A 56,434-nucleotide genomic window follows, 5' to 3' on the forward strand; every position below is an offset into this window, starting at 1 on the left:
CACCCACCGGGCCACGGGTGCCGGCAACAGCCACACCCTCACCGTCGACAACCCTCCGGCGGGCGCGCACTACATCAGCCTGCACGCCGTGAGCGGCTTCGGCGGGGTCACCGTCAGCACCCGCTACTGACCGGCGACCGGCCACAAGCCCGAGGCCCGGAACCCCGTACAGCGGGTTCCGGGCCTCGGGCCTGCCGCGCGGGCGGCGGTGTGCGCGTGCTTCAGAGGGTGAAGCCGGCCGGGTAGGGGTCCGACGGGTCGAGCAGGTACTGCGCGGTACCGGTGATCCAGGCGCGGCCGGTGACGGACGGCAGGACGGCCGGGCGGCCGCCGACCGCCGTCTCGCCCAGGACCCGCCCGACGAACCGCGAGCCGATGAACGACTCGTTGACGAAGTCCCGGCCGGCCGGCAGCAGTCCGCGGGCGTGGAGCTGCGCCATCCGGGCGCTGGTGCCCGTCCCGCAGGGCGACCGGTCGAACCAGCCGGGGTGGATCGCCATGGCGTGCCGCGAGTGCTCCGCGGTCGATCCCGGGGCCTCCAGGTAGACGTGGTGGCACACGTCGATCTCCGGGTTCTCCGGGTGGGCGACCGGGTTCTGCTCGTTGACGGCGTCCATGACGGCCAGTCCGGCGTCGAGGAGCCGCTGCTTGTGCGCCCGGTCGAAGGGGATGCCGAGGTCCTCGGTGCGGACGAAGGCGTAGAAGTTGCCGCCGTAGGCGATGTCGTAGCGCACCGGCCCGTAGCCCGGCACGTCGACGACCTGGTCCAGGGCGTGGCAGTACGACGCCACGTTCTCCAGCGTCACCGCCTCGGCGCGGCCGTCGCGCACCCGGACCCGCGCCGTGACCAGCCCCGCCGGGGTGTCGAGCCGTACCAGGGTCTCCGGCTCCACCACCTCGACCATGCCGGTCTCGACGAGGACCGTCGCGACGCCCATGGTGCCGTGGCCGCACATCGGCAGGCAGCCGGAGACCTCGATGAAGAGCACGCCGTAGTCGGCGTCGGGCCGGGTCGGGGGCTGCAGGATGGCCCCCGACATCGACGCGTGGCCGCGCGGCTCGCACATGAGCAGGGTGCGCAGGTCGTCGCGCTCGGCGACGAACCGCTGCCGGCGCTCGAACATCGTCGCGCCGGGGAGGACGCCCACCCCGCCCGTGATCACACGGGTGGGCATCCCCTCGGTGTGCGAGTCGACGGCGTGGTAGCAGACGGTCGAGCGCATCGTCAGCGCACCCCGGCGTCGACGAGCGCCTGGGTGGCGGCGCGCACGACGGCCTCCGTCTCGGGGGCGAGCGGCTGCCGCGGGGGGCGGCAGCGTCCGCCGCGGCGGCCGATCATGTCCTGGCCGAGCTTGATGGCCTGGACGAACTCGGTCTTGCTGTCCCAGCGCAGGACCGGGTGCAGCTCGCGGTAGAGCGGCAGCGCCGTCTGGAGGTCCCCGGAGACGGACGCCTCGTACAGGGCGAGGCAGGCCCGCGGGAAGACCTGCGGGTACCCGGCGACCCAGCCCTTGGCGCCGGCGATGCCGACCTCCAGCACGGTGTCGTCGGTGCCGATCATGAGGTCGAGGCCGGGGGCCAGCTCGGAGATCTCGTAGCAGCGGCGGACGTCGCCGGAGAACTCCTTGACACCGACGATGAACCCCTCGGCGTGGAGCTTGGCCAGCAGCTCGGGGCGCAGGTCCACCTTGGTGTCGATCGGGTTGTTGTACGCGGTGACGGGCAGGCCGACCGAGGCCACCTGCTCGAAGTGCTCGAGGACGGCGCGGTCGTCGGCGCGGTAGGCGTTGGGGGGCAGGCACATGACGGCCTGGCAGCCCGCGTCCTTGGCGAACCGGGCGTGCCGCACCGCCTCGCGGGCGCCGTAGGCGCCGACCCCGGGCATGACGGTGAAGCCGTCGGGGGCGTGGGCGACGGCCGTCTCGACGACGCGGTCGCGCTCCTCGTCCGTCAGGGTCTGGTACTCGCCCAGGGACCCGTTCGGCGCGACGCCGTGCAGCCCCTGCTCGGCGAGCCAGGCGACGCTCTCGCCGAAGGCGCCCAGGTCGACCGCGAGGTCGTCGTCGAACGGCAGGCTGGTCGCGACGATGACGCCGTGCCAGGGCTTGCGGGTCTCGCTCATGAACACTCCTTGTCGGTGGTGCGTGGGTGGGTGGTGCGTGGGTGGGTGGTGTGTGGGTGGGTGGTGTGTGGGTGGGCGGGTGGTGCGTCCGTACCGGGTCGGTTCCGGGTCGGTTCCGGGTCGGTGGTACGCCGGAAGGGGGTCGGTCTGTGGTCGGCACCGCGTCGGTACGCGTCGGTACCGCGTCGTGCCACGTCCGTGGCCGTCCGCGGGGACGGTCACGCGCCGGTGCGGCGCGGGCCGCCGGGGCGGCCGGGGCACCGGGCTGGGCCGCCGGGGTCACCGGGGCGGTGGGCGCCGTCGGGGTTGCCGGGGTCGGCGAACCTGTGGGGAGGGACCAGGGCGGGCGGCGCTGTCCGGTGCCCCGGCGCACCGGAGCCGCCCGCCCGTCGGATCAATCAGGCCCGGCAGGCCCGGCAGGCCCGCAGGGTCCAACCGGCTCGTCCGGCTCGTCCGGCCCGTCCGGCCCGTCCGTCCCGTCGAGGGCGGCGAGGGCGCCGAGGGTGACCGGCACCGCAACGAGTCGTTCCGCCGGTTCGTAGGCCCGCTCCCGTGCCGCCAGGCAGTGCACGGCCGGCCCGCACATCCGTCCCTGGCACCAGCCCATGCCGGCCCGGGTCAGCTGCTTGACCTGCCGGTGGTCGCGGGCCCCGCCCTCGGCGCAGGCGGCGCGGACCGCGTCCGCGGTCACCTCCTCGCAGCGGCACACGACGGTCTCGCCGGTCAGCCACGCGGGCCAGGCGGGCGGGAGCGGGTGCGCGCGGGCCATCGCCTCGGCGAAGGCCCGGTGCCGGGCCACCGCCGCGCGCACCGCCGCCAGGCTCCGCTCGCCCGGCCGGCGGGCACCGGAGTCGGCGAGGACCGAGGCGGCGGCGAGGCGGCCCTCGGCCGCCGCGAGGGCCGCCCCGCCCACCCCGCACGTCTCGCCCGCGGTGTAGAGGCCGGGGACGGTGGTGCGCTGCCCCTCGTCGACCGCGACGACCGCGTTGCCGTCGGCCGCGTCGGCCAGGGCGCAGCCGAGCGGCAGGAGCAGGTCGAGCTGGGGGGTGAAGCCCCAGCCGACTCCGACGGCGTCGACCTCGACGCGCCGCTCCGTGCCCGGCCGGGGGCGGCCGTCAGCCGTCAGGGAGGCGATCTCGACCGAGGTCACGCGGTCGTCGCCCTCCGCGCGGACGATGGCCGTGCGCGGCCGGACCGGGACGCGGTGGCGAGCGAGGACGGCGGCGTACGCGGCGCCCTCGGCCCACTTGGCGGGGTTGCGCAGCAGCGGCCCGGGGTGGCGCAGCCAGGCGCTCGGGTGGGCGGCCTCGCACACCGCGACCACCCGGGCGCCGCGCGCGGCGAGGGCGGCGGCCACCGGCAGCAGGAAGGGGCCCGTGCCGCCCAGCGCCACGCGGCTGCCCGCGGCGACCCCGCCGCCCTTGAGGAGCGCCTGGAGGCCGCCCGCGGTGAGGACGCCGGGCAGGTCCCAGCCGGGGAAGGGCAGTTGGCGGTCGTAGGCGCCGGTCGCCACGAGGAGCCGCGGCGCGCGCAGGACCACGGCGGTCTCCCGCGGCGCGGCGCCGCGGTCGGCCGCGTGGACGGCGAAGGCGCCGTCCTCGCGGACGGCGGTCCACACGTGGTGCGCAAGGCGCAGGTCGAGCCGCCCGGCCGCGCGGCCCGCCGACAGCGCCTCGCACAGGGCCCGGTACTCGCGCAGTCCGTGGTGCAGGTCCCCGGTGGGGATGGCCGCTCGCGCGTGCTCGGGCGGATGGCGCCAGTACTGGCCGCCGAGGGCGGTGCCGGAGTCCAGCAGGACGACGCGCAGTCCGCCGGCGAGCGCGGTGGCCGCGGCGGCCATGCCGGCCGGGCCCGCGCCCACGACGACGAGGTCCGCCGGCTCAGTCATCGCCGTCCTCCCCGGTGGTGACGGTCATGCCGGGACGCGCCGGTACGAGGCAGGCGCGCTGCCCGCCCGCTCCGTCGACCGTCACGAGGCAGTCGAAGCAGACGCCGATCCCGCAGAAGACGCCGCGCGGGCGCCGGTGGACGCGGGTGGTGCGCCAGGCGACGCGGCCCGCGGCCACGAGGGCCGCGGCCACGGTCTGTCCCTCGACGAACGGCAGGGGCGCGCCGTCGACGACGATCTCGTTCACTTCGGGCCGCCTTCGGGGTGGAGGAAGCGGTCGGGGAGGAGTCCGGTGTGCTCGGCCGGGTCGGCGCCGCGCCAGGGGCGGCCGAGGAGGTGGGCCGTGACGAGCGCGCCGGTGGCGGGGGCGAGGCCGATGCCCGCCCCCTCGTGCCCGCAGGCGTGGACGACCCCCGGCACGCGCGGGTCGGGACCGACGACCGGCAGGTGGTCGGGGCAGTAGGGCCGGAAGCCGCGGTAGGCGCGGATCAGGTGGACCTCGCGGAGGAAGGGGAACAGGCGGCACGCCTGCGCCGCGAGCCTGGCGACGACGGCGGTGCTCATCGCCGTGTCGAAGCCGACGCGCTCCCGGCTCGCCCCGATGAGGATCGTCCCGCCGGGTGTGCCCTCGACGACGCACGAGGTCTCCAGTCCGGCGTCGGACGAGGCGACGTTGGCGATGTAGTCGGCGGAGTACACCTTGTGCCGGACCATCGGCGGCAGCGGTTCGGTCACCAGGACGAAGCCGCGGCGGGGCAGCACCTCGACGGGCGCGCCGAGCCGGCGGCCGACCTCGCCGCCCCAGGTGCCGGCGGCGTTGACGACGGCGTCGGCGGGCAGGACCCGGCCGGCGGCCGTCCGTACGCCGGTGACCCGGCCGCCTCGGCCGGTCACCGCGCCGGCGACCTCCCCGGTGTGGTGGCGCGCGCCGTGCCGCACGGCGGCCCGCAGCAGCGCGGCCGCCGCCAGCACCGGCTGCACCTGCGCGTCCTGCGGGTAGTGGACGCCGCCGGGGATGCCGGGCGCGAGGTGGGGTTCGAGGTCCCGCACCCGGTCGACCGGCTCGGTGCGGACACCGGCCGCCTCCTGCCGCGCGGCGAACGCGCGGAGCGCGGTGAGGCCCTCGGCTCCGCTGGCGACGACCAGGCCGCCCTTGGCCTCCAGTTCGAACGACCGCGCCCCGAGCTCCTGGCCGGCCTCGTCCCACAGGGCGCGGCTCAGCCGTGCCAGGGCGAGCTCGGGGCCGGGCTCCTTGTCGGAGAGGAGGACGTTGCCCTCCCCGCGGCTCGTGGTCCCGGCGCCGACCGGACCGCGGTCGACGACCGTGACGTCCATGCCCGCCGAGGCGGCGTGGAAGGCGCAGGCGGCTCCGACGACGCCCGCGCCCACGACGACGACCTTCAGTGCCATCGCCCCCTCCTCTACGACCTCCGGTGGGCTGGTCCGGACCTGCGCGGCCCGACCAGCTCTGTGCAATGTCACATGACATTGCTTAGGCTATACATCCGACCGACCCGAAGACAACGCCGCCCGCGGCGTGACTTCGACCAGAACTGGCGAGGGTGGAGCCCTGTGGATCTGACCGGAAACTCGATCGTGGCCGGCCGGGACGTCCCCGGCGGGGGCGAGGCGTGGCGCGGCACCGTCGCGGCGACGGGCGGGCCCCGCGGCCCGCTGCTGCGGGACGCCTCACCGGAGACGGTGGCGGAGGCGGCGCGGCAGGCCGCCGGCGCCGCCCGCGCGTACCGCGCCCTGCCCGCGCACCGGCGGGCCGCCTTCCTCGACGCCTGCGCGGACGGCATCGAGGCGCTGGGCGACGCCCTGCTCGAAGTCGCCGCGAGCGAGACCGGGCTGCCGCCGGAGCGCCTGGCGGGCGAACGCGCACGCACATGCGGGCAGCTTCGCATGTTCGCCGCCCTCGTCCGCGGCGGGGACGCGCTCGGTGTCCGGATCGACCCCGCGCTCCCCGAGCGCCTGCCGCTCCCCCGCCCGGACCTGCGCCTGCGCCGGGTCCCCGTCGGTCCGGTGGCCGTCTTCGGCGCGGGCAACTTCCCGCTGGCCTTCTCCGTCGCCGGCGGCGACACGGCGTCCGCCCTCGCCGCGGGCTGCCCGGTCGTCGCCAAGGCGCACCCGGCCCATCCGGGCACCTGCGAGCTGGTCGCCCGCGCCCTGACGGCGGCGGCCGACCGCACCGGCATGCCCGCCGGCGTCTTCTCGCTGCTCGTCGGCCGCGGCACGGCGGTCGGCCGGGCGCTGGTGCGCGACCCGCGGATCGCGGCCGTCGGCTTCACCGGCTCGCGGGCCGGCGGGCTCGCCCTGGTCGGGGAGGCGAACGCCCGGCCCGTGCCCATCCCCGTCCACGCGGAGATGTCGGCGGTCAACCCCGTGATCGTCCTCGACGGGGCCCTCGCCGACCCGGAGCCGCTCGCCGCCGCGTACGCGGGGTCGCTCACCGCCGGCGCGGGGCAGTTCTGCACCAATCCGGGGCTCCTGCTGGTCCCCTCGGGCGCGGCGGGCGACGCGCTGCGCACGGCGGTGACCCGCGCGGTGTCCGGCATCGCGGGCCAGGTCATGCTGACCCCGGCCATCGCGGAGGCCCGCGTCGCGGGGGCGGCGCGGTGGGCGGCCGTCGACGGCGTCTCCGTGGTGGCCCAGGGGCCGCCCGGTGCGGGGCCGCACGCGCCGGGCCCGGTGGTCCTGGAGTGCGACGCGGCCACGTACGCGGCCCACGGGGAGCTGTCGGAGGAGGTCTTCGGCGCCGTCGGACTGGTCGTGCGGTGGTCCGGGGTCTCCGAGCTGCTCGACCTGCTCGGCAACCTGGAGGGGCAGTTGACCGCCACCCTGCACGGCACCGAGGCCGATCTGGCGACGGCGCGGCGGCTGCTGCCCGTACTGGAGGAGCGGGCGGGGCGCGTGGTGTGGGGCGGCTGGCCGACGGGGGTGGAGGTCTGCCACGCGATGGTGCACGGCGGCCCGTGGCCCGCCACCTCCTCGCCGGGTACGACCAGCGTCGGGACCCTGGCGGTCGAGCGCTGGCTCAGGCCGGTCTGCTACCAGTCGCTCCCCGACGCCCTGCTCCCCGAGGAGCTCCGGGCGGGCAACCCGCTGGGCGTCACCCGGCTCGTCGACGGCACCCTGGAGCCGCGCCCGCCGCACGCCGCCGGGCGCACGGCCTGACGGCGCGTCGGGGCGCGGCGCGGGACGGCACGGGAGGCACGGGACACAGGGCGCGCGGTGTGAGGCGTGGGTCGTGGGCCGTGGGGCGTGGGGCGTGGCCGGACGCGCGCGGAGTGCATAGGGTCGACGCCAGTACCGGCGCGGCCCGCGCTCCGTGCGCCGCGGCCCCGCGGGGGGCGGCGGGCGCACCCGCCGCCCCGCGCACCGGCAGCACAGCTCCGACGCCCCACCTGCCGACCGCACCCAGGAGGTACCGGTGAAGATGCTGATCAACGTGCCCGAGTCCGTGGTGGCCGACGCGCTGCGGGGGCTCGCCGCCGCGCATCCGGAACTGACCGTGGACGTCGCGAACCGGATCGTCGTGCGGCGGGACGCGCCCGTCGCCGGGAAGGTGGCGCTGGTCTCCGGGGGCGGGTCGGGCCACGAGCCGCTGCACGCCGGGTTCGTGGGGCCCGGCATGCTGTCGGCGGCGTGCCCCGGCGAGGTGTTCACCTCGCCCGTCCCCGACCAGATGGTGCGGGCCGCCGCCGCGGTGGACAGCGGGGCGGGCGTGCTCTTCGTGGTGAAGAACTACACCGGCGACGTGCTGAACTTCCAGCTGGCCGCCGAACTGGCCGAGGACGAGGGCGTCCAGGTCGCCAGGGTCCTCGTGGACGACGACGTCGCCGTGGCCGGCGGCCCCCACACGGCCGGGCGGCGCGGCACGGGGGCGACGCTCTTCGTGGAGAAGCTGGCGGGCGCCGCCGCCGACGAGGGCGCGCCGCTGGAGCGGGTCGAGGCGGTGGCCCGGCGGGTGAACGCCGCCTCCCGCAGCTTCGGGGTGGCGCTGAGCGCGTGCGCCACGCCCGCGAAGGGCGGCCCGACGTTCGACCTGCCGCCCGGCGAGCTGGAGCTGGGCGTCGGCATCCACGGCGAACCGGGCCGGGAGCGGCGCCCGATGATGACGGCGCGGGAGATCGCGGACACGGCGGTGGACGCCGTGCTGGACGACCTCGGCCCGTCCGGGCCGGTGCTGCTCCTGGTCAACGGGATGGGCGGGACTCCGCTGCTGGAGCTGTACGGGTTCGGCGCGGAGGTGCACCGCGCCCTCGCGGAGCGCGGGGTGCCCGTGGCCCGCACGCTCGTCGGGAACTACGTGACCTCCCTCGACATGGCGGGCGCCTCGGTGACGCTGTGCCGGGCCGACGAGGAGCTGCTGCGGCTGTGGGACGCGCCCGTGCAGACGCCCGCGCTGCGGTGGGGGCGGTGAGCGCCGTGCTGGACGCCGCGTTCTTCGCGCGCTGGATGGCCGCCGCGGACGCGGCCGTGGACCGGGAGGCGGACCGGCTGACCGAGCTGGACGCCGCCATCGGCGACGCCGACCACGGGGTCAACATGCGGCGCGGCTTCACGGCGGTGGTGTCGGCCCAGGAGGTGGAGCCGCAGGCCACGCCCGGCGCGGTGCTGGTGGCGGCGGGACGGCGGCTGATCTCGACCGTCGGCGGGGCCTCCGGGCCGCTGTACGGGACGCTGCTGCGCGGGGCGGGCAAGGCGCTGGGCGACGCCGCCGAGGTGACGCCCGAGGACCTCGGACGGGCGCTGCGCGCCGGGGTGGAGGCGGTCGCCCGGCTCGGCGGCGCGGCGGCCGGGGACAAGACGATGCTGGACGCGCTGGAGCCCGGCGCGCGGGCCCTCGAGCGGGGCGGCGGCTTCGGGGAGGCGGCGCGGGCCGCGCGGGAGGGGGCGGTGGCGACCGTGCCGATGCTCGCCCGCAAGGGCCGGGCCAGCTATCTGGGCGAGCGCTCCGTGGGCCACGAGGATCCGGGGGCCGCGTCGTCGGCGCTGCTGTTCGCCGCGCTGGCGGAGGCGGCCGCGTGAGCGCGGCGGGAGCGGCGCCGGGGGGCGCTCCGGGGGGTCGGGGTCCGGACGGGCCGGTGGCGGAGGGCCGAGTGGCGGAGGGTCCTGCGGCGGAGGGTCCTGCGGCGGGTGCCGGCGCTCCGGGGGGCCGGGGTGCGGCGGGGAAGGTCGGGGTGGTCCTCGTGTCGCACAGCGCCGAGGTCGCCCGCGCCGTCGCCGAGCTGGCCCGCGGGCTGGCCGGCGGGGCCGCCGGGGTGCCCGTGGCCGCCGCCGGGGGCGGGCCCGACGGCGGGCTCGGCACGGACGCCGAGCTGGTCGCGCGGGCCGCGCGCGCCGTGGACCTGGGCGCCGGGGTGGCCGTGCTGGCCGACCTGGGCAGCGCCGTACTGACGGTGAAGGCCCTCGCCGAGGACGGCGAACTCCCCGGCGGGACCCGTCTGCTGGACGCCCCGTTCGTGGAGGGCGCGGTCGCCGCGGTGGTCACCTCGGCGGCGGGCGGCGGCCTCGACGCGGTGGCGGCGGCGGCCTCGGAGGCGTACGGCTACCGCAAGGTGTGACATGAGCACGGTTGTGAGGGGGTCGTCCGACGCACTAGGGTCACAGGGCCTTGGTGCTCGGGAAGCCGGTTCGAAGCCGGCGCGGCCCTCGCCACTGTGATCGGGAATGTCCGGCTCCACCCCCCGCGCGAGCGGGGAAGCCACTGGACCGCCGCGGGAGACCGCGGCGTCCGGGAAGGCGGAGCCGAGGCGGTACGACCCGTCAGCCAGGAGACCGGCCAGGGCGCGTTGTCCATCCACGAGGTGCTGGAGAGGGTCTCCCCCACATGCATATCGCCGAGGGTTTCCTGCCCCGGGAGCACGCGGTCGCCTGGACGCTGGCGGCCGCTCCCTTCGTCGTCCACGGGGTCCGCGCCCTGACCCGCGAGGTCAGGGCCAATCCCGAGTCCACCCTGCTGCTCGGCGCGTCGGGGGCGTTCACCTTCGTCCTGTCGGCGCTCAAGATCCCGTCCGTGACGGGGAGCTGCTCGCATCCCACCGGTACGGGGCTGGGCGCGATCCTGTTCCGGCCGCCGGTCATGGCGGTGCTCGGCACGATCACGCTGCTGTTCCAGGCGCTGCTGCTGGCGCACGGCGGGCTCACCACGCTCGGCGCCAACGTCTTCTCGATGGCCGTCGTCGGCCCGTGGGCCGGGTACGCGGTGTACCGGCTGCTGCGCCGGACCGGGGCGCCGTTGATGGCGGCCGTCTTCTGCGGGGCGTTCACCGCCGACCTGTCCACGTACTGCGTGACGAGCGTCCAGCTGGCGCTGGCCTTCCCCGACCCGGGGACCGGCTTCGCCGGGGCGCTCGCCAAGTTCGGCGGGATCTTCGCGGTGACGCAGCTGCCGCTGGCGGTGAGCGAGGGCCTGCTGACGGTGCTGGTGATGCGGCTGCTGCGGCAGTCCAGCAAGGGCGAGCTGGCGCGGCTCGGGGTGCTCCCCGCGGCCGGTCCGGCGAAGGGGGCGGCGGTCCGGTGAAGCGTGACACGAGGATCAACGCCCTGCTGCTGCTCGTGGTCGCGGCGCTGGCGGTGCTGCCGCTGGCACTGGGCCTGGGCGAGGGCCGGGAGGAGCCCTTCGCGGGCGCCGACGCGCAGGCGGAGACGGCGATCACGGAGATCGCCCCGGACTACGAGCCGTGGTTCACGCCGCTGTACGAGCCGCCGTCCGGGGAGGTCGAGTCCGCGCTGTTCGCGCTGCAGGCGGCGCTGGGCGCGGGTGTGCTGGCGTACTACTTCGGGCTCCGGCGCGGCCGCCGGCAGGCCGCCCGGCAGGCCGCGGCCGGTGCGGCGGAGGCGCGTACCGGTACGGCGGAGGCGGAAGCCCGCCCCGTGACGGACGCCGGGCACGCGGCCGGGGCGGTTCCCGCGGCCGGGGCCGAGGCCGCCGACGGGGACGCACCGGGCGCCGGCGGGACCGGGGGCCGCGGCGAGCGGTCCGCGGCCGGGGAGTAGCGCGGGTGCTGCCCATCGACGTGGCGGCGCACGGCAGCCGCTGGCGCCGCCGCCACCCGGCCGAGAAGGCCGTCCTCGGCTTCGGGCTGACCGCGTGCGCGGTGTCCCTGCCGCCGTGGCCCGGCGCGCCGCTGGTCGCCGCGGCCGCGCTGGCCGTGCTGCTGGGCCCCGCCGGGGTGGCGCCGCGCCGGCTGTGGCGGGCGTGGCGGCTGCCGCTCGGGTTCTGTGTGACGGGCGCCGTGCCGCTGCTGTTCCAGGTGGGCGGGCCCGCCGGGTGGGTGGCGCTCGCGCCGGACGGCCCCGCGCACGCCGCCGGGCTGCTGCTGCGGACCTCGGCCGCGTCCCTGGGGCTGCTGCTGTTCGCGTTCACCACGCCCGTGTCGGACGTGCTGCCCCGGCTCGTGCGGGCCGGGGTGCCCGCACCCGTGGTGGACGTGGCGCTGGTGATGTACCGGATCGGGTTCCTGCTGCTCGACGCGGTGGCGCGGATCCGGCAGGCGCAGGCGGCGCGGCTCGGGCTGACCGGCCGGGCGGCGGCGTGGCGGTCGGTGGCGGGGCTCGCCGCGACCGCGTTCGTCCGGGCGTTCGACCGGGCGGCCCGGTTGCAGACGGGCCTCGCGGGGCGGGGCTACGACGGGACGCTGCGGGTGCTGGTGCCCGAGGCACGGGTGGACCGGCGCTTCCTGGCCGCGACGGCGGCGCTGCTGGCCGCCGTGGTGGCCCTCACCCTCGTACTGGAAGGGGCGTTGTGATGCCGGGGTCCGCCGTGGTGGAGCTGGTCGGCGCGGGATTCGCGTACGAGGACGGGCCGCCCGTGCTGTCGGGCGTCGACTTCGCCGTCCCGGAGGGGCGCGCGCTGGCGGTGCTGGGCCGCAACGGCAGCGGCAAGACGACGCTGCTGCGGCTGCTCAGCGGCGGGCTGCGCTGCGGCAGCGGCCGGCTGCGGGTGGACGGGCGGGACGTGGCGTACGACCGGAAGGGCCTGACCCGGCTGCGGACCACGGTGCAGCTCGTCGTGCAGGACCCGGACGACCAGCTCTTCTCCGCGTCCGTCGGGCAGGACGTGTCGTTCGGGCCGATGAACCTGGGGCTGCCCGAGGACGAGGTGCGCGCGCGGGTGCGGGACGCGCTGGAGGCCCTGGACATCGCGGCGCTGGAGGACCGGCCGACGCACCTGCTGTCGTACGGGCAGCGCAAGCGGGCGGCCATCGCGGGCGCCGTGGCGATGCGGCCGCGTGTGCTGATCCTCGACGAACCGACGGCCGGGCTCGACCCGCACGGGCAGGAGCGGCTGCTGGCGGCGCTCGACGGGCTGCGGGCGGCGGGGACGACGGTGGTGATGGCCACGCACGACGTGGACCTGGCCCTGCGGTGGGCGGACGACGCGGCGGTGCTGACGCCGGACGGGCCGCGGACGGGTCCGGTGGCCGAGCTGCTGGCCGACGCCGGGCTGCTGGACGCGGCGCGGTTGCGGCGGCCGTGGGCGATGTCCGTGGCCCGGCTGCTGCGGGCGCGGGGGCTGCTGGGCGAGGGCGAGCCGGCGCCGTGCACCCCCGAGGAGCTGGACGCCTGGGCGGCGGCGCGGGGGGTGCGGGGCTGAGGGCCCGCCCGGCGGGGCGGGAGCGCGGGGCCACGGGGTGCCGTGCCACCGGGCGGCAGGGCGCGGGGCGGGGCGGTGGCGCTGAGGGCGCTGCGCGGCCGTCGGGCCCGGCACGGGGGGGCCGGGCCCGACGGCCGTTCGCCGTGCGGGCTTCGCACGGTGCTCGCCTCGGGTCAGCGGGCGGCGACGTTCCCGGCGGTCGCCGACGCGGGGCGCGCCTCGTCCCCGGTCCGGAGGGGGGCGGTGTTCTCCGGGCCGCGCAGGGCGACGTGGACGAGCAGGGCGGCCAGGACGGCGACGCCTGCCCACATGGCCTGCTGCCGGCCGTCGACGAAGGACTGCCGGGCGGCGTTGACGAGGTCCTGGGCGTGGTGGCCGGTGCCGGGCGCGGCCCCGACGGCGTTGGCGATGCCCTCCCGGGCGGTGTCGGCGGCGTCTCGGGGGATGCCGGCGAGCCTGCCGTCGATGGCGCCGCGGTAGCCGCCGGCCAGGAGAGCGCCGAGCAGGGCGACGCCCAGAGCGGTGCCGAGCTCGCGGGTGACGTCGTTGAGGGCGGAGGCGACGCCCTGCCTGGCCCGGGGGAGGGAGCTGGTGACGGCCTCGGTGGAGGGGGTCATCGCCAGGCCCATGCCGGTGCCCATGGCGAGCATGCCGGGCAGGATGGCGAGGTAGCCGCCGTCGACGGAGACGAACAGAGCCATCAGGGCGAGGCCGAGGGTGGACAGGGCGATGCCGACGCTCATGGTGGAGCGGGCGCCGGTCCTGGCGGCCATCCTGGGGGCCAGGCCGGAAGTGATCATCATCATGACGGCCATGGGCATCATCGCCGCGGTGGACAGCAGCCCGGACCAGCCGAGCACGGCCTGGAAGAAGGGGAAGAGGACGACGGCGATGCCCGCCTGGACGCCGAAGACGACGAGCAGGGTGACGGAGCCTCCGGCCAGGCCGCGCCCGCGGAAGAGGCGTACGTCCAGGAGCGAGGCGTCGCGCCGGCGCAGCTCCCACGCGACGAACACCGCCGAGGCGATCACGCCGACGGCGAGGCCGGCCAGGGTGACCGGGTCGGTCCAGCCGCGCTCGGGGCCCTCCTGCAGCACGAAGACGAGCCCGACCGCGGCGACGACGGAGAGCAGCGCGCCGACGGTGTCGAAGGGGTGGGTGGCCTGCTCGCGGGAGTCGGGCACCGACGTGAAGGTCATCGCCAGGGCGACGGCGGCCAGGACGACGGGCAGCAGGAACAGCCACCGCCAGTCGGCGACGTCCACCAGCAGGGCCGAGAGGAACATGCCGAGGATGCCGCCACCGCCGGCGACGCCGGTCCACACGCCGATGGCCTTGCCGCGCTCCTTCTCGGGGAAGGTCGAGGTGATGACGGACAGCGTGACCGGCATGATCATCGCAGCGCTGACGCCGGCGGCCACGCGCGCGCCGATCATCATCGCGGCCGAAGGGGCGAGCCCGGCCGCGACGCCGGCCGCGCCGAAGACGACCAGGCCGGTGATCAGCATGGGCTTGCGTCCCAGCCGGTCGCCGATCGCACCGAGCGGCAGGAGCAGGGCGGCCAGGGCCAGGGTGTAGGCGTTGATGATCCACAGGACGGTGGTCTGGGAGGCGCCCCACTCGACGGCCATGTGGGTCTGCGCGACGTTCAGTCCCGACACCGAGGCGATGACGGCCATCAGGGCGATCGAGACGGTGACCAGGATCGCGCGGAGCCGGCGCGCGTCCGGTGCGGCCCCGTCGCTCGTGGGCTGGGGCGCCGCCTGGGGAGGCTGGTTGACGCTCATGTCTTCCTTCCGGGAAGGGCATGCGGGACCGGCGCCGGAGCAGGTCCGGTCGCGGGAGAGGGGGGCAGCGGGACGTCGGCCGGCGTCACCGCGGGAAGCGGTGACGCGGCGACCGCGCGGGAGGGGTCAGGCGGGGGCTTCCCCGGCCGGGGCGGCGGCGAGGGCCGCGTCGGTGTCGGCGGCGGCGAGGTCGGCGTTGATGTGGGCACCGGCCAGGGCGCCGGCCGCGGCGGCGGCGCCGACCTGCGCGGTCGGTTCGGTGGCGTTGCCGGCCACCCACACCCCGGGGACGCCGGTGCTGCCGGCCAGGGCGGAGGCGAACCGGCGCCCCGTGCCGTCGGGCAGGTCCTCCATCGGCAGCTTCAGCCCGTCGAGGCCCTCGGTGCGGGCCAGCGTGCGCGTGGCGACGGCGATCACCCGCCGGGCGACGACCGTGCCGTCGGCCAGCCGCACACCGGTCGGCGCGCCGGCGTCGGCCACGATCCCGGTCACCGCGGTGTCGATGACGCGGATGCCGCGGGCGGCGAGGCGGGCGCGGGTGTCCCGGTCCACCCGCGTGCCGTGGGAGAAGTAGACGAGGTCGTCGGTGAGCTGCCGGAACAGCAGCGCGTGGTGGAGGGAGCCGGGGCCGGTGGCGAGGATCCCGATCGGCTCGTCGCGCACCTCCCAGCCGTGGCAGTACGGGCAGTGCACCACGCCGCGCCCCCAGTGCCCGGCAAGGCCCGGCACCTCGGGCAGCACGTCCCGCAGTCCGGTCGCCACCAGCACCCGGCGCGCGCTCACACCGCGGCCGTCGGCGAGCGTGAGGGCGAACCGCGGATCGCCGGCGACCGGTTCCGCGGGCTCGGCCGAGGCGAGCTCGCCGAAGACGACCCGCCCGCCGTAGTGGCGGACCTGCTCCCGGCCGCGCGCGAGGATCTCCGACGGCGCGGTGCCGTCCAGGACGATGAAGCCGTGCACTGCCTCGGCCGGGGCGTTGCGCGGGGCGCCGCTGTCGACGACGAGGACGGAGCGCCGGGAACGTGCGAGCACGAGCGCGCCGTTCAGGCCGGCGGCACCGCCGCCGACCACCACGACGTCCACCGTGCCGCCGGGCCAGGCATCGCTGCTGTAGTGAGAAGTCTGCGGGAAGATGTCGCGCCCCTTTCGTCCGTGCCCCCGGATGGGGGCGTCAGGGCTCCGACACTAGGCCGACATTGCAGTACGGGCATACACTCTTGCCTATGACGCAAGAAGATGGCGCACTGGACAGCCTCGTACGCAAACGCATCCGCGCCCTGCGCGTCGCGCAGGGCTGGTCGCTGGAGGAGCTGGCCACCCGGGCCAACCTCAGCCAGTCCTCGCTGAGCCGGATCGAGAACGGTCAGCGCCGTCTCGCCCTGGACCAGCTCGTCACCCTCGCCCGCGCGCTGGACACCACGCTCGACCAGCTCGTGGAGAGCGCTGCCGACGACGTCGTCATCAGCCCCATGATCGACGCCGCCCACGGCCTGATGCGCTGGCCGATCAAGGGCGACCCCGGCATGAGCGTCATGCGGCAGCGGATGACCGAACCGCCGCCGGACAACCCCGCCCGCATGCGCGCCCACCCGGGCCGCGAGTGGCTGGTCGTGCTCTCCGGAACCGCCCTCCTGATGCTCGGCCACCGCCGCTTCCGCATCGAGACCAACCAGGCCGCCGAGTTCCCCACCATGATGCCGCACGCCATCGGGGCCGAGGGCGGGCCGTGCGAGATCATGGGGATCTTCGACCGCGACGCCCGCCGGGGGCACCGCGACATCACCGGCGAGAGCGCCGACCGCGACAGCGCCGAGGGGCCCGGCCGGTAGGCGGCAGCCCTCCCGGGGGACGGGGTGGGGGAAGGAGACCGCCGGTGGTTCTTGCGCCTCGGGCAGTCCAGCCCACTCTCTTCATGCGCGTTACGCAAGAGGCCGTGCCCGTGACGCATGGCGGTCGTACGGTGGGACGCATGACCTCAGAGCACGGGCACGCCGCCCACCACGACGGACCGCACGCCCACCACGACGGACCGCACGGCCGCCACGACGGACCGCACGGCCGCCACGGCGGGAGCCATGACGACGCCGGGCAGGCGGAGCTCCTCGACCTGGACGCGGAGGTCCTCGCGACGCACCTCGCGGACATCACCGCCCGGCTGCCGCTCACCGCACCACCGCGCCGGATCGTGGACCTGGGCTCCGGAACCGGGGCGGGCACCTTCGCCCTCCTCGACCGCTTCCCCGACGCGCACGTCACCGCCGTCGACTCCTCCGCCGGCCACCTCGCGCTGCTGCGGGAGAAGGCGCGCGCCCGCGGCCTCGACGGCCGGGTGCACACCGTCCAGGCCGACCTCGACGCGGACGCCTGGCCCGACCTCGGGCGGCCGGAGCTGGTGTGGGCCTCGGCCTCGATGCACCACCTGGCCCGGCCCGGCCACGCCCTGCGCGCCGTCCGCGAACTCCTGCCGCCCGGCGGGGTGTTCGCCCTCGTCGAGCTCGCCGGCTTTCCCCGCTTCCTGCCCTCCCACGCCCCGGCGGACCGGCCCGGACTCGAGGAGCGGGCCCACGCCGCGACCGACCGCTTCCACGCCGAACACGTCCCGCACCGCGGCGCCGACTGGGGGCCGATGCTGACCGCCGCCGGCTTCGACGTCGAGGACGAGCGCACCGTCACCGTCACCGTCGACGGCACCGCCGGCGACGCGGTCGGCCGCTATGCCCTGCGGAGCCTTGAGCGCATCCGCGGCGCCGCCGCCCCCGCGCTGGACGCCGCAGACCTCGCCGCCCTCGAGGCCCTCCTCGACGAGAGCGGCCCGCACAGCATCACCCGCCGCGACGACCTCGCCGTGCGGACCGAGCGCACCGTCTGGACCGCCCGCCGCCCCTGACACCCGACGCGCCAAGCGTGCCGCGCGTACGAGCCCCCCCCACGAGCGACACCCCCGCAGCGGGTCCTCCGGTCCCCGAGATCATCCCGTGACGGCCTTTCGGCGCGTCCGGGCCACGCCCCTGCGAGCGAGGGGGAAGCGGAGCCGACGGCACACCGGGAGGCGGCACCCGGCGGGAGGCGGCGCCCAGCGGGAGGCGGCGCCCGGGGGGGGGGGAGGCGGCGCCCGGGGGGAGGGTCGCGCGGCGGGTGGGCCCTCGGGGCGCCCGGCCCGGGGGGAGGTGCCGCAGCTCACGCCCCCACCGTTATGCAACTTGTTGCACAAGGGGCCCGCGGTCGTCTACAACAGGGGCGATGACACCGCGCGCGAGGAGGCGCCCCTCATGACCCCGACCCCGAGCCCGTCCCCGTACCCGCATCTGCTGAGCCCGCTCGACCTGGGCTTCACCACCCTGCCCAACCGGGTGCTCATGGGCTCCATGCACGTCGGCCTGGAGGAGGCGGAGAACGGCTTCGAGCGGATGGCCGCCTTCTACGCGGCCCGCGCGCGCGGCGGCGCCGCCCTGATCGTGACGGGCGGCATCGCCCCCAACGACGCCGGGCGGCCCTACGAGGGCGGCGCCAAGCTCACGACCCCCGAGGAGGCGGAGCGCCACCGGGTCGTGACGGACGCCGTCCACGCGGCGGGCGGGCGCATCGCCCTGCAGATCCTCCACTTCGGGCGCTACGCCTACCACCCGCAACTGGTGGCGCCGAGCGCGCTCCAGGCGCCGATCAGCCCCTTCGTGCCGCACGCCCTCACGGACGCCGAGGTCGAGCGCACGGTCGAGGACTACGTGCGGACGGCGGAGCTGGCGAAGTCCGCCGGGTACGACGGCGTCGAGATCATGGGCTCCGAGGGCTACCTGATCAACGAGTTCATCGCCTCCGCGACCAACCACCGCGACGACCGCTGGGGCGGCTCGTACGAGAACCGGACGCGCTTCCCGCTGGAGATCGTCCGCCGCACCCGCGAGCGGGTCGGCGAGGACTTCATCCTCGTCTACCGGCTGTCCATGCTGGACCTGGTGCCGGGCGGCTCGACGCTCGAGGAGGTCGTGGCGCTGGCGAAGGAGATCGAGGCCGCCGGGGCGACCATCATCAACACCGGCATCGGCTGGCACGAGGCCCGCATCCCGACCATCGCCACCTCGGTGCCCCGCGCCGCCTACACCTGGGTGACCAAGCGGCTGATGGGCGCCGTCTCGGTGCCGCTGGTCACGAGCAACCGCATCAACACCCCCGAGGTCGCCGAGGAGGTCCTCGCCGACGGCCGCGCCGACATGGTGTCCCTGGCCCGGCCCTTCCTCGCCGACCCGGACTTCGTCGCGAAGGCCCGCGAGGGCCGCCCCGAGACCATCAACACCTGCATCGGCTGCAACCAGGCGTGCCTGGACCACACCTTCAGCGGCAGGCTCACCTCCTGCCTGGTCAACCCGCGCGCCTGCCACGAGACGGAGCTGGTCCTCTCCCCCACCCGGCTGCGCAAGCGCGTCGCCGTCGTGGGCGCCGGGCCGGCGGGGCTCGCCTGCGCGGTGTCGGCGGCCGAACGCGGCCACGAGGTCACGCTGTTCGACGCGGCCGACGAGATCGGCGGCCAGCTCAACGTGGCCAGGCGGGTGCCCGGCAAGGAGGAGTTCGGCGAGACGATCCGCTACTTCCGCACGCAGCTGCGGCTGCGCGGCGTGGACGTGCGGCTCGGCGCGTACGTCACGGCGGAGGCGCTCGGCGGCTACGACGAGGTGGTCGTCGCGACCGGCGTCACCCCGCGCACCCCGGCCATCGACGGGGTGGACCACCCGAGCGTCGTCGGGTACCTGGACGTGCTGCGCGGCGGCGCCCCCGTCGGCGAGCGGGTGGCGATCCTCGGCGCGGGCGGCATCGGCTTCGACGTCGCCGAGTACCTCACGGACGGCGGCGAGGGCGCGAGCCTCGACCCCGAGACGTACTTCCGCCAGTGGGGCGTCGACACCTCCTACGCCGGGCGGGGCGGGCTGCGCGCCCCGGAGCGGCCGCGTCCGCCGCGCCGGGTGACGCTGCTCCAGCGCAAGACGACCAAGGTGGGCGCCGGGCTCGGCAAGACCACCGGGTGGATCCACCGCACGGAGCTGAAGCACCGGGGCGTGACGATGGTGGCCGGGGCGGCGTACGAGCGCATCGACGACGAGGGGCTGCACATCACCGTCGACGGCGAGGCGCGCACGCTGCCCGTCGACACGGTGGTGCTCTGCACCGGCCAGGAGCCGCGCCGCGACCTGTACGACGAGCTGACGGCGGCGGGCGTCCGCGCCCATCTGATCGGCGGCGCCGACGTGGCGGCGGAGCTGGACGCCAAGCGCGCCATCGACCAGGGCACCCGCCTGGCGGCGACCCTGTAGGGCGCACGGGCGCCTTCGGCGGTCCCTAGGATGCGGGCATGTCACTGCCGCACGCCATCCTCACCGCCCTGCTGGAGAAGCCGTCCTCGGGGCTCGAACTGACCCGGCGGTTCGACCGGTCGATCGGCTACTTCTGGTCGGCGACCCACCAGCAGATCTACCGCGAGCTGGGGAAGCTGGAGCAGGCGGGGCTCATCCGGGCCCTGCCCGCCCCGGCGGTCCCCGTGCGCGGGCAGCGCAAGGAGTACGAGGTGCTGCCCGCCGGCCGGGACGAACTGGCCGAGTGGACGCGGCGCGCCGAGGACCCGAAGCCGATCCGCAGCGCGCTGCTGCTGCGGCTGCGCGCTGCGGCGGTGGTGGGCACGGAGGGGATGGCGGACGAGCTGAACCGCCATCTCCGGCTGCACCGGGAGCAGTTGGACGACTATCTGGGGATGGAGCGGCGGCAGTTCCCGCCCGAGCGGGACTCGGAGGCCGACCGGCTGCGGCATCTGGTGCTGCGCGGGGGGATCGAGCTGGAGCGGTTCTGGGTGGCGTGGCTGACGGAGGCCCTGGCGGGGCTGGACGACCGGACGGGCGCCGGATGACCGTACCGACCACGGGCGGCGGGCCCGGCGGGGATACTGGTCCCCCTCAGACGTCGATGTGAAGGGGCCCACATGACCGGCGAGTCGGGCAGCGATCCGGGGAGCGGTACACGGCACGCGGTGGTGATCGGCGGCAGCCTCGCGGGGCTCCTCGCGGCGCGGGTGCTGGCCGAGCACGCCGAACGGGTCACCGTGGTCGAGCGGGACCGGTACCCCGAGGAGGTGGAGCAGCGCGCGGGGGTGCCGCAGGGCCGCCACCTGCACGTGCTGCTGGAGGGCGGCCGGCAGGCCCTGGAGCTGCTGCTCCCCGGCGTGGCCGACGAGCTGCTGGCCGAGGGAGCCCCCCGGCTGGGGATGCCGGAGGCCGTCGTGCAGTGGCAGGCGGGGAGCTGGCAGCGGCGCATGGACGCGGTGGTGCACATCCTCACCCCGTCCCGGCCGCTGCTCGAGCGGGCGGTGCGCCGCCGTGTGCTGGCCGATCCGCGCGTCACGGCCGTCCAGGCGACGGAGGCGGTGGGCCTGGCGGGGGACGCCCGGCGCGTGCGGGGCGTCCTCGTACGGGAGCGGGGCGCGGGCCGGGCCGCCGAGCCCCGCCTGATCCCCGCCGACCTGGTGGTGGACGCCTCCGGCCGGGGCTCGCGGGCGCCGCTGTGGCTGGCGGAGCTGGGGGCGCAGCCGCCCCGCGAGGACGTCATCGACACGGGCCTCGCGTACGCCACCCGCGTCTACCGGCACGACCTGCACGCCGACGACACCGACGCGGCCGGCTACTTCGTCGTGCCCGACCCCGGCCGGCCGTACAGCGGTGTGGCGCTGCCGACGGAGGACGGCCGCTTCCTGGTGACCCTCTCGGGGCTGCGCGGCCAGGAACCGCCCGCCGAGGAGGAGGCGTTCGAGGAGTTCGCCGCGCGGCTGCCGCACCCGGTGCTGCGCGACTGGATGGCCAAGGCGGAGCCGGTGTCCCCCGTGTACGGCTTCCGCGACACGGCGAACGTCCGGCGCCGCTACGACCTTCCGGGGCGCCGTCCCGCGGGCTTCCTCGCCACGGGCGACGCGCTGTGCACCTTCAACCCCATCTACGGGCAGGGCATGGCGGTCGCCGCGCTCGGCGCGGTGGCCCTGCGCGAGGCCCTCGCCGACCGGCGCCGCCCGCCGACGACGGCACGGGTGCAGCGCGCGCTGCTGCGGGCCTCGCGGCAGGCGTGGGACATCTCGGCCGGCGCCGACAAGAAGATGCCGGGCGCGGTGGGCAGCGCGGCCCGCCCCGGGCCGCTGGACCGGCCGCTGGGCTGGTACATGGCCCGCGTGCAGCGGCGGGTCGCGGTCGACCCGGAGGTCTCGGCGGTGTTCCGGCCGGTGCTGTCGCTGACGAGGCCGCTGTCGGCGCTCCTCGCGCCGCGGGTGGCGCGCGCCGTGCTGCTGCGCCCCGAGCCCGCCGTACTGGACTCACCGCCGCTGTGGCGGGACGCGGCCGGGGGGTGACGGGCCCGGACGGCCACGCGCGGCGACCGCCGCCCTCCGGGGTGTGACGGGCGCGCGATCACCGGGAGCAGGAGGCCGCCGGTCCGCTCCGGCTCGCCGTCCGCGCCTCCCGCGGGGGCGGCGCGGGGCGCGGCCGGCGGCGGGGACGCTGCGGATGCGGGGGCGGACGGGCCCCCGGAGACTGGTGTGGTGAGAGTCGGCGGCATGGTCGAAGAGGTGAACCACCATGACGACGTACGCGCCCACGCCCCCCGCCCCGCCCGGCATCGCGTGCCCCGACGAGGTGCGCACCCGGCTGGGGACGCTGAGGTTCTCCGACGGGTTCCCGGACGACGCGACGGTCCGGACGCTGTTCGACAACCTGGACTTCCAACGCGCGGTCCAGGCCTATCTGCTGGGCCTGGCCCCGGTGGACATGGCGGTGATGCGCACGGCGCTGTCGCGCTGGGGCCCGGCGAACTCCACGATGGCGATCTGGTAGGACCTGGTCCACCCGCGCTTCGTCGGGCTCGTCTACAACACGAGCACCTCCTACTGCTACGCGTGGCTCGACCTGCGCGACGGGCCCCTGGTCGTGGAGGTCCCGCCCGGCGTGTACGGCGGGATCGACGACCACTGGTGCCGGTGGGTCGCGGACCTCGGCCTGACCGGGGCCGACCGGGGCGAGGGCGGCAGGTACCTGGTCGTGCCGCCCGGATACGACGGTGACCTTCCCGCCGGGCACGTGGTGGTGCGCTCGCGCACCTACGGCAACTTCCTGGGCTATCGGGGCTTTCGCGACGAGCACGGCGATCCGCACCCCGCGGTGGAGGTGATCAAGGCGAACGCCCGCATGTACCCCCTCGCCCGGGCCGGCGACCCGCCGCCGACACGGTTCGTGAACGTCTCGCCCGAACCGGCCGTCGCCGTCCCGCCCGCCGACCACCGGTTCTGGGAGCTGCTCGCCGAGGTCGTGCGGTCGGAACCCGCCGAGTCGGCCGACCCGATCACCCTGGGCCTGTTCGCCGGCCTCGGCATCCGGGCCGGCGAAGCCTTCGATCCGGACGACCGGACGCGGACCCTCCTGGCCGAGGCGGCGGCGGTGGGCGACGCCACCGCCCGCGCCCTGACCTACCGGTTCCGCCAGTCCGAGGCCTACTACTACCCCGGCAGCGCCTGGCGCAAGGGCTTCCTCGGCGGCTACCTGCTGCGGGACCGCGGGGCGGCGCTGCTCGACTCCGCCGCCCAGCTCTACTTCTGGGGAGGTTCCATCAGCCCGGCGTGGGACCGGGAGGTGGTCGGCGCCGGCTCGCAGTACGCCTTCGCCTTCGTCGACGCCGCCGGCTCGCCGTTCGACGGCGGCAGGGCCTACCGGCTCCACGTCCCGCCGGCGGTTCCGGCCGACCGGTTCTGGTCGGTGATCCTCTACGACACCCAGACCCGTTCCATGCTCCGGACCGGCCAGGAGTGGCCGTCGGTGACCAGCCAGGACCAGGGGATCGCCGTGAACGGGGACGGCTCCGTCGACATCCGCTTCGGGCCCGAGCGGCCCCCCGGCGACGACGGCCGCAACTGGATCCAGACCCTGCCCGGCAAGGGCTGGTTCACGATGTTCCGCCTCTACGGGCCCCTCCGACCGTGGTTCGACCGGACGTGGCGCCTGCCGGACATCACCCCGGTCGAGTAGCGCGGCGGCGGTCACGTGGCGCCGCCGCGCCACCGCGCCACGGCAGGCACACACCAGTGGTGGCCGGGCGGGCGGCGGCTGGCTCAGGGGCACAGGCTCAGGGGCGCATGACGACCTTCTGCACGCCGTCCTCCTTGCGCTGGAACATGCGGTAGGCGTGCGGTGCGTCGGCCAGCGGCACGTGGTGCGTGGCGAAGGAGTCGACGCCGAGCGGGTCCTCGTCCGTCAGGAGCGGCAGGATCTCGTCGCTCCAGCGGCGGACGTTGGCCTGGCCCATGCGGAGCTGGACCTGCTTGTCGAAGAGGGTGAGCAGCGGCAGCGGGTCGGCCGCGCCGCCGTAGACGCCGCTGAGGGAGATGGTGCCGCCGCGCCGTACGAGGTCGATGGCGAGGTACAGGGCGGCGAGCCGGTCGGCGCCGGCCGTCTGGTGCAGGCGGGCCGCCCAGGCGCGCGGCAGGAGCCCCGCGAGCTGCTGCTGGGCCTTGGCGGCGGGGCTGCCGTGCGCCTCGGTGCCTACGGCGTCGACGACGGCGTCCGGGCCGCGCCCGCCGGTGGCGTCCCGTACGGCGGCGACCAGGTCGTCCCGCGTGTCGAAGGCGGACAGGTCGAAGACCTCCACGCCCCGCGACCGGGCGCGCCCGAGCCGCTCGGGCACCAGGTCGACGCCGATGACCCGCTCCACGCCCAGGTGGCGGGCGACGCGGCAGCCCATCTCGCCGATCGGGCCGAGGCCCAGGACGACCAGGCTGCCGCCGCGCGGCACGTCGGCGTACCGGACGGCCTGCCAGGCGGTGGGCAGCACGTCGGAGAGGTAGAGGAAGCGGTCGTCGTCCGGCCCCTGGGGCACCTTGATCGGCCCGAACTGCGCCTGCGGCACGCGCAGGTACTCGGCCTGGGCGCCGGGGACGGAGCCGTACAGCCGCGAGTAACCGAACAGGGCGGCGCCCATGCCCTCCTCCGTGACCTGGGTGGTCTCGCACTGGGTGTACAGGCCCCGCTCGCACATCCAGCAGTGCCCGCAGGCGATCTGGAAGGGGACGACGACGCGGTCGCCCGGCCGGAGGTCCGGCACCTCGGCGCCCACCTCCTCGACCACGCCGATGGGTTCGTGGCCCAGGATGTCACCGGGGTTCATGAACGGGCCGAAGACCTCGTAGAGATGGAGGTCGGACCCGCACAGGCCGGTGGAGGTCACGCGGATGACCGCGTCGGTGGGCTTCTCGATACGGGGGTCCGGTACGTCCTCCACGCGGACGTCGCGCTTACCGTGCCAGGTGACGGCCTTCATGCGCCCTGCTCCCCTCCCCGGCACGTGCGCCGGGCTCCTCGGTGCGTGCGCCGGGCCGGGTACCCGTGCCCCCGGCGGCGAATCCCTTTCGGCCAGAGTTCGCCGGGAGTGGTCGAAATGCGGAGGGCCCGACTTCCCAACAGGTTTAGACCAATGATAGGCATGAGCTCACCGACACGGCTCACACGGCTACGCTGGGCGAAATCGAGGGTTGGAACATGACTGAGCCCCACGCCACCACGGCGCTCCCCCACGCCACCACGGCACCCCCCGCCGCCTCCGCGGCGCCCCCGCTCTACCTCCGGGTCGCGGCCGCGCTCCGCGCCGACCTCACGGGCGGGGGGATCGCGCCCGGCTCCCGGCTCCCCTCCGAGCGCTCCCTGGTGCACCGCTTCGGGGTCAACCGGCAGACGGTGCGCAGCGCGCTGCGGCTGCTGCGCGACGAGGGGCTGGTGGTCACGGAGCGGCGCGGGACCTTCGCGGCGCCGCCCGACCCGGCGGCCGGCCGGCCCGCACCGGTCCTGGGGGCCGGGCTGCTGGACTTCCCGCTGGGCGTGGCGGGTCCGGACCGGGTGGTGGAGGCGGCCCTCGCCTGGGAGCCCCCCTCCGGCGGGGCGGCGGACCTGCTGGGACTGCTGCCGGGCGAGCCGACGCTCGTCCACCGGCACCGGGTGCTCGGCCCGGACGGGACGCTGGAGCACGGCGCCGTCTCCCGGTTCTCCCGCCACGCCCTGGCCGAGGTGCCCGAACTGGGCCGCTACCGGCGGCTGGAGACCCGGCCGGGGCGCCGCGCCGACCTGCGGCCCGCGTACCGCTGGATGCACCGGGCGGGGCTGCGGCTGACGCGCCGCGAGTCCATCGGCGTGGGACTGCCGTCCGCCGCCGCCTATCTGACGGTGCACCGGGAGGTGTACGACCAGCACGGGCACGTGCTGGAGGTGACGGACATCCGCTTCGTCCCGCGGTCGGCGCCGCTCACCTACGAGTTCACGGCGTAGCCGCCGGGAGCCCGGCGGCTCGTGCGGCGGCGCGCAGGACGTCGCCGAGCATGCCGGGGGTCAGCCGGCCGGTGAAGGTGTTGCGCTGGCTGACGTGGTAGCAGCCGAACAGCTCCAGGCCGTGCCCGTCCCCCTCGGCGGGCAGGAGCACCCGCGCGCCGTGCGCGAAGCGGGGCCTGGGGCGCGGCAGCCGGTACCCGGACGCGGCGAGGGCGGGGAGGACGGCCTGCCAGCCGAAGGCGCCCAGGACCACCAGGGCGCGCAGGGTGGGCCGCAGCAGGCCGATCTCCCGCACCAGCCAGGGGCGGCAGGTGTCGCGCTCGCCCGGGGTCGGCCGGTTGGCGGGCGGCGCGCAGTGGACGGGGGCGGTGACCCGCACCCCGCGCAGCCGCATCCCGTCGTCGCCGGAGACGGCCTCGGCCTGGCCCGCGAGGCCCAGGCGGTGCAGCGCCGCGTACAGCACGTCGCCGGAGCGGTCGCCGGTGAACATCCGGCCGGTGCGGTTGCCGCCGTGCGCCGCCGGGGCGAGGCCCACCACCAGCAGGGCCGCGTCCGGCGGCCCGAAGCCGGGTACGGGGCGCGCCCAGTAGTCCCAGCCCGCGTACGCCCTGCGGCCCTCGCGGCCGACCCGCTCCCGCCACTCGACCAGGCGCGGGCAGGCCCGGCAGTCCGCGACGGCGGCGTCCAGCCGGTCGAGGGACGGCGCGGCGGGCGCCGTCCGGGCCGGGAAGTCCCGGTCGCCGGGACCGGGGGCGTCCTCTCCGCGGGCGCCGGGCCCAGGCGCGCCGGCGAGGCGGCGGCTGCCGGGGCTGCCGGGGCTGTCGGGGCTGTCGGGGCTGTCGGGGTGGTCCTGTCCCATACCGCTCGACGGTAACGCGGTGCGGGCGGTGGCGGCGGGCAGACTGGCGCGCATGGTGGTCAAGCGCAGCGCCGGCCTGCTGCTGTTCCGCACGTCCGGCGGCTTCCTGGAGGTGCTCCTCGCGCACATGGGCGGCCCCTACTGGGCGGCCCGGGACGAGGGGGCGTGGACGGTGCCCAAGGGCGAGTACGCCGGGGACGAGACCGCGTGGGCGGCCGCGCGGCGGGAGTTCGCCGAGGAGCTGGGGCTCCCCGTGCCGGACGGCGAGCCGGTGCCGCTCGGGGAGGCGCGCCAGGCGGGCGGCAAGGTGGTGACCGTGTGGGCGGTGGAGGGCGACCTGGACCCCGCGCTGGTGCGGCCGGGGACGTTCACGATGGAGTGGCCGCGCGGTTCGGGTGCCGTGCGGAACTTCCCCGAGGTGGACCGGGCCGCCTGGTACGCCCCGGAGGAGGCCGCCCGGCTGCTGGTCAAGGGGCAGCGGGTGTTCGTGGAGCGGCTGGCCGCGCACGTGCGCGGGCGTGACGAGCCGTGAGTGTCAGTGGCGTGCGGGAGAGTTGGCGGCAGACCGACGTCGAGAGGGAGCGAGAGATGACCACCATTCCCACGGTGCCCGAGCGCGCGGCGGCGCAGGCCTACCTCCGGCTCGTCGAGACCGCCCGCGCCGTGCTCGCCGATCCGGGCCTCGCGCCGCTGGCCGCGGTGCACCTGGCATCGCCCATGGCGGAGGCCGACGAGGCGCTGCGCCGCGCCGGCCTGTCCGGGAACGAGGCCCGGCTGCTGCGGCTGGCCGCCGGGCTGCGCGAGGACCCGGCGCCGGGGGCGCCGTAGGAGGGCGCCGGGTGGGCGGCGCCGGACCGCGGACCGGGGACGGCGGAGGGAGGCGGCGGGGTGTCAGGGCAGGCGCGACCAGAAGCCGAGGCGGTGCTCGCGGTGGTAGTCGACCGGGCCGATCCGGTCGGGCGCCAGCGACTGCGTGTACGGCGGCCGGTCGCCCGGGCGGTACGGGGTCCACCGCGGCAGGCCCGGCGCGTTCGGGTCGCCCGACCGGGCGAAGGCCGCCCAGTAGGCGGTCATCGTGGCCGCCAGCTCCCGCTGCGCCGGGGTGAACAGCGGCTCCGCCTTCTCGTCCTCGAACAGGTAGGACAGGTCGCCCGCGTGGTAGGCGCCGAAGTCGAACCCGCCCGGCAGCGGCAGGAACATCGGGGCGTCGCGGTCGGCGAACTCGTAGGCGTACGTGGGGACGTGCCGGCCCAGTGCCCGGTTCTGCGCCTCGGTGCCGCGCGCCCACATGCGGTCGGTGACGACGGTCGCCCAGGCGAGGCCCGGCGAGGGGAAGGCGTCCGAGGGGTAGGCGGCCCGGACGCGCTCGGCGTTCCGGCCGAACGCGGTGCGCAGCGCCTCCCGGTAGCCGTCCTCCGTCATGGGCTTGCCCACGGCGTCGTACAGCATGCCGACGAAGGTGCGGTGCTCGTCGCGGGTCGCGCCGGACAGCACGGGCACCCGGTGGAAGCGTCCCTCGCGCAGGGCCCCGGCCGGGAGCTCGGGCAGCGCGGGGGTGCCGTAGCCGAACGCCTGGAAGGCGTTCATGATGTGCGGCACCTCAAGGATCCGCTTCACGGGGAGGGCGCGCAGGCAGCCCAGGGTGCGGGCGGGGTCCCGGTGGGCGCAGCCGAGGGGGGCCGTCATCTCGGTGGTGATGCCCCGCATCTCGCGGTCGGTGCGCCAGACGTACCACGGGTATCCCGGCACGCCGGGGCCCATCGCGCCGGCGGGCATGTCCAGCATGCCCTCGCCGCTCGCCATCACGGCGCGGTCGAAGAGGTTCCGCGCGCCGGGCGACGTGAGGTGCCCGGCGATGGCGGCGGCGCCGAAGGAGACGCCCGCGACGGTGACGTTCCCCGGGTCGCCGCCGAACGCGGCGGCGTTGCGCCGGACCCAGGCCAGCGCCGCCTGCTGGTCCTGCAGGCCGAAGGTGCCGGAGCCCTCCAGCCCGGGCAGGGCGAGCCCGCCGAAGACGCCCATGCGGTAGTTGACGGTCACCACGACGAGGCCCTGGGCGGCGAGGCGGCGCCCGTCGAAGAAGGCGCCCCCGCCCACGGCCCCGTCGCCGTGGATCCACACCAGGACGGGCGCCGGACGGCGGGCCGATCCGGGCGGCGTGGTCACGTTGAGGACGAGGCAGTCCTCCTCCTCGCTGGCGATCGGGGCGTACGAGGACGGGACCTGCGGGCACAGCGGTCCGGGCTTCGTCGCGTCCCGCACCCCGGACCAGCGGGCGGCCGGCCGGGGCGGCGTCCAGCGGTACGCGCCCTTCGGCGGGGCCGCGTAGGGGATGCCGAGGAAGAGCGTGTGCTCCCCGGACCTGACGCCGCGCACCGGGCCCGTCTCGGTCCGGACGACCTCCCCGGCGAAGTCCGTGCCGCCGTACGGGGCACCGGTGACCGCGCGGTCGGGAGCCGTCCGGTCCGGAGCCGGGCGATCCGGGGCCGCCCCCTGCGGAGCCGGGCGATCCGGGGCCGACCGGTCCGGGGCCGATCCGTCCGGGGCACCGGCGGGCCCCGGGGCCGCGGATGCCGCCGTGAGCACCGCCGCCAGCGTGGCGGCCGCGGCCACCGTCCTCCACCGGGCCGCGGACCCGCCCTCGCGTCCTGCGCGCATGGCCGCATCCTCTCGTCGGTACGTGCGCCTGCGGGCATGTGTTCCACGAAACGCGGCACCCGCAACCCGCACGAACCGACCGGAAGCGGACGGGTGGCGCCCCGCCCGCCGCGACGCGGACGCCCGGCCCGCGCGCGCCTACGCCTCGACCCAGCCGTGGTCCCGTGCGAGCTCCAGGACGCGGGTGCGGACCCGCTTGAGCTGGGCGGCGGTCAGGGTGCCGTCGGCCTCGATGAGCGCCTCGGTCAGCTCGGCCCGGAACTCCGCGGTCGTCAGGACGTCCAGGGTGTCGTCGTCGAGTTCGTCCGCCTCCTCCCCGCCGTCCGCGCGCGGGGCGGGCGCGCGCCGGGGCGCGCGGTCCACGAGGCGGATCTCCGACGCCTTGGGCCCCTTGTCGCCCATCTCCAGGTAGAACTCCACCTCGCGCCCGGCCTGGTAGAGGTACTTCTCGTCCACCAGGTCGTTCGCGTGCATGAAGACGTCCTCGCCGCCCTCGCGGGGCACGATGAAGCCGTAGCCCCGCACCTCGTCGAACCGCAGGATCTTGCCCATCATCAGCACAGCCGTTCCTCCACACCTCGCCACTCGCCGCCGGCCACCGCTGCAGCGGCCAGGCCGGGCCTGGGCCACCCTAGTGACCCGGCGCCCGGCCGTGCGTCAGGGGGTGGCCGCCGCGCCGCGGCCGAGGAGCTGGGCGAGCCCGCGCCGGGTGGCGGCGAGCACGACGCGGTCCTCGGCGCGCAGGACGTAGCCGGGATGCAGGTCCCACACGAGGCCGGGGCGCCCGTCCTCGGCGTCGCCGCGGTGGACGGCGGCCAGGTCGGGGCGCCGGTCGGCGGGGTCGCTCGGGTCCAGGGCGATCACCCGCCAGGCGCCGGGCCGGAACGCCTCGGCGACGGTGCGCCCCTCCAGCTCGGGGTGGCCGGCGACGACGACCGCGGCGAACAGCAGGACGCGCCGCTCCACGGGGATCGCCCCCAGGATCTGCCGGCCCATCATGGCCCCGGCGAAGGCGGGGGCCGCCAGGTGGGAGACGCTGCGGCTGCGGGTGAGCGCGCCGGGATGGGCGGCGCGCAGGGTGCGGTACACGGCGGTCGCGATGTCGTCGTCGTACAGCCGCAGCACCACGCGCAGGTCGGGGCGGACGGACCGGGCGTACAGGACGGCTTCCAGGTTGGTGATGTCGAGGCTCGTCAGGGCGAGCAGGGAGCGCGCCCGGTGGATGCGGGCGGTCTCCAGGACTCCCTCCTCGGTCACGTCGCCGAGGACGACGGGCACGCGCAGGCGGCGGGCGGTCGCGAGGCCCCGCGCCTCCGGGTCGGACTCGACGCAGACGACCGGGATGCCCAGCTCCCTCAGCCGGGTCAGGACACGGGTGCCGACCTTGCCGAGGCCGAGCAGGACGACGTGGCCGGACAGCCCGCGGGGCGGGCGGCGCAGGGAGGTGGCGGTGCGGAAGGTGCCCAGGGCCTCCAGGAGGGCGGCGACGAGGATGGGCAGCAGGAGCAGCCCGACGAAGCCGGAGAGGAGCTGGAGGACCTGCCGCTCGGCGGGCTCGTCCACGGCCGGGTCGCCGATGGCGAAGATGTCGAGCAGCGTGAGGTACGCGGCGTGCAGGGGGTGGTCGTCGGTGGTGAGCCAGGAGGCCAGGGCGATGGCGGCGACGGCCGCGGCGAGCCCGGCGAGCGACCAGCGCAGCCGCGGGGAGAAGAGCGACGCGAACGGCACGGAGGCGGTGGAGAGCCGGGGCGCGGCGAGCGTCGGCCCCGCGTAGGTGACGGCCTCCAGGGCGACGGTGCCGCGCCCGGTGGCGGCGGCGACCGCGCCGTCGTCGGGGAGCAGCCGGGGGCCCTGCTCGCCGCTGCTGTCGGTGCCGTCGCTGCCGGCCGGGTCGGTGGCGGTGGACGACAGCAGGGCGAGGGTGCACAGGCCGGGGTCGGCGACCTCGCCCGAGCGGGGCGGGGTGCGCTCGACGGCGCGCAGCAGCAGCCCGTCCGCGTGGACGACCTTGCTGGTGCCGGCGATCGCGGTGGCGGCGAGCGCGGGGGCGGCCGTGTCGGCGTCGGAGAGGACGGTGGTGGAGGCGTCCAGGACCTCGGGGTCGATGTCGGGGGTGGCGACGGCGGCGGCCTGGTCGAGGAGTTCCTCCAGGTGCTGGCCGAGCTTGCGGTTGTACATGCGGATGACGAGCCGCAGCCGGGGGTTGAGGCGGCGGGCGAGCAGGGCGGTGCGGATGTTGGTCTCGTCGTCCTCGTGGACCAGGGCGAGCGCGGCGGCGTGCTCGACGCCCGCCTCGACGAGGGCCGCCTCGTCCGCCTCGGCGGTCTCGACGACCTCGACGGCGCGCCGGAGCGTCTGGCCGCCGAGCGTGTCGTAGGGGTCGGGGTCGCAGGGGGCGAGGTGGCCCCGCACGGCGCCGGCCGCGGGGCCCGGACCGTCGCCGCGCCCCGGCCGGCCGGGGCGGGCGTCCCCGGCGGCCGGGCGGGTCATCGCGGCGGAGAGCCGCCCGAAGAGGGCGAGGGCGTTGCCGCCCAGTCCGGTCGCGGTGCGGGCGCGGCGGCCGGGTTCGCGCGGGGCGGCGGCGGGGCGGCCGGGGACGAGCAGCGTCACCCGTTCGCGGTACACGTCGTGCAGTTCGTACGCGAGGCGGTGGGCCAGGGCGTCGTCGCCGCAGACGACCATATGGCCCATCTCGGGCCTGTATGCGGGCTGTTGGGGAATCGGAGACACGCCCCCAGCATGCCGCCGCCCCACCGCGCGCCGTCCGCCGGGTCGGCCGGTGGCGCGAGGACGCCGCCCGTCGGGGACCGGACCGGACGCGGTGCGGTGCGGTGCGCCGCCGACCGGACGCGGTGCCGGCCGGACGCGGTGCGGTGCGGACGCGGTGCGGTGCGCCGCCGACCGGCGCGGTGGGTGCGGTGCAGTGCGCCGCCGACCGGCGCGGTGGGTGCGGTGCGGTGCGCCGCCGACCGGCGCGGTGGGTGCGGTGCAGTGCGCCGCCGACCGGCGCGGTGGGTGCGGTGCGGTGCGCCGCCGACCGGCGCGGTGGGTGCGGTGCGGTCAGCTGGTCGGGACCGGGTCGGGACCGGTGTCCGTGCGGCCCGTCCCTGACCGGCCGGCCCCGCCCGGGACGGCGGGGGCGGTCCGGAGGGCGGGGCCCGGCGGCCCCCTCCCCCGGGTGATTCGCCGGTCCGGCGGGATAGGGTGGTGGTCCTCGGGGTACCCGGTCGCCCTCCAGTCCTGAGAAGGGGGCCGACACCGTGAAGAACCAGGTCGACGAGGCCGCCCGTCTCGCCGTGGCGCCCGCGCCCGGCGAGGTCGCGGGCGGCCCGCCACTGCCGCCGGACCGCACCCAGGCCATCCTGGAGGCCACGAAGCAGGTCGCGGGCATCCTGAAGGCCGGCGGGCACCGGTTCGCCCTGGCGGGCAGCGTGGCCGCGTACGCGCACGGCGTACCGGCCAGCCTGCAGCACGACACCGACTTCGCCGTCCTGCGCGAGGACGAGCAGGCCGTCACCGAGGCCCTGCAGAGTGCCGGCATCCGGGTCCGCAAGCCCCCGGAGGACTGGCTGATCAAGGCGACCTGCCGGGGCGAGGAGATCGACCTGATCTTCGAGCTGGCCCGGCACCCGGTCACCGCGGAGCTGCTGGAGCGGGCCCAGGTCCTGCCGGTGGACTCGGTGCACATGCCGGTCCTCGCGCCGACGGACCTCATGGGCAGCCAGCTCGCGGCGTTCTCCGAGCACCACTGCGACTTCGGCTCGGTGCTGCCGATCGCCCGGGTGCTCCGGGAGCGGATCGACTGGCACCTGCTGCGCCGGGAGAGCGCGGGCCGCCCCATGCCCGAGGCGTTCCTGTACCTGCTGGAGCGCCTGAACGTGATCGAGCCGAAGGGGGCGACGCGATGAGCGGCGCCGACACGGCCGAGTACCGCATCGCACGTCTGCGGGACCGGCTGGCGAGCGAGGACATCGCGGAGCTGGGCGTGCGGATCGAGGAGCGCGGCGGCGGCGTGGCGCTCTACGGGACGGTGTCCGGCGCCGCGTGCCGCGGCGAGGTCCTGCGCATCGCCCGCGAGGAACTGGCCGGGCTGGCTCTCCACGAGGACCTGGTGGTGGCCGGCTCCGACGCGCCGACGCGCCAGGAGGAGCTCTCGTGATCCGGGTGGCCGCCGTCGGTGACATCCACATGTCCCCGGAGAGCGCCGGCGCGCTGCGCCCGGCGTTCGACACCCTGGGCGACTGCGCGGACCTGCTGCTCCTGGCCGGCGACCTGACCCGGCACGGCACGGTCGAGGAGGCCCGTGTGGTGGCCCGCGAGGTGGCGGGGCTGCCGGTGCCGGTGGTGGCCGTGCTGGGCAACCACGACTACCAGAGCGACCTCCAGGACGAGGTGAGCGCCGTCCTGGAGGAGGTCGGGGTGACCGTCCTGGAGGGGCGCGGCACGGTGCTGCGGGTCGGCGGGGTGCGGGTCGGCGTCGCCGGGACGAAGGGGTTCGGCGGCGGATTCGCCGGGCGCAGCGGCGGCGAGTTCGGCGAGCCGGTGATGAAGGAGTTCATCCGGTACACGCGGCGGTGCGCGGACGGGCTGGCCGCGTCGCTGCGGATGCTCCGGGAGGCCGACTGCGCGGTGCGGATCGCGCTGACCCACTACGCGCCGGTGCCGGACACCCTGGCCGGGGAGCCGCCGGAGATCTACCCGTTCCTCGGCAGCTACCTGCTGGCGCAGGCGGTGGACGAGGCGGGCGCCGATCTGGCCGTGCACGGCCACGCGCACATGGGCAGCGAGCACGGGATGACCGGCGGCGGGGTGTGGGTGCGCAACGTGGCGCAGCCGGTGCTGGGGCAGGCGTTCGCCGTGTACCGGCTGCCGGTGCGGGAGCGGCCCGCGCCTGCGGCCGGCGCGGTGCCGGACGGGGCGGCGGAGAGGACCAGGGTCCGCTGAGGCGGTTCGGTTAGGCGCACCCTCCGAACGGGTAACGGGGGTACTGCGACATGTCGGACAATTCGGGCATGCCGCAGCCCCGCAGCCTGAGAGGAGCCGGAGATCGTGACGGACGACAGCCGGAAGGTGCTCACCAACCGCCAGGGCCACCCGGTCTACGACAACCAGAACCAGCGCACGGTCGGCGCCCGCGGCCCCGCGACGCTGGAGAACTACCAGTTCCTGGAGAAGATCAGCCACTTCGACCGGGAGCGCGTCCCCGAGCGCGTCGTCCACGCGCGGGGCGTCACCGCCTACGGGTACTTCGAGGCGTACGGTGCCTGGGGCGACGAGCCGATCGGCCGGTTCACCCGCGCGAAGCTGTTCCAGGAGCGCGGCCGGCGCACCGACCTGGCCGTGCGGTTCTCCACGGTGATCGGCGGGCGGGACTCCTCGGAGTCGGCCCGCGACCCGCGCGGCTTCGCGGTGAAGTTCTACACCGAGGACGGCAACTGGGACCTGGTCGGCAACAACCTGGCGGTGTTCTTCATCCGGGACGCGATCAAGTTCCCGGACGTGATCCACGCGCTCAAGCCGGACCCGGTCACCTTCGAGCAGCAGCCCCGGCGGATCTTCGACTTCATGGCGAGGACCCCGGAGAGCATGCACATGCTCGTCAACCTGTTCAGCCCGCGCGGCATCCCCTCGGACTACCGCCACATGCAGGGCTTCGGTGTGAACACGTACAAGTGGGTGAACGCCGAGGGCGAGACCGTGCTGGTCAAGTACCACTGGATGCCCAAGCAGGGCGTGCGCAGCATGACTGCCGAGGACGCCGCGAACACCCAGGCCCAGGGGCTGGGGCACGCCACGAAGGACCTGTACGAGTCCATCGCGCGCGGCGAGTACCCCGAGTGGGAGCTGCTCGTCCAGATGATGCCGGACGACGAGCACCCGGAGCTGGACTTCGACCCGCTGGACGACACCAAGACCTGGCCCGAGCAGGACTTCCCGCCGAAGCCGGTGGGCCGGATGGTGCTCGACCGGATGCCGGAGAACTTCTTCGCGGAGAACGAGCAGATCTCGTTCGGCACCGGCGTGCTCGTGGACGGCCTGGACTTCTCCGACGACAAGATGCTGGTCGGCCGGACCTTCTCGTACAGCGACACCCAGCGCCACCGGGTCGGCCCGAACTACCTCCAGCTGCCGGTGAACCAGGCGAAGCACGCGCAGGTGCGCACCAACCAGCGCGACGGCCAGATGACGTATCACGTAGACGGGGCCGGGGCCGGGGCCGGGGTCGGCGAGGACCCCTCGACCAACTACGAGCCGTCCCTCATGGGCGGGCTCAGGGAGGGCGACCGCCCCGCCCACGACGAGCAGGGCCCGGAGATCAGGGGGCGCCTCACCCGCAAGCGCATCCCCCGCACCAACGACTACCTCCAGGCCGGGCAGCGCTACCAGCTCATGGAGCGGTGGGAGCGCGACGACCTGGTGCGCAACCTCGTCGACGCGCTCGCGCAGTGCGACCGGCCGGTCCAGGAGCGCATGGTGTGGCACTTCCTCATGGTCGACAACGACCTGGGCGTACGCGTCGGCGACGGCATCGGCATCGGCCCCCGCGACGTGGCCGGCCTGGAGCCGCTGCCGGGCCAGACGCTCACCGACGAGGACCGCAAGCGGCTGGCCAACCTGGGCGAGAACCCGCCGAGGGACGTGGCCGGGCTGACGATGACGCACTGCGTGCCGAACGAGCGGTTCGTCGTCGAGCGGTGACGCGGGCGCGGCCCGCGGCGGGACCGGTCCGTCGTGCCGGTCCCGCCGCGGGCCGCCGCCTCTGCCGCCGGGAGCCGTGGCGGTGGCGGTGGCGGTGGCGGGTCAGGGGCGGCGCCAGTCGTCCTTCTCCAGGTGCGAGCCGGCCTGCGGGCCCATGCGGAGCATCCCGCCGTCGACGCTCCAGGACGCGCCGGTCACGTACGAGGCGTCCGCGCCGGCCAGGAAGGCGATGACGGCCGCGACCTCCCGCGGCGTCGCCCGGCCGGCCGAGCGGGATGCCGGGCCGGCGCTCCTCGCGCACGTCCCGGTCCTCCTGGCCGGTCATGGGCGTGGCGATCTCGCCGGGCGCGACCGCGTTGACGGTGATGCCGTGCTCGGCCAGCTCCAGCGCCAGCACCTGCGTCAGCAGACCGAGGCCGCCCTTGGCCGCGCAGTACGGCGCGGCGCCGACGCGCGGCTGGTGCTCGTGCACCGACGTGACGTTGACGATCCGTCCGCCGCCGCCCTGGTCGATCATGCGGCGGGCGGCGTGCTGGGAGCACAGGAACGGTCCGGCGAGGTCCACGTCGAGGACGTCCCGGACGGTCTCGTAGGGGATGTCGAGGAAGGGGGTCGCGGTGCCGGTGCCGGCGTTGTTGACCAGCACGTCGATCCGGCCCAGCTCCCGCGCGAGGTCGTCGACGGCGTGTGCCGCGCCGGGCAGGTCGGTCAGGTCCATCCGGGCGACGGCGGCGCGGCGGCCGTGCGACCGCACCTCCTCGGCGGTGTGCCGGGCGCCCTCCTCGTCGGTGTGCCAGGTGATGCCGACGTCCATGCCCTCGCGGGCGAGCCGGACGGCGGTGGCGCGGCCGATGCCCGAGTCGGCACCGGTGACGACGGCTACGGGGGATGCGTGGTCCATGCGGCTGCCGGTACCACGCCCGGTGGGCCGCAAACCCCGGCCGGACGCGGACGGGGGCGACCGGTTGTGAGCACGACACGAGAGGGCAGGGGAACGGGATGCCGGAAGTGACGACAGCCCCCGTGTTCAAACTGGTACGGCGGACGAGGGAGCCCGTGGCCGCGCAGACGCTGCGGTCGACGGTCGCCGCCGTCATCTCGTACGTGGTCGCCCTCATGGTGCTCCCCCCGCAACCCGCGCCGCTCACCGCGCCGCTGACGGCGCTGCTCGTGGTGCAGGTGACGCTGTACGCGACCCTGACCACCGGTATCCGCCGCGTCAACTCGGTCATCGCCGGAGTGGTGGTGGCCATCGTGTTCAGCTCGCTGGTCGGCCTGACCTGGTGGAGCCTCGGGCTGACCATCTTCGCGGCGCTGATCGTGGGCCATCTGGTGCGCGTGAGCGAGTTCGTGCCCGAGGTCGCGATCAGCGCCATGCTCGTGCTCGGCGTCACCCAGGTCGGGTCGGCCGCGTGGCACCGCATCCTGGAGACCCTGATCGGGGCGGGCGTCGGCATGCTGTTCAACCTGCTGCTGGCACCGCCGGTGTGGGTGCAGCCCGCCGGGGCGTCCATCGACGGCATGGCCTCCGACATGGGCCGCATACTGCGCGCCATGGGCGACGACGTGGCGGGCCTGGGCCATGTGCCCGTGGCGCACGCGGCGGCCCGGCTGCACGAGGCCCGGCGGCTGGACCACGCCATCGTGGAGGTGGACGCCTCGCTGCGGCAGGCGGAGGAGTCCCTGCGGTTCAACCCCCGCGTACGGGACGGGCTGCTGGCCCGGATCGTGCTGCGGACCGGCCTGGACACCCTGGAGATCTGCGCCGTCGTGCTGCGCGTGCTGTCCCGGACCATGACCGACCTGGCGAAGCACCGCACCGACGAGAACCTGTTCCCGCCGGACGTGGCCGGGCAGCTCAGGGAGCTGTTCGGGCACATGGCGCGGGCGGTGGAGAGCTTCGCCGCCCTGATCACCACCCAGGTCGCCGCCAGCGCGGAGGAGGCGGAGGACCGGCTGGCCGAGGCCCTCGCGGACGGGCGCGCCGCCCGCGACCGGGTCGCCGACCTGCTGCTGGAGGACGTCCAGGAACACCCCAGGCAGTGGCAGCTGCACGGCGCGCTGCTGGCGGAGGTGGACCGCATCCTCGACGAGCTCGACGTCGACAAGCGCACCGAGCGGCTCACGCAGGAACTGGACCGCCGGGCCGCGGAGCTGAACGAGCGCTACCCCCGCCTGGCCGCCCTCGCCGCGCGCCTGCGCGGCACCGGCAACGCGCCCACCCGCCCCAGCGTGGAGACGTGACGGGGCCGGTGCCAGCGGGCGCGCACGGCGGTCGGTGCCGGGCGCGCGGGCTCAGCCGCCGGGGGGCTCCGTGCCCGGGCGGACCCGCTCCCGGAGCCGCCGCAGCCCGCCGTCGAAGGCCTCCGCCACCCGGCGCTCGCCAGGATCGTGGGCCTCGTCGAAGGACGACAGGTGGACGGTGGCCTCGCCGGCACCGCCGTCCATGCCCGCGACCCTGCGCAGCCACCCCGCGTAGGCGCCGTCCGCGCGGGTGCGGGGCGGAGCAGGGGCGGGGTGTCCTCGTCGGCGCGGTCCTCGTGGACGGTCACCGCCGGGAGGTCGTCCGCCCGGACGCGGAGGTCGCGCACCAGTCACTCCTCCCGGCGGCCGATGCCGGCCGCCTGGTCGAGGACGTGCTCGGGCGGGGCGGGCATCGTCAGGGAGCGATCGTGATCGGTCATCGCTCACCGGGTCCTCGGTGGCGGCGGGTCATGCCCGTTCCGCACGGATGTACGGCGGGAGGCGCCCGCCGGAAGGCGCCGAGGAGGGGCGCGGGGACGAGAAAGCCCCGGCTGGACGGGGGAACCAGCCGGGGCAGCTGTCGCGGGGAGTGGAGGGATCTCCACCGCCGCATAGGTGAACGATAAACCAACTTCGGCGGTTCAAGCCAATCGGTGCGGCGGCCCGGCCTGACCGGACCGTTCGGGGGTCCGGTGGTCCGGCGCGGCCCGGTGGGCTGGTGCGCATCGGCGGGCCGGTGGGCTGGTGCGCATCGGCGGGGTGGCGGGCCGGCAGCCGGCGGTTCGGTGGGGCCGCTGGTCGGCCGGATCGGACTGCGAGGTGCGTGATCCGTGCGTAAGGTGATCAAACCTGGGCACTTCTCCCGTCCCCTGACCGGTCCCGGATCCGGAGGCGCCGCCGTATGAGCCATCCGCCCGACCCGTACGCCGTGGTCGTCCCCACCGTGGGGCGGCCCTGCCTCGCCGACTGCCTCGCCGCCCTCGCCGCGAGCGACGGGCCCGCGCCGCACCGGGTCGTCGTCGTGGACGACCGGCCCGGCGAGCCGCCGCCCGGGGCGCTCCCCCGCGACCTGCCGCTGGACGCGCTCGGCGCGCTCGCCGACCGGGCCGTCGTGGTCCGCAGCGGCGGGCGCGGTCCGGCCGCCGCGCGCAACACGGGGCTGCGGGAGGTGGAGGAGCCGTGGACGGTCTTCCTCGACGACGACGTCCGCGTCGGGCCCTCCTGGCGGACCGCCCTCGCGCGCGACCTCGCCGAGGCGTCCCCCGGCACCGGCGCGGTGCAGGGCGTGCTGCGGGTCCCCCTCCCCGCCGACCGGCGGCCCACCGACTGGGAGCGCAACACCGCCGGTCTGGAGCGGGCCCTGTGGGCCACCGCCGACATGGCGTACCGGACGGAGGCGCTGCGCGCCGTGGGCGGTTTCGACGAGCGGTTCCGGCGGGCCTTCCGCGAGGACGCGGACCTGGCCCTGCGGGTGATCGACGCGGGCTGGCTGATCCGGCGCGGCACGCGGCGCACGGAGCACCCGGTGCGCCCCGCGGACCGGTGGGTGTCCCTGCGCCTCCAGCGCGGCAACGCCGACGACGCGCTGATGGTGCGGCTGCACGGGCCCGGCTGGTGGGCGCGGGCCGCCGCGCCGCGCGGCCGGATCCGGCGGCACGCCGCGGTCACGGCGGCCGGTGCGCTGGGGGTCCTCCTCGCGGCCGCGGGCCGCCCCCGGGCGGCCGTGCCGGCGGTGGCCGCGTGGCTGCTGGGGACGGCGGAGTTCGCGCGCGCCCGGATCGCACCGGGGCCGCGCACCCGCGAGGAGGTGGTGACCATGCTGGTGACCAGCGCGGCGATCCCGGCACTGGCGACCTGGCACCGGCTGGCCGGCGAGCTGCGGCACCGCTCCGCCGGGGCCTGGAACGGCGGTGCCGCGTGAGCCGCGACGGCGGCGGGGCGCGCCGACTCGCCCCGGAGCCTTCCCGGATGCGGGAGGGCCGCGGGCTGCCGGAGCCGGCGCAGGCCCGGGAGGCGCCGGAACCGACGGGGCCACCGGAGCCGCCGGGACCGACCCGGTCGCCGGAGCCGTGGGAGTCCGGTCGCGGCGCCGGTCCGGGGGCGGTGGCCGCCGCGTCCACCCCGCTTCCGGCCCCGGAACCGGGCGCCGGGCTCCCCCGGCCGCCTGCGGACGCCGTGCCGCGCAGGCCGCACCCGGACGGCGCCGCCCCACCGCTCGCGGCGGCCGGGCGGAGCGACGGGCCGGAGGACGGGGGCAGCGGCACCGGCCTGCCCGGCGCGGTGCTGTTCGACCGGGACGACACCCTCATCGTGGACGTGCCGTACAACGGCGACCCGGAGCGGGTGCGGCTCATGCCCGGCGCCTTCGAGGCCGTACGGCTGCTGCGGGCGCGCGGCGTCCCGGTCGGCGTGGTCTCCAACCAGTCCGGCATCGGGCGGGGCCTGCTCACCGAGGCGGAGGTGCGGGAGGTCAACGCCCGCGTCGACACCCTGCTGGGGCGGCCGATGGACGTGTGGGTGCACTGCCCGCACACCCCGGAGGACGGCTGCGGCTGCCGGAAGCCGGCGCCCGGCCTCGTCCTGGAGGCGGCGCGGCTCCTCGGGGTGCCGGCCGGGCGGTGCGTGGTCATCGGCGACATCGGCGCCGACATGGGCGCGGCGCGCGCGGCGGGCGCCCGGGGGGTGCTGGTGCCCACGACGCGGACGCTGCCCGCCGAGGTGGCGTCCGCGCCGGACGTGTGCCGGGACCTGGTCGGCGCCGTACGCCACGTGCTGGGACGCCCGTCCGCCGTGCGGAGGCCCGTATGAGGGCGCTGGTCGTACGCCTCGACAGCTTCGGCGACGTGCTGCTGGCCGGGCCCGCCGTGCGGGCCGTGGCGCACCGCGCGGAGCGGGTGGCGATGTGGTGCGGGCCGCAGGGGGCGCCCGCGGCGCGGCTGCTGCCGGGGGTGGACGAGGTGCTGGTGTGGGAGGCGCCGTGGGCCGGGTTCTCCCCTCCTGCGGTGGACCGGGCGGACGTCGGGCGGATGGTGGAGCGGCTCGCGGCGGGCCGGTTCGACGCGGCGCTCGTCCTGACGTCGTTCCACCAGAGCCCGCTGCCCGCCGCCCTGCTGCTGCGCATGGCGGGGGTCGGGCACATCGCGGCGGACAGCGTGGACGCGCCCGGCTCCCTCCTCGACGTGCGCCATGAGCGGCCCCCGGACGCCCACGAGGCGCAGGCGGCGCTGGCGCTCGCCGGGGCGGCCGGCTTCCCCCTCCCGCCGGGCGACGACGGGCGGCTGCGGGTGCGGCACGCGCCGGCGGCGCCGGAGCTGACCGGGCCCGGCCCGTACGTCGCCGTCCACCCCGGAGCGAGCGTCCCCGCGCGCCGGTGGAGCCCCGACCGGTGCGCGCAGGCGGTGCGGCTGCTCACCGGGGCGGGCCACCGGGTCGTCGTCACGGGCGGCCCCGGCGAGCGGGAGCTGACCGCGTACGTGGCGGGGGCGCACGGCGTGGACCTGGGCGGCCGGACCCGCCCGCCCGAGCTCGCGGCGGTCCTCGCGGCGGCGGGCGCCGTGGTGACCGGGAACACCGGCCCGGCGCACCTGGCGGCGGCCGTCGGGACGCCCGTCGTGTCGCTGTTCTCGCCGGTGGTGCCCGCCGAGCGGTGGGGCCCCTACGGCGTGCCGCACGTGCTGCTGGGCGACCAGGACGCGCCGTGCGCCGGGTCACGGGCCCGCGCGTGCCCCGTGCCGGGCCACCCGTGCCTGGACGGAGTGCGGGCGAAGGACGTGGTCGCCGCCGTCGGGAAGCTGCTGGGGACGGGGGCGTGAGGCCCCGCGTCCTGGTGCTGCGGGCGCTGGGGCTCGGCGACCTGCTGGCCGGGGTGCCCGCGCTGCGGGCGGTGCGGCGCGGCTTCCCCGGCCACGAGGTGGTGCTCGCCGCGCCCGGTCAGCTGGCCGAGGCGGTGGCGGCGGTCGACGCGGTGGACACGCTGCTGCCCTCGTCGGCGCCCGGCCGGGCCGTACCGGTGCGGCTCGCGTGGCGGGGGCCGGCGCCGGACGCGGCCGTGGACCTGCACGGCCGCGGGCCGTCCAGCCACCTGCTGCTGGAGCGGACCGGGCGGCCGGGCCGGCTGCTGGCGTTCGCCCATCCGGGCACCCCGCACATCGAGGGGCCGGTGTGGACGGCGGACGAACACGAGCGGGAGCGCTGGTGCCGGCTGCTGCGCTGGTACGGCGTCCCGGCCGACCCCGCGGACCTGCGCCTCGCGCCGCCCGCCGATCCGTCGCCCGCGCCCGGCGCGGTGGTGGTCCATCCCGGGGCGGACGCCCCCGCCCGGCGGTGGCCGGCGGAGCGGTACGCGCGGGTCGTGCGGGAGCTGCGGCGGCGCGGCCACCGGGTGGTGCTGACCGGCGGGCCGGGCGAGGAGGGGCTGCTGGCGGGCGTGGCGGGCCCCGCGGGTCTCGACGACGGCGACGTGTTCGCGGGCGGGCTGCCGTACGGGCGGCTGGCCGCGCTGTGCGCCGGGGCGGGGGCCGTGGTGAGCGGCGACACGGGCGTCGCGCACGTCGCCGCGGCGTACGGGGCGCCGTCGGTGACGCTGTTCGGGCCGGTGCCCCCGCACCTGTGGGGCCCGCCCGGCGGCGGCCGGCACGTCGCGCTGTGGCACCCGGGCCCGCCGGGCGACCCGCACGGCCGGGAGCCCGATCCGGGGCTGCTGCGCATCGGGCCGGACGAGGTCCTGGACGCGCTGCTCCCCCTGCTGGAGGTGTCCGCGCGGTGACCGCCGACCAGCCAGACCGCCGCGGCGCCGGACCGGCGACCGAGCGGCGCGGCCCCGCGCCACCGGGTGCCGCGTGGGCGCGTACGACCGTCGTGGTCATCACCCGCGACCGGCGCGACCAGCTGCTGCGCACCCTGGAGCGGCTCGCCGCGCTGCCCGGGCGCCCGCCGGTCGTGGTCGTCGACAACGCCTCGTCGGACGGCACGGCCGAGGCGGTCGCCGCCCGGTATCCCGAGGTCCTGTTGGTCTCCCCCGGCCGGAACCTCGGGGCCGTCGGCCGCACCCTGGGCGTGCGGCACGCCCGTACGCCCTACGTGGCCTTCAGCGACGACGACTCCTGGTGGCAGCCGGGCGCGCTCGCGGCGGCGGAGCGGCTGCTGGACGACCACCCGCGCCTGGGCCTGGTCGCCGCGTCCGTGCGAGTGGGCGAGGACGGCAGGCGTGAGGACCCGCTCAACGCCGAGCTGGCCTCCTCGCCGCTGGGCCGTGAGCCCGGGCTGCCCGGCACGCGGGTACTGGGCTTCCTCGCCTGCGCGGCCGTCGCACGGCGCGAGGCGTACCTGGAGGCGGGCGGCTACCACCCGGTCGTCTTCTTCGCCGGTGAGGAGCAGCTGCTCGCGTACGACCTGGAGGCGTGCGGCTGGGCGGTGTGCCACTGCCCCGAGGTGGTGGCCGTGCACGGCCCGGTCGGCGGCGTACGCGGCGGGCGCCGCGCGGTCATGCGCCGCAACGCCGTGCTGACGGCCTGGCTGCGGCGCCCGGTAGGCGTGGCGCTGCGGCGCACCGGGCGGCTGGCGGCGGACGCGGCCCGGCGCGGCGCGGAGGCGCGCGAGGCGCGCGAGGCGCGCGAGGCGCTGCGCGGGGTGCTGGAGCGGCTCCCGGCGGCTCTGCGGGCCCGGCGGCGGCTGCCCGCGCACGTCGAGGAGGCCGCACGGCGCGTGGAGGGCGGTGATCGGGGCGGGTGTCGCCCGCCGGAGGCAGGTGTCGGCTGATCGGGTGAGGGAAGCGCTTAGCGCCTTTTATACCGATTCGCCCCGCTTCAAACGGGTACCCGGCGGCACATGATCACAGTTGGGGTCGAGGAAGAGTTCTTCCTCGTCGATCCGGTCACCTGCCTGCCGGTCCCCCTCGCGGACGAGGTCCGCAGGGCGGCGGGGCTCGGTCCGATCGTGGACGCCCAGGAGGTCCAGCCGGAGCTGCTGCAGGCGCAGATCGAGGTGGCCACCCCGGTCTGCTCCGACCTCGACGAGGTCGGCGGCCACCTGCTGCGGCTGCGGCACGCGCTCGGGACCGCGGCGGAGAAGAACGGCTGCCGGATCGTGGCGGCGGGCACCGCCCCGTACCGCCAGGCGGCCCCCGTGCCGGTCACGGAGACCGCCCGCTACCTGGCGATGCACTCGCAGGCGCCCCAGCTCGTGGACGAGCAGCTGGTCAACGGCATGCACGTGCACGTCGCGGTGCCCGACCGGGCGGCCGCGGTGGCGGTGCTCAACCGGATCAGGCCCTGGCTCCCGGTCCTGGTCGCGATGTCGGCCAACTCGCCCCTGTGGGACGGACACGACACCGGGTTCGCGAGCTGGCGGACGGTGATCTTCGGCAGGTGGCCGGTGAGCGGACCCCCGCCGGCCTTCGCCGACGCCGCCGACCACGACCGCCGGATCGCGGCCCTGCTGGACTCGGGGGCGGTCTGCGACACCGGCCAGATCTACTGGCAGGCCCGGATGTCGGAGCGCTACCCGACGGTGGAGGTGCGCTGTACGGACGTGCAGCTGCGGGCCGACGCCGCCGTGATGCTCGCGGGCCTGATCCGGGCCATGGTCACCACCGCCCTGCGGGCCGAGGAGGCCGGGGAGCCCCTGCCGGACTGCCCCCCGGAGCGGTTGCAGGCCGCGAACTGGTACGCGGCCCGGCACGGTCTGAGCGACCTGCTGATGGACCCGGACGGCCGCTCGCGGCGGGCCGGGGACGTGCTGGCCCGGCTGCTCGACACCGTGACCCCCGCGCTGGAGGCCGCCGGGGACACCCGCGAGGTGACCTCGCTGATCCACCGGCTGCTCCAGCAGGGCACCTCGGCGGACCTCCAGCGCGGGGTGCTGGCGGAGGGCGGCATGTCCGCGCTGACGGACCTGCTGATCACCGAGACCGTGGCGCCCTGACCGCCGGCGCCGCCCCGCGCCGGGCCCCCGGGCCCCGATCCCGACCGACCCCGCTCCCCTCCCGCCCCGGGCGGGGAGACCGTGGTGACCGCCGACCCCGAGGAGACCGTATGAGCACCTTCGCCCGGAACTGGCAGCACGCCGTCGTCACCGGCGGCGCGGGCTTCGTCGGGTCCCACCTGTGCTCCGCGCTGCTGGCCGCGGGAACGGCCGTGACCTGCGTGGACGACTTCAGCACCGGACGCCGCGAGAACGTGGCCCCGCTGCTGCGCCACCCCGGGTTCACCCTGCTGGAGGCGAACGTCTCGGAGCCGTTCGACGTCGGGCGCCCGCCCGACCTCGTCCTGCACTTCGCCTCGCCCGCGTCGCCCGCCGACTACCTGCGGCTGCCGCTGCACACCCTGGACGCCGGCAGCCTCGGCACCCGGCACGCGCTGGCGATGGCCCACCGGGCGGGGGCGCGGTTCCTGCTCGCCTCCACCTCGGAGGTGTACGGCGACCCGCGGCAGCACCCGCAGAACGAGCGCTACTGGGGCAACGTCAACCCGGTCGGCCCGCGCAGCGTGTACGACGAGGCGAAGCGGTTCGCGGAGGCGCTGTCGACCGCCCAGGCGGAGACGTACGGCACGGACGTGGGGATCGTCCGGCTGTTCAACACCTACGGGCCGCGCATGCGGGGCCATGACGGGCGCGCCGTGCCGACGTTCGTGCGGCAGGCCCTGGCGGGGGAGCCGCTGACGGTCACCGGGGACGGGCGCCAGACCCGGTCGCTCTGCTACGTCGACGACACCGTGCGGGGCGTCCTGGCGGCGGCCGGGCACGGGCTGCGCGGCCCCGTGAACATCGGCAACCCGGTCGAGGTCACCATGCTGGAGCTGGCGCGGCTGGTGATCCGGCTGGCCGGTTCGCGCTCCGAGATCCGGTACATCGAGCGGCCCACCGACGACCCCGCCGTGCGCTGCCCGGACATCACCCTCGCCCGCGACAAGCTCCAGTGGGAGCCGCGGATCACGGCCGAGGACGGGCTGCGGCGCACGATCGAGTGGTTCCGCGCCACAGCCGCCGAGGGCGCCGGGGCCGCCGCCCCCGGCACCTGACGGCCCGGCACCGCGGGCCCCCTCCACGGCCCGCGGCCCCCTCCGCCCTCCCACCAGCCGCGGCCGCCTCCCACCGGACACCCGACGACGCCCGGAATCCCGGCACCCGGACCGGACCGGACTGGACCGGACCGGACCGGACCGACAACGCCGGAAGCCCGGCACCCGACCGCCCGGCACCCGACCGCCCGACGCCCGACCGCCCGACGCCCGACCGCCCGACGCGCCGAAAGACAGGGACCCCATGCGCATTCTCGGAATCAACGCCCTCTTCCACGATCCCGCCGCCGCGCTGGTGGTCGACGGACGCGTGGTCGCCGCCGCCGAGGAGGAACGCTTCTCCCGGCGCAAGCACGGCAAGCGCCCCGTGCCGTTCTCCGCCTGGGAGCTGCCGGAGAAGGCCGCCGCCTGGTGCCTCGAACGCGCCGGGCTGCGCCCGCGGGACGTGGACGCCGTCGCGTACTCGTTCGACCCGGCCCTCGCCCGGCCCGCCGACGAGATGGGCCTCGCCGACCCGTGGGACCACCTGCGGCTGACGTACGCGCGCGAGGCGCCCGGCTTCCTGGCGACGGCGCTGCCCGGCCTCGACCCGGAGGCCGTCAGGTTCGTGCCGCACCACATGGCGCACGCCGCGTCCGCCGCCTTCGCCACCGACGAGGCGGGCGCCGCCACCAGCTCCGTCCTCGTCCTCGACGGGCGCGGCGAGCGGGCCTCGCACCTGGCCGCCCGCCGCGTCCGCGACCGGCTGGAGCCGCTGGCCGCCCAGGACCTGCCGCACTCGCTGGGCCTGGTGTACGAGGAGCTGACCGAGCACCTGGGCTTCCTGCGCTCCTCCGACGAGTTCAAGGTGATGGCCCTGGCCTCCTACGGCCGCCCCCGCATGCGGGAGGAGCTGCGCCGGTACGTGTACCCGACCGGTGACGGCGGCTTCCGCGCGGCGGGCGTGCCGTGGCGGGAGCTGTCCCCGCCGCGCGGCCCGCAGGAGGCGTGGACGCAGGACCACGCGGACCTCGCGGCGAGCGCCCAGGCCGTGCTGGAGGAGACGCTGCTGGACCTGGTGCGCTGGCTGCACGGCCGGACCCGCGACTCGCTGCTGACGCTCGCCGGCGGCGTGGCGCTCAACTGCGTGGCCAACGCCCGCATCGCGCGCGAGGGCCCGTTCTCGCGGGTGTGGGTGCAGCCGGCCGCGGGCGACGCCGGGACGGCGCTGGGCGGGGCGATGCTGCTCGCCGCGGGCGCCGGCGACGACGTGGCGCCCATGGGCGGCGCCGACCTGGGCCGCGACTGGTCCGACGCGGAGCTGGGCGCCTGGCTGAAGACGGCTCAGGTGCCGTTCGACCGGCCGCCGGACATCGCGGCGGACGTCGCGCGGGCGCTGGCGGACAACGCGGTCGTCGCCTGGTTCCAGGGGCGTGCGGAGTACGGCCCGCGGGCGCTCGGCCACCGCTCGCTCCTGGCCCATCCGGGGCACGCGGGGAACCTGGAGCGGCTCAACGACGTGAAGGGCCGCGAGCAGTTCCGGCCGGTGGCGCCGATGGTGCTGGCCGAGCGGGCGGCGGAGATCTTCACCGGGCGGATGCCCAGCCCGTACATGCTCTTCGTGCACGAGGTGGCGCCCGAGTGGCGCGACCGGATCCCGGCCGTGGTCCACGTCGACGGCACCGCCCGCATCCAGACCGTGGACCGGGCGGCCGAGCCGCTGGTCGCCCGGATGCTGGAGGAGTTCGAGCGGCTCACCGGACTGCCGGTGGTCGTCAACACCAGCCTCAACACGGCCGGCCGGCCCATGGTGGACGATCCGCGCGACGCGCTGGAGTGCTTCGGCTCGACGCCCGTGGACCTGCTGGCGATCGGCCCGTACGCGGTGCGCCGGGGCGCCTTCTTCACGGCGGACTCCCAGGACTCCCAGAACACCCGGGACTCCCTGGAGTCGCTGGACTCCCGCGAGTCGCTGCGGGAGGCACGGGACTCCCGGGACGCCCAGGACCCACGGGACTCCGGGGACCCGCGGGGCCCGGACTCCGGGGCCCCGGGGCGGGACGCGCGCGACGCGCGTGGCGCCCCCGGGTCCGGGGGCGCACCGGGCGCCCGGCCGGTGAGGAGGGCGGCGCGGTGAACATCCTGCTCTGGCACGTCCACGGCTCCTGGACGACGGCGTTCGTCCAGGGCCCGCACACCTACCTCGTCCCCGTGCTGCCGGACCGCGGCCCCGACGGGCGGGGCCGGGCCCGCACCTTCGACTGGCCGCACACCGTGCGGGAGGTGACCCCCGAACAGCTGCGGGAGGAGCCGGTCGACGTGGTCCTCCTCCAGCGCCCCGAGGAGTTCGCCCTCGCCGAGCGCTGGCTCGGCGGGCGCCGCCCCGGCCGGGACGTGCCCGCCGTGTACCTGGAGCACAACGCGCCCGACGGCGACGTGCCGGACACCCGGCACCCGTGCGCCGACCGCGCCGGGCTGACGCTCGTCCACGTCACCCACTTCAACCGCCTGTTCTGGGACAGCGGCCGGGCCCGCGCCGAGGTGGTCGAGCACGGCGTCGTCGACCCCGGCCACCTGTACACGGGCCGGCTGGCCCGCGCGGCGGTCGTCGTCAACGAGCCGGTCCGGCGCGGCCGGTACACCGGGACGGACCTGCTGCCCGCCCTGTCCGAGGCCGCGCCGCTCGACGTGTTCGGGATGCGCGCCGAGAACCTCGCCTCGCACCTGCGGCTGCCCGAGGAGCGCTGCCGGGCCCGCGACCTCCCCCAGCGGGAGCTGCACACCGAGATGGCGCGGCGCCGGCTGTACCTGCACCCGGTGCGGTGGACCTCGCTGGGCCTGTCCCTGCTGGAGGCGATGCACCTGGGGATGCCGGTGGTGGCGCTGGCCACCACGGAGGCGGTGGAGGCGGTCCCGGCGGGCGCCGGGACCCTGTCGACCCGCCCCGAGGTGCTGGCGGCGGCGGCGCGGCGGTACCTGGAGGAGCCGGAGGCCGCCGTCGAGGACGGCGCCCGCGCCCGGCAGGCGGCGCTCGAACGGTACGGACTCAAGCGCTTCCTGGACGACTGGGAGCGCGTGCTGACGGAGGTGCGCTCATGACCGGCCACGACCTCGCGCGGCGCCTGTCGGTGGTGCTCGTCTCGGAGCACGCGAGCCCCCTGGCGGCGCTGGGAGGCGTCGACGCGGGCGGGCAGAACGTGCACGTGGCGCGGCTCGCCGGCGCCCTCGCCGACCGCGGCCACCGGGTGACGGTCTTCACCCGGCGCGACGACGCCCGGCTGCCGGCCGAGGTGGCGGTGCGGCCCGGCGTCGTGGTGCACCACGTGCCGGCCGGGCCGCCCGAGCCGGTGCCGAAGGACGAGCTGCCGCCGTACATGGACGCCTTCGGCCGGTACCTGGCCGGGGTGCTCCAGGGGCGCCCGCCGGACGTGCTCCACTCGCACTACTGGATGTCCGGGGTCGCCTCCGTGCGGGCGGCGCGCGCCCTGCGGGTGCCGCTGCTGCACACGTACCACGCGCTCGGCACGGTGAAGCGGCGCCACCAGAGGGAGGCGGACACGAGCCCGCCGGAGCGGATCGGCGCCGAGTGCGAGGTGGGGCTCGCCTGCGACCGGGTCATCGCGACCTGCCGGGACGAGGTGCGGGAGCTGCGGCGCATGGGCGTGCCGCCGGACCGGGTGAGCGTGGTGCCGTGCGGCGTGGACCCCGAGCAGTTCTCCCCCGCCGGCCCGGCGGCCCCGCGCGGGCCGGCCCGGCACCGGCTGCTGCAGCTGGGCCGGCTCGTGCCCCGCAAGGGCGCGGCCGTGGCGGTCGTGGCGCTGTCCCGGCTGCCCGACACGGAGCTGGTCGTCGTCGGCGGGCCGCGGGCGGACGCGCTGGACACCGACCCGGAGGTGCGGCGGCTGCGGCGGGTGGCCCGGCTCGCCGGGGTCGCCGACCGGGTGCGGTTCACCGGCGCGGTCTCCCGCGACGAGGTGGCGACGCTGCTGCGCGGCGCCGACGTGGTGGTGTGCCCCGCGGACTACGAGCCGTTCGGCATCGTGCCGCTGGAGGCCATGGCGTGCGGGCGGCCGGTGGTGGCCACCGCCGTGGGCGGGCAGCTCGACACGGTGGCCGACCCCGGCTGCGGACGGCTCGTACCGCCCCGCGACCCGGCCGCCCTGGCACGGGCCGCGGCGGAGTTCCTGGCCGACCCGCGGCTGCGCGCGGCGTGCGGCGCGGCGGGCAGGCGGCGGGTCCTCGACCGGTACGGCTGGGACCGCGTCGCGGCGGCCACCGAGGCCGTGTACGCGCGGGTGCTCGCCGCCCGGCCGGCCGTACCGGACGCGGTCTGAGACCGGCCCTGCCCCGCCGGTGGCCACCGCAGCCGGACCGCCCGGCGGCCACCGGCCGACAGCGCAGCCGAACCGAACGACGAAGGAGGTGCGGGTCCGCCGCCGCCGTTTCGCCGGAGCAGGCGCCCGAACACACATGAGCCGACACTCCCTCCCCGACGGGACCCCCGAAGTGCCCGGGGTCCACGGACCGCCCGACCCCACCGGGCTCCCCCAGCCGCCCGATCCCCCCACCGCCGGCCCCCCGGCCGGCCTCCCCACCGGCCTCGCCGGCCCGTCCACCGCGTCTGCCGCGTCCACCGCGTCCACCGCGTCCGCCGCCGGCGGCCCCACCCCCGCGGCGCACGAGGCCGCGCGGCGGCACTGCGCCTCGCTGGAGGAGGCGGTCGCCCGCCTCCGCCGCGACCACCTGGACCGGATCGCCCGGTGGGGCGCCCGGCTGGCGGTCGTCCTGCCCGGCGGGGGGCGGCTGCTGGCCGCCGGGAACGGCGGCAGCGCCGCCCAGGCGCAGCACCTGACGGCCGAACTGGTGGGCCGCTACCGGCGCGAGCGGCCCGCGTACTCGGCGATCTCCCTGCACGCCGAGACGTCCAGCCTCACCGCGATCGGCAACGACTACGGCTTCGACCAGGTGTACGCGCGGCAGGTCGCCGCGCACGGCCGCCCCGGCGACGTCCTGCTGCTGATGTCCACGTCGGGACGGAGCGGCAACCTGATCGCGGCGGCGGCGACCGCGCGCTCCGCCGGGGTACGGGTGTGGGCGCTGACCGGGCCCGCGCCCAACCCGCTGGCGGAGGCCGCGCACGAGGCGCTGTGCGTGGACGCCGGGTCCGCGGCCACCGTGCAGGAGGCGCACCTGGTGGCCGTGCACGTGCTGTGCGAGTGCTTCGACGCGGCGGTCGAGGCGGGCGGGGCCGCCGGGGCGGGCGCGGCGGCCCCGGCCCGGCGCACCGGCGGCGCGCCGGGCGTGCTCGCGCCCGCGGCGGCCCGGCGGAGGCTGTCGTGAGCGCCCGCCGGCCGCTGGTCGTCGTCGGGGACGCGCTGCTGGACGAGGACATCGAGGGCACCTCCACCCGGCTCGCGCCGGACGCGCCCGCGCCGGTCGTGGACGTGACGGGCGACCACCGGCGGCCCGGCGGCGCCGCGCTGGCCGCCGCGCTGGCCACCCGCGGCGGCCGGGAGGTGGTGCTGGTGACCGCGCTCGGCGCCGACCCGGCGAGCGACGCGGTGCGCCGGTCCCTGGAGGGCCGGGTCCGGCTGGTGGAGCTGCCGCTGAGCGGCACCCTGCCGGTGAAGACGCGGGTGCTGGCGTCCGGCCGGCCGCTGGTGCGGATCGACCGGGGCGGCGGGGCGCCGGGGAAGCCCGGCGACGCGGTCCGCGACGTGCTGGCCGGGGCGCACGCCGTGCTGGTCGCGGACTACGGGCGCGGCACGGCGGAGGCGGTGCGGGACGTGCTCGCGGCCGTCGCGCCGCGCGTGCCGGTGGTGTGGGACCCGCATCCGCGCGGCGGCGACCCGGTGCCGGGGGCGCGGATCGTCACCCCGAACGGCGCCGAGACCGAGGCGCTGGCCGCGGGCGTTCCCGGCGCCTCCCTGCGGGCGTACGCGCAGCGGGGCTCGGAGCTGGCGGACCGGTGGCGGGCCGCCGCCGTCGCGGTGACCCTCGGGGAGCGCGGGGTCCTGCTGACCCGGCCCGGCCCCGGCACGGGCACGCCGATGCTGGTGCCCGCCCCCTACCGGGCGGCGGGCGACCCGTGCGGCGCGGGCGACTGCTTCGCCGCGGCGACGGCCGCCGCCCTGGCCGACGGGGCCCTGCCGGAGGAGGCCGTGCAGCGCGGCGTGGCGGAGGCGGCGGCGTTCGTGGCGGCGGGCGGGGCGGGCAACCCGGCGCTGTGGCGGACGCCGGTGGAGCCGGGGCGGCACCGGCCTCCGGTGACCGACCCGTTCGCGCTCGCGCAGCGGGTGCGGGCGCGGGGCGGGACCGTGGTGGCCACGGGCGGCTGCTTCGACCTGCTGCACGCCGGGCACGTCGGGCTGCTGGAGAGCGCGCGGCGGATCGGCGACTGCCTGATCGTGTGCGTGAACTCCGACGTGTCGGTGACGCGGCTGAAGGGGCCCGGCCGTCCGCTGAACCCGCTGGCGGACCGCACGCGGGTGCTGGCCGGGCTGGGCAGCGTCGACGCGGTCGCCGTCTTCGACGGCGACACCCCCGCGGAGCTGCTGGCGCGGCTGCGGCCCGACGTGTGGGTGAAGGGCGGCGACTACTCGGCGGAGGACCTGCCCGAGGCGGAGGTGCTGCGCGGCTGGGGCGGGCAGGCGGTGGTCCTGCCGTACCTGGACGGCCGCTCCACCACCCTGCTGGCGCACCGCGCGGCCCGTGCGGCGGCCCGGCCGGCCGGGGGCTGAGCGGCGGCCCGGACGACCGGAGCGCCCGCCCGAGCCGGACGGCGGGCGGGCGGGCGGCGGGTCGGGCGGCCGGGCGGGCCGGTCCGGTGCTCCCGCCCGGAGGTGCCCGGCGAGCCCCCGCCCGGATCGGCTCGACCGTCCGGCCGGGCGCGGGTCAGGTCCGGGGACGGGCCCCGCCCGGCCCTGACCGGCATCCGGCCGGACCCGCGCCGGCCCGTCCGGGCGGACCGCCGGGCCGCGGCCCGGCGCGGTGCCCCGCGGGCGGGCTCCCGCCCCGGCGCGCGCACCCCCGCGGCCGCCCTGGGGCGGTGGCGGTGGTCAGGCCGCCGTGCCGAGGGCGGGCCGGACGGCGGCGGGCTCGGGGGCGAGCAGCACCGGGGCCGCGGCGCGGCGGCCGTGCGCGAGGCGGCCCGCCAGGACGACGGCGGCGATCACCAGGCCGCCCGCCACGAGCGCGCCGCGCGCGCCCGCCAGCTCCATGAGCAGGCCGAGCGCGGGCGGCCCGGCGAGGCTCCACACCGTACGGACGGTGCTCCACACGCCGAGGACGCGCCCGCGCAGGTGCGGCGGCGGGTCGGTCTGCAGGACGGTGGTGCCGGCGGTGTCGGAGACGGACTCGGCCACGGCCATCGGCAGGACGAGCACCAGCAGCACGGCCGGCGACGGCGACAGCCCGGCCGCCGCCTGGAGGAGCCCGCCGGCCGCCGCGAGGGTGCCGACGAGCCGCACGGACGGCCGGCGCAGCCGGGCTCCGAGGACGGCGCCGACGATGCCGCCGACCGCGAGGACGGTGGAGACGGTGCCGAACGCCCCGGCGCCCCCGGCGAGCGGCCCGGTGACGAGCACGGCGAGTGTCAGCCCGTAGTTGCGGCCGAAGACGGCGCTGACGCCGCAGACGACGGCGAGACCCACCAGCCGCGGGCGGCGGGCGAAGAACGCCAGCCCCTCCCGTACGGTCATCCCGGCGGCGTCCCGCTCCCGGCCCTCCCGCCCACGGCCCTCCGGCGCTCCCGCGGGCCCCGGCTCCGCGGCCGTCCGCTCCGGCGGACGGGCCGGTTCGCCCACCGGCCGCAGGAAGGGGATGACGGCCGCCACGAACAGGAACGACAGCCCGTTGGCCGCGTACGCCGAGGCCGTGCCCAGGAAGGCGACCGCGACGCCCGCGAGCCCGGCGCCCGCCAGGCGGCCCGCGTTGTGGACGAGGGAGCCGACCCCGATGGCGGACGGCACGTCCTCGGTGCGCACCAGGTCGTTGCCGAGCAGCGCGCAGGCGGGCCCGTCGACGGTGGCGATCAGGCCGGTGACGGCGGCGAGCGCCATGAGCACGCCCAGCCCCAGCCGGTCGGTGGCGACGAGGAACGCCGTGGTGAAGGCGACCAGGCCGAGGAGGGCCTGGCTGACGGCGGCGGTCAGCTTGCGGGGCCAGCGGTCGACGGCGGCCCCGCCGGCCATGCCCACGAGCAGACCGGGCGCGGCCTGCACGGAGAGGGACAGCCCGGTCGCGGCGGCGGAGCCGGTGATCTGCAGGACCAGCAGGTTCTGCACGGTCAGCTGCATCCACGTACCGGCGTTGGAGACGAGGTTCGCGACGGACCACCAGCGCATGCTGCGGTACCGCAGCGAGCGCCACGGCGACGCGCCGGCGGCGGGCGGGGCGGGCGCGGTGGCCCGGAGGGAAGGAGGCACGGTGAGGGAGGGGGCTCGAATGGCGGATCACGGCGGGTGGCCGGCGCGGGCTTCCCGCGCGCCGCGGCTCCACCGCAACGGTGCGCGGACCATCGTGGCAGTTCGCGCGGGGTGCCTCCGTGGGCCGGGCCTCCGCCGCGGCCCCCGGGTGGGCCGGGGACGGCGCAACGGGCCCCGCGCCGAGGGGAATCCGGCCAAACCGTGTGCTTGCTCACAGTGACCGTCCGGGGTGCCGGTCCGTGTCGCGCGGGTCACAGTGGGAAGCCAGTGCACCACACCCGAGGAAGGCGGAGGCCGCGGCATGGGCAGCAGTGGAGTACGGGTCGACCTGCGCGGCAGGCAGGCGCTGGTGACCGGCGGGGCGCGGGGCCTGGGCGCCTCGATCGTGCGGCGGCTGGCCGGGGCCGGCGCGTCGGTCCTGGTGGCGGACGTGCGCAAGGAGCTGGCGCGGGAGCTGTGCGACGAGCTGAACGGGGACGGCGGCGAGGCGCGCTTCGTGGAGCTGGACGTCCGGGACCCGGACGCGGTGGCCGGGGTCTTCCGGGAGCTGGACGGCGCCGGGCAGGGGGTCGACGTGCTGGTCAACAACGCGGCCGTGGACGTGTCGAAGCCGATCGAGCACCTGACGGCCGAGGAGGTGACGCGGGTGGTCCAGACGAACCTGCTCGGCCCGGTGTACCTGTGCCTGGAGGCCTACCGGCGCATGATCGCGCGCGGCGGCGGCCACATCGTGAACATCCTGTCCACGGCGGCCAACCGCACCTGGACGGAGGCCGGGCCGTACGCGGCGGGCAAGTCGGGGCTGCGGGCGTTCACGCACACGCTGTTCAAGGAGGCCCAGCGGGACTGCCCGGGCATCGGGGTGACGGGGGTCGTGGCGGGCGGCATGGAGACGCCGTTCATCATGGACCGCTTCCCGGACTCGGACGTGTCGATGCTGCAGAGCCCCGACGTCGTCGCGGACGCGGTGATGTACGCGCTGTCGGTGCCCGAGGGCAGTGTGGCGGGCGAGATCGTCGTCGTGCCGCGGCGGGAGCCGTCCTGGCCGTAGCCGCCGGACGCGCGGCGCGGCGCGCCTGACCGTGGGCGACGGACGGGCCGGGGCGCCGGGCAGGCCGGGGACGACCCGGCGGGGACGCCCCGGCGGGGGCGCCGGGCGCGTGGCGGGCCGCCCGGCCGGGGCGGCCGTACGGAGCGGTCGCACGCGGCCGCCGAGGGGCGCGGCCCGGAAGGGACCGGGCCGGGGCACGCGCGCCGGGCGGGCGGCGGCGCTCAGCCGGGCGGGCGGCCGTCGCGCAGCATCCGCAGGACGGCCCGTTCGGCGGGGCCGTGGGTGGCGGGGAGGCCGTGGACGGCACCGGCGCCGAGCGAGGGCAGGGCGGGGGCGAGCGTGACGCCCTCCTCGTACAGTTCGACGACGCGCGGGTTGATGTAGGACGCCCGGCACACCGCGGGCGTGTTGCCGAGGTAGCCGGCGACCTCGCGCACGGCCCGTGCGACGGCGCGGCGGCGCGCGGTCTCGCTGTGCGCGACGGTTTCGGAGACGGCGAGGGCGACGGCCGCCATGACGGTGGCGTGCCAGGTGCGGAAGTCCTTCGCGGTGGCCTCGACGCCGGCGAGGTCGCGCAGGTACGCGTTGACCTCGGCGCCGCTGACGTCGTGCCAGGCGCGGCCCTCCCAGTACGCGAGGAGCCGCTCGCCGCCGCCCCCGCGGCGCGCGAGCGCGGTGAGGGCGCGCAGCGTCGGCTCGTCGGCGACGGCGTGGACGCGCTGCCTGCCGTGCTTCGCCGGGTAGCTGAGGACGATCTCGCCGCGGGTGCGGGTG

51 protein-coding genes, 2 pseudogenes and 1 riboswitch (2 of these 54 cut by a window edge) are annotated in these 56,434 nt (G+C 77.1%); of the genes and pseudogenes, 37 read left to right on the top strand and 16 right to left on the bottom strand.

Translation table 11 applies throughout. The annotated features are described in order from the left end of the window. Positions 1-130: the 3' portion of a collagenase gene (locus CP974_RS00950; protein WP_031135524.1), read on the top strand. The gene continues 2,477 nt to the left of window position 1, outside the view; the window shows 130 of its 2,607 coding nt (coding positions 2,478-2,607); its start codon lies off the left edge, out of view; the stop codon is at positions 128-130. Between the two features lie 91 nt (positions 131-221). On the opposite strand, the gene CP974_RS00955 is transcribed toward CP974_RS00950, so the two are convergent. From CP974_RS00955 to CP974_RS00975, 5 genes are all read right to left on the bottom strand, one after another. Further along, positions 222-1,223: a proline racemase family protein gene (locus CP974_RS00955; protein ID WP_031135526.1), complete on the bottom strand. Its 1,002-nt coding sequence runs from the start codon at positions 1,221-1,223 to the stop codon at positions 222-224. A 2-nt stretch (positions 1,224-1,225) separates the two neighbouring features. Further along, positions 1,226-2,122 carry a dihydrodipicolinate synthase family protein gene (locus CP974_RS00960; protein WP_031135528.1) on the bottom strand — a complete coding sequence of 299 codons (897 nt, stop codon included), beginning with the start codon at positions 2,120-2,122 and terminating at the stop codon, positions 1,226-1,228. Positions 2,123-2,516: 394 nt separating this feature from the next. Continuing rightward, on the bottom strand, positions 2,517-4,010 hold the full coding sequence (locus tag CP974_RS00965) for an NAD(P)/FAD-dependent oxidoreductase (RefSeq protein WP_051839756.1): 1,494 nt from the start codon (positions 4,008-4,010) through the stop codon (positions 2,517-2,519). Continuing rightward, complete coding sequence (locus tag CP974_RS00970) at positions 4,003-4,257, bottom strand: (2Fe-2S)-binding protein (RefSeq protein ID WP_031134291.1); 255 nt, start codon at positions 4,255-4,257, stop codon at positions 4,003-4,005. Before CP974_RS00970 ends, CP974_RS00965 begins: the two co-directional genes overlap by 8 nt. Then, positions 4,254-5,420 (bottom strand): NAD(P)/FAD-dependent oxidoreductase, encoded by a 1,167-nt coding sequence (locus tag CP974_RS00975; RefSeq protein WP_031134293.1) that lies wholly within the window; start codon positions 5,418-5,420, stop codon positions 4,254-4,256. Before CP974_RS00975 ends, CP974_RS00970 begins: the two co-directional genes overlap by 4 nt. A gap of 183 nt (positions 5,421-5,603) precedes the next feature. On the opposite strand from CP974_RS00975, the gene CP974_RS00980 reads away from it, so the two are divergent. From CP974_RS00980 to CP974_RS01015, 8 genes are all read left to right on the top strand, one after another. Continuing rightward, positions 5,604-7,187 (top strand): aldehyde dehydrogenase (NADP(+)), encoded by a 1,584-nt coding sequence (locus tag CP974_RS00980; RefSeq protein ID WP_223844551.1) that lies wholly within the window; start codon positions 5,604-5,606, stop codon positions 7,185-7,187. 256 nt (positions 7,188-7,443) lie between these two features. After that, complete coding sequence (dhaK, locus tag CP974_RS00985) at positions 7,444-8,436, top strand: dihydroxyacetone kinase subunit DhaK (RefSeq protein ID WP_031134297.1); 993 nt, start codon at positions 7,444-7,446, stop codon at positions 8,434-8,436. Between the two features lie 35 nt (positions 8,437-8,471). Then, positions 8,472-9,044, top strand: a complete 573-nt coding sequence (gene dhaL / locus CP974_RS00990; protein ID WP_051839758.1) for a dihydroxyacetone kinase subunit DhaL — start codon at positions 8,472-8,474, stop codon at positions 9,042-9,044. A 152-nt stretch (positions 9,045-9,196) separates the two neighbouring features. Further along, complete coding sequence (locus CP974_RS00995; protein ID WP_031134301.1) at positions 9,197-9,580, top strand: PTS sugar transporter subunit IIA domain-containing protein; 384 nt, start codon at positions 9,197-9,199, stop codon at positions 9,578-9,580. A gap of 34 nt (positions 9,581-9,614) precedes the next feature. Next, positions 9,615-9,817, top strand: a riboswitch (cobalamin riboswitch). Between the two features lie 29 nt (positions 9,818-9,846). Beyond that, the gene (locus tag CP974_RS01000) at positions 9,847-10,539 is read left to right on the top strand and encodes an energy-coupling factor ABC transporter permease (protein WP_031134303.1); all 693 of its coding nucleotides are present in this window, start codon (positions 9,847-9,849) and stop codon (positions 10,537-10,539) included. Continuing rightward, positions 10,536-11,015: an energy-coupling factor ABC transporter substrate-binding protein gene (locus CP974_RS01005; protein ID WP_031134305.1), complete on the top strand. Its 480-nt coding sequence runs from the start codon at positions 10,536-10,538 to the stop codon at positions 11,013-11,015. Before CP974_RS01000 ends, CP974_RS01005 begins: the two co-directional genes overlap by 4 nt. A 5-nt stretch (positions 11,016-11,020) precedes the next feature. After that, positions 11,021-11,767, top strand: a complete 747-nt coding sequence (cbiQ, locus tag CP974_RS01010; protein ID WP_031134307.1) for a cobalt ECF transporter T component CbiQ — start codon at positions 11,021-11,023, stop codon at positions 11,765-11,767. Continuing rightward, a complete protein-coding gene (locus CP974_RS01015) occupies positions 11,767-12,615 on the top strand; it encodes an energy-coupling factor ABC transporter ATP-binding protein (RefSeq protein WP_037938669.1) in 849 nt (282 codons plus the stop codon). The genes cbiQ and CP974_RS01015 overlap by 1 nt, the downstream gene beginning before the upstream one ends. A 173-nt stretch (positions 12,616-12,788) precedes the next feature. On the opposite strand, the gene CP974_RS01020 is transcribed toward CP974_RS01015, so the two are convergent. Continuing rightward, positions 12,789-14,402: a DHA2 family efflux MFS transporter permease subunit gene (locus CP974_RS01020; RefSeq protein WP_031128756.1), complete on the bottom strand. Its 1,614-nt coding sequence runs from the start codon at positions 14,400-14,402 to the stop codon at positions 12,789-12,791. Positions 14,403-14,528: 126 nt separating this feature from the next. Continuing rightward, positions 14,529-15,536, bottom strand: coding sequence for an NAD(P)/FAD-dependent oxidoreductase (locus CP974_RS01025; RefSeq protein WP_031128757.1), 1,008 nt, complete (start codon positions 15,534-15,536; stop codon positions 14,529-14,531). 89 nt (positions 15,537-15,625) lie between these two features. Here CP974_RS01025 and CP974_RS01030 point away from each other — a divergent pair, with 89 nt between their 5' ends. From CP974_RS01030 to CP974_RS01055, 7 genes are all read left to right on the top strand, one after another. After that, positions 15,626-16,231 carry an XRE family transcriptional regulator gene (locus CP974_RS01030; RefSeq protein WP_031128758.1) on the top strand — a complete coding sequence of 202 codons (606 nt, stop codon included), beginning with the start codon at positions 15,626-15,628 and terminating at the stop codon, positions 16,229-16,231. Between the two features lie 140 nt (positions 16,232-16,371). Beyond that, a complete protein-coding gene (locus CP974_RS01035) occupies positions 16,372-17,289 on the top strand; it encodes a methyltransferase domain-containing protein (RefSeq protein ID WP_031128759.1) in 918 nt (305 codons plus the stop codon). Between the two features lie 382 nt (positions 17,290-17,671). Next, positions 17,672-19,705 carry an NADPH-dependent 2,4-dienoyl-CoA reductase gene (locus tag CP974_RS01040; RefSeq protein WP_031128760.1) on the top strand — a complete coding sequence of 678 codons (2,034 nt, stop codon included), beginning with the start codon at positions 17,672-17,674 and terminating at the stop codon, positions 19,703-19,705. A gap of 38 nt (positions 19,706-19,743) precedes the next feature. Continuing rightward, the gene (locus CP974_RS01045) at positions 19,744-20,292 is read left to right on the top strand and encodes a PadR family transcriptional regulator (protein ID WP_031128761.1); all 549 of its coding nucleotides are present in this window, start codon (positions 19,744-19,746) and stop codon (positions 20,290-20,292) included. A 72-nt stretch (positions 20,293-20,364) separates the two neighbouring features. Beyond that, entirely contained in the window at positions 20,365-21,774 is a 1,410-nt protein-coding gene (locus CP974_RS01050; protein WP_031128762.1) for an FAD-dependent oxidoreductase, read from the top strand. A gap of 226 nt (positions 21,775-22,000) precedes the next feature. Further along, positions 22,001-22,255, top strand: a complete 255-nt coding sequence (locus tag CP974_RS29910) for a hypothetical protein (protein WP_196786102.1) — start codon at positions 22,001-22,003, stop codon at positions 22,253-22,255. Between the two features lie 3 nt (positions 22,256-22,258). Continuing rightward, positions 22,259-23,440: a DUF1254 domain-containing protein gene (locus tag CP974_RS01055; RefSeq protein ID WP_223844552.1), complete on the top strand. Its 1,182-nt coding sequence runs from the start codon at positions 22,259-22,261 to the stop codon at positions 23,438-23,440. Between the two features lie 97 nt (positions 23,441-23,537). On the opposite strand, the gene CP974_RS01060 is transcribed toward CP974_RS01055, so the two are convergent. Further along, positions 23,538-24,728 carry a zinc-dependent alcohol dehydrogenase gene (locus CP974_RS01060; protein ID WP_031128763.1) on the bottom strand — a complete coding sequence of 397 codons (1,191 nt, stop codon included), beginning with the start codon at positions 24,726-24,728 and terminating at the stop codon, positions 23,538-23,540. A gap of 218 nt (positions 24,729-24,946) precedes the next feature. Between CP974_RS01060 and CP974_RS01065 the strand changes: the two genes are divergently transcribed. After that, positions 24,947-25,726: a GntR family transcriptional regulator gene (locus CP974_RS01065; protein WP_051838959.1), complete on the top strand. Its 780-nt coding sequence runs from the start codon at positions 24,947-24,949 to the stop codon at positions 25,724-25,726. On the opposite strand, the gene CP974_RS01070 is transcribed toward CP974_RS01065, so the two are convergent. After that, on the bottom strand, positions 25,716-26,585 hold the full coding sequence (locus tag CP974_RS01070; RefSeq protein ID WP_078915351.1) for a uracil-DNA glycosylase: 870 nt from the start codon (positions 26,583-26,585) through the stop codon (positions 25,716-25,718). The two genes, CP974_RS01065 and CP974_RS01070, sit on opposite strands and share 11 nt — an antisense overlap. Positions 26,586-26,637: 52 nt before the next feature. Here CP974_RS01070 and CP974_RS01075 point away from each other — a divergent pair, with 52 nt between their 5' ends. Both CP974_RS01075 and CP974_RS01080 read left to right on the top strand, forming a co-directional pair. Then, complete coding sequence (locus CP974_RS01075; protein ID WP_031128768.1) at positions 26,638-27,117, top strand: NUDIX hydrolase; 480 nt, start codon at positions 26,638-26,640, stop codon at positions 27,115-27,117. 56 nt (positions 27,118-27,173) lie between these two features. Then, positions 27,174-27,413, top strand: coding sequence for a hypothetical protein (locus CP974_RS01080; RefSeq protein ID WP_031128770.1), 240 nt, complete (start codon positions 27,174-27,176; stop codon positions 27,411-27,413). A gap of 63 nt (positions 27,414-27,476) precedes the next feature. On the opposite strand, the gene CP974_RS01085 is transcribed toward CP974_RS01080, so the two are convergent. The 3 genes from CP974_RS01085 to CP974_RS01095 form a co-directional block, all read right to left on the bottom strand. Beyond that, on the bottom strand, positions 27,477-29,243 hold the full coding sequence (locus CP974_RS01085) for a carboxylesterase/lipase family protein (RefSeq protein WP_223844549.1): 1,767 nt from the start codon (positions 29,241-29,243) through the stop codon (positions 27,477-27,479). Between the two features lie 138 nt (positions 29,244-29,381). Then, positions 29,382-29,804 carry a cold shock domain-containing protein gene (locus tag CP974_RS01090; RefSeq protein WP_031128774.1) on the bottom strand — a complete coding sequence of 141 codons (423 nt, stop codon included), beginning with the start codon at positions 29,802-29,804 and terminating at the stop codon, positions 29,382-29,384. Positions 29,805-29,900: 96 nt separating this feature from the next. Further along, on the bottom strand, positions 29,901-31,925 hold the full coding sequence (locus CP974_RS01095) for an NAD-binding protein (protein WP_031128776.1): 2,025 nt from the start codon (positions 31,923-31,925) through the stop codon (positions 29,901-29,903). A 578-nt stretch (positions 31,926-32,503) separates the two neighbouring features. Here CP974_RS01095 and CP974_RS01100 point away from each other — a divergent pair. The 4 genes from CP974_RS01100 to CP974_RS01115 all read left to right on the top strand — a co-directional run bounded on the left by CP974_RS01100 (position 32,504) and on the right by CP974_RS01115 (position 35,942). After that, positions 32,504-33,151, top strand: coding sequence for a nucleotidyltransferase family protein (locus CP974_RS01100; protein ID WP_031128778.1), 648 nt, complete (start codon positions 32,504-32,506; stop codon positions 33,149-33,151). After that, positions 33,148-33,402 (top strand): hypothetical protein, encoded by a 255-nt coding sequence (locus CP974_RS01105; protein ID WP_031128779.1) that lies wholly within the window; start codon positions 33,148-33,150, stop codon positions 33,400-33,402. Before CP974_RS01100 ends, CP974_RS01105 begins: the two co-directional genes overlap by 4 nt. After that, a complete protein-coding gene (locus CP974_RS01110) occupies positions 33,399-34,187 on the top strand; it encodes a metallophosphoesterase family protein (protein ID WP_031128781.1) in 789 nt (262 codons plus the stop codon). Before CP974_RS01105 ends, CP974_RS01110 begins: the two co-directional genes overlap by 4 nt. 105 nt (positions 34,188-34,292) lie before the next feature. Next, complete coding sequence (locus tag CP974_RS01115; protein WP_031128782.1) at positions 34,293-35,942, top strand: catalase; 1,650 nt, start codon at positions 34,293-34,295, stop codon at positions 35,940-35,942. 102 nt (positions 35,943-36,044) lie between these two features. Here CP974_RS01115 and CP974_RS01120 read toward each other — a convergent pair. Continuing rightward, a pseudogene (locus CP974_RS01120) lies at positions 36,045-36,843 on the bottom strand (SDR family oxidoreductase). Between the two features lie 98 nt (positions 36,844-36,941). Between CP974_RS01120 and CP974_RS01125 the strand changes: the two are divergent. Continuing rightward, positions 36,942-38,186, top strand: a complete 1,245-nt coding sequence (locus CP974_RS01125; RefSeq protein ID WP_037936594.1) for an aromatic acid exporter family protein — start codon at positions 36,942-36,944, stop codon at positions 38,184-38,186. A 51-nt stretch (positions 38,187-38,237) separates the two neighbouring features. Here CP974_RS01125 and CP974_RS01130 read toward each other — a convergent pair. Further along, a pseudogene (locus CP974_RS01130) lies at positions 38,238-38,626 on the bottom strand (SRPBCC family protein). Positions 38,627-39,087: 461 nt separating this feature from the next. On the opposite strand from CP974_RS01130, the gene CP974_RS01135 reads away from it, so the two are divergent. The 12 genes from CP974_RS01135 to rfaE2 all read left to right on the top strand — a co-directional run bounded on the left by CP974_RS01135 (position 39,088) and on the right by rfaE2 (position 52,923). Then, on the top strand, positions 39,088-40,107 hold the full coding sequence (locus tag CP974_RS01135; RefSeq protein ID WP_031128787.1) for a glycosyltransferase: 1,020 nt from the start codon (positions 39,088-39,090) through the stop codon (positions 40,105-40,107). Positions 40,108-40,361: 254 nt separating this feature from the next. After that, positions 40,362-40,994 carry a D-glycero-alpha-D-manno-heptose-1,7-bisphosphate 7-phosphatase gene (locus tag CP974_RS01140; protein WP_078915352.1) on the top strand — a complete coding sequence of 211 codons (633 nt, stop codon included), beginning with the start codon at positions 40,362-40,364 and terminating at the stop codon, positions 40,992-40,994. Continuing rightward, positions 40,991-41,998, top strand: a complete 1,008-nt coding sequence (locus CP974_RS01145; protein ID WP_031128791.1) for a glycosyltransferase family 9 protein — start codon at positions 40,991-40,993, stop codon at positions 41,996-41,998. The genes CP974_RS01140 and CP974_RS01145 overlap by 4 nt, the downstream gene beginning before the upstream one ends. Continuing rightward, positions 41,995-42,951 (top strand): glycosyltransferase family 9 protein, encoded by a 957-nt coding sequence (locus CP974_RS01150; RefSeq protein ID WP_037936597.1) that lies wholly within the window; start codon positions 41,995-41,997, stop codon positions 42,949-42,951. Before CP974_RS01145 ends, CP974_RS01150 begins: the two co-directional genes overlap by 4 nt. Beyond that, positions 42,948-43,943 (top strand): glycosyltransferase, encoded by a 996-nt coding sequence (locus CP974_RS01155; RefSeq protein ID WP_166463182.1) that lies wholly within the window; start codon positions 42,948-42,950, stop codon positions 43,941-43,943. The genes CP974_RS01150 and CP974_RS01155 overlap by 4 nt, the downstream gene beginning before the upstream one ends. A 69-nt stretch (positions 43,944-44,012) precedes the next feature. Continuing rightward, positions 44,013-45,107: a carboxylate-amine ligase gene (locus CP974_RS01160; RefSeq protein WP_031128797.1), complete on the top strand. Its 1,095-nt coding sequence runs from the start codon at positions 44,013-44,015 to the stop codon at positions 45,105-45,107. 110 nt (positions 45,108-45,217) lie between these two features. Next, positions 45,218-46,204, top strand: coding sequence for an NAD-dependent epimerase/dehydratase family protein (locus CP974_RS01165; RefSeq protein WP_031128798.1), 987 nt, complete (start codon positions 45,218-45,220; stop codon positions 46,202-46,204). A 244-nt stretch (positions 46,205-46,448) separates the two neighbouring features. Continuing rightward, entirely contained in the window at positions 46,449-48,320 is a 1,872-nt protein-coding gene (locus CP974_RS01170) for a carbamoyltransferase family protein (RefSeq protein WP_223844550.1), read from the top strand. Next, complete coding sequence (locus CP974_RS01175; protein WP_031128802.1) at positions 48,317-49,282, top strand: glycosyltransferase; 966 nt, start codon at positions 48,317-48,319, stop codon at positions 49,280-49,282. The genes CP974_RS01170 and CP974_RS01175 overlap by 4 nt, the downstream gene beginning before the upstream one ends. Beyond that, on the top strand, positions 49,279-50,517 hold the full coding sequence (locus CP974_RS01180) for a glycosyltransferase (RefSeq protein WP_031128804.1): 1,239 nt from the start codon (positions 49,279-49,281) through the stop codon (positions 50,515-50,517). Before CP974_RS01175 ends, CP974_RS01180 begins: the two co-directional genes overlap by 4 nt. A 373-nt stretch (positions 50,518-50,890) precedes the next feature. Then, positions 50,891-51,523: a D-sedoheptulose-7-phosphate isomerase gene (locus CP974_RS01185; protein ID WP_069979434.1), complete on the top strand. Its 633-nt coding sequence runs from the start codon at positions 50,891-50,893 to the stop codon at positions 51,521-51,523. Then, complete coding sequence (rfaE2, locus tag CP974_RS01190) at positions 51,520-52,923, top strand: D-glycero-beta-D-manno-heptose 1-phosphate adenylyltransferase (RefSeq protein WP_031137269.1); 1,404 nt, start codon at positions 51,520-51,522, stop codon at positions 52,921-52,923. Before CP974_RS01185 ends, rfaE2 begins: the two co-directional genes overlap by 4 nt. Positions 52,924-53,241: 318 nt before the next feature. Here rfaE2 and CP974_RS01195 read toward each other — a convergent pair whose 3' ends face one another. Next, positions 53,242-54,528, bottom strand: a complete 1,287-nt coding sequence (locus tag CP974_RS01195; RefSeq protein WP_031136984.1) for an MFS transporter — start codon at positions 54,526-54,528, stop codon at positions 53,242-53,244. Positions 54,529-54,910: 382 nt separating this feature from the next. Here CP974_RS01195 and CP974_RS01200 point away from each other — a divergent pair, with 382 nt between their 5' ends. Beyond that, positions 54,911-55,660, top strand: coding sequence for an SDR family oxidoreductase (locus CP974_RS01200; protein ID WP_031136987.1), 750 nt, complete (start codon positions 54,911-54,913; stop codon positions 55,658-55,660). 221 nt (positions 55,661-55,881) lie between these two features. Here the strand turns inward: CP974_RS01200 and CP974_RS01205 are convergent, their stop codons facing one another. Then, positions 55,882-56,434 carry the 3' portion of a DNA topoisomerase IB gene (locus CP974_RS01205; protein ID WP_031134493.1) on the bottom strand. It continues 476 nt past the right edge of the window, so the window shows 553 of its 1,029 coding nt (coding positions 477-1,029); the start codon falls outside the window, past its right edge; the stop codon is at positions 55,882-55,884.

This window comes from Streptomyces fradiae ATCC 10745 = DSM 40063 (assembly GCF_008704425.1).
In the GTDB taxonomy this organism is placed as follows: Bacteria; Actinomycetota; Actinomycetes; order Streptomycetales; family Streptomycetaceae; genus Streptomyces; species Streptomyces fradiae.

Bases quoted from the DNA above. Each gene is read 5' to 3' on its own strand.
- CP974_RS00955 (WP_031135526.1), bottom strand. From the start codon at position 1,223: ATGCGCTCGACCGTCTGCTACCACGCCGTCGACTCGCACACCGAGGGG.
- CP974_RS00960 (WP_031135528.1), bottom strand. From the start codon at position 2,122: ATGAGCGAGACCCGCAAGCCCTGGCACGGCGTCATCGTCGCGACCAGC.
- CP974_RS00965 (WP_051839756.1), bottom strand. From the start codon at position 4,010: ATGACTGAGCCGGCGGACCTCGTCGTCGTGGGCGCGGGCCCGGCCGGC.
- CP974_RS00975 (WP_031134293.1), bottom strand. From the start codon at position 5,420: ATGGCACTGAAGGTCGTCGTCGTGGGCGCGGGCGTCGTCGGAGCCGCC.
- dhaL (WP_051839758.1), top strand. From the start codon at position 8,472: ATGGCCGCCGCGGACGCGGCCGTGGACCGGGAGGCGGACCGGCTGACC.
- CP974_RS01000 (WP_031134303.1), top strand. From the start codon at position 9,847: ATGCATATCGCCGAGGGTTTCCTGCCCCGGGAGCACGCGGTCGCCTGG.
- CP974_RS01015 (WP_037938669.1), top strand. From the start codon at position 11,767: ATGCCGGGGTCCGCCGTGGTGGAGCTGGTCGGCGCGGGATTCGCGTAC.
- CP974_RS01020 (WP_031128756.1), bottom strand. From the start codon at position 14,402: ATGAGCGTCAACCAGCCTCCCCAGGCGGCGCCCCAGCCCACGAGCGAC.
- CP974_RS01030 (WP_031128758.1), top strand. From the start codon at position 15,626: ATGACGCAAGAAGATGGCGCACTGGACAGCCTCGTACGCAAACGCATC.
- CP974_RS01035 (WP_031128759.1), top strand. From the start codon at position 16,372: ATGACCTCAGAGCACGGGCACGCCGCCCACCACGACGGACCGCACGCC.
- CP974_RS01040 (WP_031128760.1), top strand. From the start codon at position 17,672: ATGACCCCGACCCCGAGCCCGTCCCCGTACCCGCATCTGCTGAGCCCG.
- CP974_RS01045 (WP_031128761.1), top strand. From the start codon at position 19,744: ATGTCACTGCCGCACGCCATCCTCACCGCCCTGCTGGAGAAGCCGTCC.
- CP974_RS01050 (WP_031128762.1), top strand. From the start codon at position 20,365: ATGACCGGCGAGTCGGGCAGCGATCCGGGGAGCGGTACACGGCACGCG.
- CP974_RS29910 (WP_196786102.1), top strand. From the start codon at position 22,001: ATGACGACGTACGCGCCCACGCCCCCCGCCCCGCCCGGCATCGCGTGC.
- CP974_RS01060 (WP_031128763.1), bottom strand. From the start codon at position 24,728: ATGAAGGCCGTCACCTGGCACGGTAAGCGCGACGTCCGCGTGGAGGAC.
- CP974_RS01065 (WP_051838959.1), top strand. From the start codon at position 24,947: ATGACTGAGCCCCACGCCACCACGGCGCTCCCCCACGCCACCACGGCA.
- CP974_RS01070 (WP_078915351.1), bottom strand. From the start codon at position 26,585: ATGGGACAGGACCACCCCGACAGCCCCGACAGCCCCGACAGCCCCGGC.
- CP974_RS01075 (WP_031128768.1), top strand. From the start codon at position 26,638: ATGGTGGTCAAGCGCAGCGCCGGCCTGCTGCTGTTCCGCACGTCCGGC.
- CP974_RS01080 (WP_031128770.1), top strand. From the start codon at position 27,174: ATGACCACCATTCCCACGGTGCCCGAGCGCGCGGCGGCGCAGGCCTAC.
- CP974_RS01085 (WP_223844549.1), bottom strand. From the start codon at position 29,243: ATGCGCGCAGGACGCGAGGGCGGGTCCGCGGCCCGGTGGAGGACGGTG.
- CP974_RS01095 (WP_031128776.1), bottom strand. From the start codon at position 31,925: ATGGTCGTCTGCGGCGACGACGCCCTGGCCCACCGCCTCGCGTACGAA.
- CP974_RS01105 (WP_031128779.1), top strand. From the start codon at position 33,148: ATGAGCGGCGCCGACACGGCCGAGTACCGCATCGCACGTCTGCGGGAC.
- CP974_RS01125 (WP_037936594.1), top strand. From the start codon at position 36,942: ATGCCGGAAGTGACGACAGCCCCCGTGTTCAAACTGGTACGGCGGACG.
- CP974_RS01135 (WP_031128787.1), top strand. From the start codon at position 39,088: ATGAGCCATCCGCCCGACCCGTACGCCGTGGTCGTCCCCACCGTGGGG.
- CP974_RS01145 (WP_031128791.1), top strand. From the start codon at position 40,991: ATGAGGGCGCTGGTCGTACGCCTCGACAGCTTCGGCGACGTGCTGCTG.
- CP974_RS01160 (WP_031128797.1), top strand. From the start codon at position 44,013: ATGATCACAGTTGGGGTCGAGGAAGAGTTCTTCCTCGTCGATCCGGTC.
- CP974_RS01165 (WP_031128798.1), top strand. From the start codon at position 45,218: ATGAGCACCTTCGCCCGGAACTGGCAGCACGCCGTCGTCACCGGCGGC.
- CP974_RS01170 (WP_223844550.1), top strand. From the start codon at position 46,449: ATGCGCATTCTCGGAATCAACGCCCTCTTCCACGATCCCGCCGCCGCG.
- CP974_RS01180 (WP_031128804.1), top strand. From the start codon at position 49,279: ATGACCGGCCACGACCTCGCGCGGCGCCTGTCGGTGGTGCTCGTCTCG.
- CP974_RS01195 (WP_031136984.1), bottom strand. From the start codon at position 54,528: ATGCGCTGGTGGTCCGTCGCGAACCTCGTCTCCAACGCCGGTACGTGG.
- CP974_RS01200 (WP_031136987.1), top strand. From the start codon at position 54,911: ATGGGCAGCAGTGGAGTACGGGTCGACCTGCGCGGCAGGCAGGCGCTG.